Genomic DNA, 57671 nt, shown 5'->3' with positions numbered 1-57671 from the left:
GCCTCAGGAGTAGACTGGCTCTCTGTACCGGTTTGTGCTGTTGTTTTATCATTTGATGCTTGTACAGTCGCAGCTGCTTTGGTTTGATCGGAGCCTGTATTCGCAGATGCCGTCAAGGTTCCTGCGCCAATTGCTGTTGTTAATAATGCCGCCAAACTGATGGATATCCATTTCTTTTTCGAATATGGAAAATTCACTGAATTCCACTCCTTATTTTATATTGAGTATAAAATTATTAACCACTTTAAATATGTGATTTGTCCCAACATCACTATATCACAGAGTCATACTTCTCACACGCAAAAATATGCTATACCAGTATTTTCATAAGGGAATCATAGGTAACTCCTCCCTTTCCTTTTTTATTCCACAAGCACCACATAGAGTACTACGATTATGTGTCAAAAACATTTCAGTGTTCGCCAACAAATCTTTTGCGTGCTATCCTTTTCTTGAGGTGATTGTACGATGCTTACACAATACAAAACCATCGCTGGCTACGGTGAGGACTATATCGTCATCGAGCGCTCCCGTTTTATCGGATATGCCCAGCGGGTAACAACTGAAGAAGAGGCTACTGCGTTTATCGCGATGATTAAAAAGAAGCATTGGGACGCTACACATAATTGCTCCGCTTTTGTCATTGGCGAAAACGATCAGATTCAACGCTCAAGTGATGACGGAGAGCCTAGTGGTACGGCAGGCAAGCCGATTCTGGAATGCATCAAGAAAAACGGCGTAAAGGATACGGTCGTCGTCGTCACTCGCTATTTTGGCGGAATCAAGCTCGGGGCTGGTGGACTCGTTCGGGCTTATACGGCTGGAACTGTCACAGCCTTGAAGGCTGCGAAGATCGTCGTGCATACACTGCATCAAACGATCTCTGTCAGTGTCGACTATACGTGGTGGGGCAAGGTAGAGAACGAGCTGCGTCTAGGTGAACACCGTGTGAGTGGAACTGATTTTACTGACAAGGTTACCGCGCATGTACTGATTCCCGAGGGTGAACAGGATGGTTTCGTCGCGCAGATGGTTGATTTGACGAATGGACAAGCTCAGATCGTACTCGGGGAAAAGGAATATGTGGAGGTTCCTGTAGATGCGGTTGGGGATGTAGAGGAAGAGTAGGTTAGAGACAAAAAAAGCTGAAGAGGCAGATGACCTCTTCAGCTTTCTTCTATTATATATAGCGAAATATCTCGGGTTACTGCTTAGGTAGTTTTTTGAGTTGGACCATTACACGAACCGTAATAACGGCCATCTCTGCGCGAGTCAGGTTGTCACCTGGTTTGAAGCTGTAGGTTGGCTTTTTAACTGATGGGTCATCTACTTCACCATTCATCAGCTTACCCTTGCTGACCGCAAGCACAGATGGAGCTGCATAGTAGCTTACATCTTTCGCATCTGTAAACATTTTGTTCAAGGCCAGCTTGGATGCATCGAGCGTACCTAATTTCATATTAAGCGCACGCGCAATCATGACTGCTGCTTCTTCACGGGTAAGTGAATCGTCTGGACGGAAGTAGCCAGGCTGTTTCCCGCGAACAATTCCTGCACGCGCAGCCGTCTCGATGTACTTGTACTGATAATCCCACGTATCACGATTAGGACGAACATCCGTGAAGGTAGGCTCTAGCGGATCACGCTCATTGCTATCCTTATATGGACCTGCGTTAATTGGCAGTGCCAAAGCTTTTACCAGCATCGTTGCAAATTCACCGCGAGTCATGTCACGATTTGCGCCAAAACTGCTTCCGCTGTATGCTGGCATGATTCCTTTTGCATACAATGTCTCAATCGCATCACGGGCAAAATCATGGGAAACGACATCATCATATGATTCTCTCGTCTTCATGACCATGTAATATCCAAAACCACTAAACGGTACCTGTACACTTTTCTTACCAGTGTCCACTACTCCACCAATGTTTTTCCATTCATCACCATTGTGATAGAAAACAGTCAAGATGTTATTTGCTGCGTTTACGATTGATGGATCGTACTTGATGGTAAGAGTACCACGAAGGCTTGGGACAAGATTGTCTTGCCAACGGCTCTTGAAGTCTTCCGCATCGCCTTCTTCATGGTATGGATCACGTCCACCTGGTGCCTCGGTATCACCTGCATCTATATAAAACAGAGGGCTTGCATAGTTAAAGTTGGACTCCAGTACCAGTCGTTCTTCCAGATTATCCTCGTCGATGGTTACCTGTCCTGTTGTCCGGTCAGCCATACCGAAATAAAGAGGAACATCGACAAAAATATCTCCGTTTGGATTCTTCACTTCTTGACCTGCGCGGCTGTCATCTGGAGACAGCAATACGGTACCTTTCGGGAACTTCAGTTCAAACTTTTTATCAAATACACTGAAAGTGGTTTTCTTTCCTAATACATCGCGATGTTCAGCACCATTTACAGTCGAGCTCGCATTGTAAATTTTGATCTCGTCCTTATAGGTGCTATCCCCTACCACAACAGAGAATTTGATTGTATTCAGACCTTTTTTAAGTGCCACGGTTGATGTAAACACATAGTAAGTCTCTGGGATTGTTTTCCCTTGATCGTCATCATAATAGAAATCAGGGTTAGTTGTATTGGTTACTTTTGCTTCTGTTTTGCCGAACAATACTTTGTCCGCATTTTCGGCAAACACTTTCACAACTGCACTGTTGCTATTTACGATGACGTATGGATCGCTTTCCTTTGCTTTTACTGGGGAAAGAACCTCCCAGCTGGAATATTTCTGATCGATGTTAATGTCATAACGAATGACAGTACCATTGTCATCTTCTGCTACGATCGTGTAGACCGTTGACCCACCCTTTTTCAAAGTCATAGGGAAGAGAGCCAGTTTCTGTTCCTGTTCTTTAGCATCGGTCACAGCATCTTGTACTTCTTCAACAAGATCACCGTATTTTTTCGTGCTCAGCTTCCCTTCAAATCGGGAACGAGACTGAGAGTCAATGTTTTGCTCATCGAACATGTCTTCCAAATCGTTATTCAAAGCTGCTTCCAATCGAGTCTTTACATATTCCTGATTCGTCGTATCTTGATCCCAATCTCCACTCTTGTAGCGGAAATCATTGATCCGTTTACCGTTCTTCTCGATATAGACATGTGTTGCATCATTTACAGTAAAGCTCAAGCTGCTCAAGAAGTTGGCACCCGTCTTATAGGAGGAATCTCCAGCTTTTTTCGTCAACTCTTCTGTTTTACCATTGGAGATGATCTCGAGCTTCACATCCTCTACGGATGGCGTCTTGGATGTGTTGTAGGAAACGTTGTAGGTGAAAACGGTCTTTGGATCGTCGGTCAAGGTAACTTTCAGGACGTTGTTACCCTTTTTATAAGCGAGCTGGTCTTTCTGGATAAGGAATGTACCCTTGTTTGTATCTATATCAGTAATGTTGATTTTTGTACCATTTAAGGTTGCCTCAATATTACCTGCCTTCAATACATAGTTGTACACTTTCCCGTCAAGATTTCGAATATCGTTCTCGCTTTTCACTTGATATCCGTCTTCAAAGCTGCGAACCTGCCCAGTTGCATCTACATAAGTGATTTGTGCATATGGGGTAATGCGAATATCCAGTGTATAGGCAGCTGATGTCGTTGCTGTTCCACCATTGTATCCAATCACCAATTTACCCTGACCCTGCGGCAACTTTCTCAAAGTAAGTGTAAATCCATCGGTCCCAGCCTGGATAACATAGTCTGTCCCTGCTACCAGCGCTTGTCCGTTATAAGTAATTGTTACAGTAGAATTTGGATTGGAGATATTTTGTGTTACTACTTTCAGCTCCAACGGTGAAGTTACAATTGTATTTGCAGCCGTTGGAGACAGCACTTGTGAATTTGCCAAATTGATCACTTGTGTAATATTCGGCTTTGTACTGTCCAAGTACTTGAATTGGTACTCGTAATTGGCAACATCAATAAAACCAGATGGAGAAGTTACGGTATTGTTTGATGCCTTTGACAAGTACTGGTAGCTCAACGATACTTTGTACGTTTTACCGTCTTGGAAACTTCCAGCAGATACCGGCAGATTAACCGCATATTCGGTAAAGCCGCTTTGCGGATTGCCGATCGGTGTGAAGGTTACCCCGTCAGCACTCCTGTATTCTTTTTTCGTATTGCCTTCAGAAATCGTCACCTTGAATTCCTGGAACTGCTGCTCACCAGCAATATCTACAAATTTCAATAGTGCCGCACCATTCAAAGTCATTGCTGGAGAATAAGTTGCACCTGTTACCGTCGATGTCTGGTTAGGCTGCAATACTACTCCACCCAATGTTACTTTGTAAAACTGATCAGAGCTTCCGGATGATGTCGTGGTTACTAACAGCTTGCGAACAAATGTCCCAACCTCTTTATTTTGATTAAAGACTCTGATTTCCAAGGTATTTTCGCCAAGCTGTGATGGTACACTCAATCCAAAGGAACCCGTGCGATTCACCTGTGTTTTAACAACATCACCTGTACGCAGGTTTTTCACTTCAACAGTATCTGCATTGAGTGCTTTACCGTCCATATTCAAATTCAGACGGTTGGTCGAAGGAACCGTAATATAAGTCGGACTCGAAGTGACATTCGGATCGTTCAGTGGTGTATCATTCACTTTCAAATCACTAACGAGTGGTGTGTTGTTGTACTGAACATAGAACTGATAGTGCTCTTTCGTTACATTTCCTACTTTTTCATAAAAAGCGATCTGATTCAGACCAGGCTTCAAGCTGATATTGCTAAATGTAAATGTACTGCCATTAATCGATGGTGCCGTATTCGATAAATCTTGGACGGTTTGTCCGTTGTTCGTAATCAGCTTTATTCGTAAGCTGCTTCCTGTTACACCACTGCCATACGTACCAATCAGATTTATCGTGGAGTCTCCATAAACGACAGGGGTATAAGGTGTAGTTCCACCCGAAAAGTTCGTAATGGAAATTGGGCTATTCATCGAGTTGTACTCGTAATAAATAATGTCACGCTCGCCCGTATTTGGCGCAAACAACTGAACTGCATTCAAACCAGGAGATAAATCGATGTCTGGCAAGATACCCCCCGCTCCGTTTACAGTGCGAACTGTCACTCCGTTTACTTGGACTTCGACAGCCTGTGTTTTATCCACTGCAGTTGAAACAGTATAGGTATAAGGCAGTCCAGATACTGTTCGGCTGGTTACCTTTTTCGGATCACTTTGATGCTCACCTTGTCCGGAATTCGTGAATTTTAGCGGGCCTGCCCCCGGAATGGAAGGAGTCGGTGTGTACTGGAAGTAGATCTCTGTTGTATCGTTCGTAGGATCAAGCGTTACTTTTGGTCTTACCGTAACTCTTGTCACTGCTCCGCTGCTGTTCAATTGAAAATCTGGCAGGATAATCTTATCGTTTACGAATAGTTGGTTATTCGCAAGCGGAACCCCATCAATTGCTACATCAACGCCTTGAGCATTTTTGGAGACATCCTTGTAAAAAAGCTCCACACCGTATACCAATTTGGATTTAGTCTTGATCGGGGTGCTGTACGTATAACCATTCCCGCTACCCGTCGCAAGGTAGTCAGTTGGTGTCTTGATCCCTGCCCCAGCATTCCAGTTGGAACCAAGTGCCGCAAAAGCAGGTACGGCAGGCAATACACCTGTAACAATCAGCATCATTGTCAGGCACATCACCAGCCAACGACGGAATTGTTGATAGGACTTATTCATTTTTTCACCTCTCCATATTATTCTGAATCTCTTATTTGTCCCTCTCTTGAAACGATCGGGCCATATACTTCTCCCTTTTCTTTATCGGACAATTACCTTCTGTACTTAAGTGTTTCCCCCTAAATTTTGGCGAAAAAAAAGCCCTAGCATCAAAACGATGCCAGGGCTCTTCGTATTTCTAATTCGTCCGACGCTGTTGCTCGGCTTGCTTAATTTTCATCCGTCTATACGTATTAATCAGCGGACGGTGGCGGCGGCTAACAAGGCCGACGATCTCCGTTCCAAGATGGATGACGATTACCAGTGCGACCATGACGATAATGGTGGTCCACTTCGTCGTCTTCGTCAGCAGGATGGCCATCATTCCGAAGAAAATGCTGATGGAGTAAATCGTGAGTACGGTCGAACGATGGGACAGTCCCATGTCCAGCAAACAGTGATGCAAATGTCCTTTGTCCGGGCTGGAAATCGGCTTTTTATTCACGATGCGACGCACAATGGCGAAGAACGTGTCCCAAAGCGGTACTCCCAGCACGACGATCGGGATGATAAAAGAAACGAACAATGCCTCTTTAAAGCCCATGATCGACAAGGCGGCCAGGTTGAAGCCCAAGAATAGTGAACCGGTGTCGCCCATGAACAGGCGGGCCGGGTGAAAGTTAAAGTAGAGAAAGCCAAGTATCGCTCCGAGGAGCACGAAACAGTAGGTCGCTACCTTGTAATCGTCCATCAACAAAGCCATGACACCCATTGTTCCTGCCGCAATCGCTGACACACCTGCCGACAGGCCATCGAGACCGTCAATCAGGTTCACGGCATTGGTTACACCGACAATCCAAAACATCGTGATCGGAATAGCCAGCCAATAGAGCCAGCCACTGCTGAAATCGATGCTGCCGCTGTACGGCAAATTCACGACGCCGATCTTCAGGCCAAAAGGAATGACGACTATCGCCGTGGCGACAAGTTGGCCGAGCAGCTTCCACTTCGGCGAGAGCTGGTATTTGTCATCGAGCATGCCGACGATCATGACGATCGTGCCTCCGATAAAAATTCCCAACATTTCCGATAGGCTTGTATACGGGACAAACAGGAAGAATGCAACCAGATAACCGATATAAATAGCCAAGCCACCCATACGTGGCATGATTCGCGTGTGTACCTTGCGCTGGTTCGGGGCATCAACAGCTCCTACTTTTACAGCCAGGTTTTTCACATACGGCGTTGCAATAAACGATATGATCAGCGAAGTCAGAAATCCGAGGATTAATGTAGACATCGACTGTTCTCCTCTCTACGGATGCATCTAGGAACGGCTACTCCATTTTTCTTTCAATACGGTTAACACAAACCGGGGAATAGCCAGTTGACGCTTCCAGCGAGAAGGCTCGGAAGCAAGTCGATAAAACCATTCCAAATGCAATTTTTGCCAGATCTCGGGAGCGCGCTTCACTTTCCCGGAAATGACGTCAAAACTTCCGCCTACCCCCATCATCAGGGAGGCATTTAACTGATCGCGATACTTCGCCATCCATTCATCTTGTCTGGGGGCACCCAGTGCGACGAACAGGAGCTGCGGTTTCGCTTCGGCAATTTCTTGTACAATTTGGGCTTCTTCCTCAGGGCGGAAATAGCCATCCCGACACCCAACCATCCGGGCGTTCGGATAACGAGCACTCAGTTTCTCTTTTGCCAAATGAATGACATCCGGCTTGGCACCGAGTAAATACACACCCCACTGATGCTGATTGGCTTTTTCCATGAGTGCTTCAAGCAGCTCCACACCGGTAACGCGCTCGTGAATCGGCTGATTCGTCCATTTGGCAGCGTACACAATTCCGATTCCGTCTGGCACGACATAGGCTTGTTCTACAATAGAGCGGAAAGCGCGATTCTCTCTCGCTACCATGACGATTTCCGGATTGGCGGTCACGACGTGGGTCTTTTGATCGCTTTGTATTCGTTCTGTTATATGTTCGACAGTCTCACGGAAACCGCGAGTCGTAAATGGCACATCTAGTATGGTTGCGACCTGTTTGGTCATTTCTTCACCTTCAAGTTGCGTGGTTATATGCATGTTGAAATGAAAACTTTATGAACGTATTGCCCACTAGCCATTCTACCCGAAAAGAAAGGCACATTCAAGATGATCATGAATGTGCCTTATTTCCTGCCGTCAGGGCAAACATCAATCCACCCTCTGCTACTACTTTCCCATTTACCAGTGCTCTTCCATGTCCTTTGCCGACGGTACCACGCACTCGAGTAAGCTCAACCTCAAGCACAAGCGTATCTCCTGGCTTCACCTGATCTTTGAAACGGAATTCATCAATGCCTGCGAACAAACCGATTTTTCCTTGATGTTCCTCCATGCTGAGCATCGCTACTGCTCCAACCTGAGCCAAAGCTTCCACAATAAGGACGCCAGGCATAACTGGATAACCAGGAAAATGACCTTGGAAAAACGGTTCATTTACCGTTACGTTCTTAATTCCAACTGCTTTTTTCCCTAGCTCCAGCTCTTCAATTTTGTCTACCAACAAAAACGGATATCGGTGCGGGATGATTTCCTGAATTTGCATAATATCCAAAGGCGCTTTGAATTCCACTATGTATCGCTCCATTTCCATACTTAACTAGACTTGTCTATGCATGAAGACCCTTTAACAAACGAAACAATATACATAACTCCCGCTCCTTTGCTCCAGCGGACAAGCGGGGTTAAGATAAAAGGGGCACTTCCTCCCCAAGTGCGGGAAGTGCTCTTTTTCATCCCTTACATGCGGTTCAATAATCGAGCTTTTGCCAGATAGATCGCACTCACAATAAACGAGAACGCTATTACTGACCAAAGTATCGCTTCACTGTATTCATAGCGATACATAACCAGCGGAATGACTACATACAGAAGAACAGTTGTCAGCTTGCCGTAAGCGTTTGCCGGAACGGTTTTTTTCCCGCGAAAGTGGTAAACAGCTCCTGTTACTATCATTGCCAGATCGCGCACAAAGAAAAACAGGGCGGCCCATACGCTGATCCGATCCGTTAAAAATAATGAGGCGATAACTGCCAGCATCATTAACTTATCTGCCAGAGGATCTAACATCATGCCGATTGTGGTCTCAAGCTGATGCTTCCGCGCGATGTACCCGTCTGCAATATCCGTTACTCCCGCCAAAATTAAAATGCCTAAAGCGATTTCAACATGATACGGAAACTCCGAAAAAAAGACATACAGGTACAAAGGGATGAGCACGATGCGAAAGATCGTAAGCAAATTAGGAAGATTCACGGACATCCCTCCGTATTCAAATCGTCACTTCCTTTTTCAACCACTCGACCTATTATACTCTGTGGACAAACACCACAACAAGTCCTCGAAAAAATAGGAGCCCCAACCATAGGTTCGGGCTTGTCCAGCTTGATTATTACGTATCTGCAAACATCAAATTCCACATATGTTTGTACGTTCCCAGATCAAATACTTCAGAAACCGGCTTCCCGCCTTCTGCGTATCCGATCATCAGACCAATGACTAGCGAGAAAAACAGCAGGAGTGGGACCAGCACCATCTTGGCTACGGTAATCCGCCAATTTTTGCCGCTCCGTTCCCGCTCTTTTGGTTTTGACTTAACCTCTTCGGTCTGACGCGGGAAACGTTTGCTCTTCCCTTGTTCCATGCTCCTCTCCTCCGTCATGTTGATTGAATTAGCTTATCTGCTTCTCAGTTGATTTGCAATGCCCATCATTTGATCACTGATGCCGACTGCGCGTGAGTTCAATTGATACGCACGCTGAATGTTCACCAGTTGGGACATTTCCTCTGTCATGCTGACGTTGGAGCCTTCCAGTGCTCCTTGGCGGACAGTCGCGATGCCTTCTTTAAAGGCGTCTAAGTATTTTAGATCAGGTCTAATAATAGTATCAAGTTCAGCATCGTACAAGTTCTGGCCTACTTGCTCCAGCTGATCAGGATTATTCACTTTCCAAACCCCAATTTCCCCCAATGTATCATCACCCATTTTTACTTCGCCAGTATGTGGATTAACGACAAGTGGCTTGGTTGGGTCTGGCTCTGGAAGCGTAATAGGTTGTCCATCTTTTCCAACCAAATAATCCCCGTTAGCATTTGCCAAAATAAACCCATTTGTACCTTTATCAAAACTCACTTTAAAACTGCCATCGCGTGTAAAATAAAACCTATCTTCAATGTTGCCATTTACCTCAATTCGACGGCTCACAGCAAAATAACCGTCTCCCTCAATCATCAAGTCGGTTGGTACATCCGTTATTTTTACGGCTCCTGGCGACAGATCCAGCTTGGACATACCAAGTCGAGCACCGCTGCCAACTCGAATCCCCTGCGGACTATTCCTATTCACGTTATCTTCAGCTGGCTGCTCGTTCATCGAATCGGAAAGTAGTTCAGAGAACGATGCGACTCGACGTTGATAACCAGCAGAATCTAAGTTAGCAAGATTGTTGGCCGTATTGTCCAATGCTTGCTGAATTCCACGCATTGCTGATGTAGAGATATTCAGTGATTGCATCCTTTTCCCCTCCTATTATCCGTTTACGCGACCAATTTCATTAGCTGCTTTGTCCAACGTACCATCGATGGTGGTAATTACCCTTTGATTGGCTTCATATGCTCGCAAAACACTCATCATGTTCGTCATCGTTTGTGTTGGATCTACGTTTGAGCGTTCCCGCCAACCCTGTTGCGCTCCGTAACGTCCAATGACTTTTGGAATATCGTAGTCTCTTCTAGTCAAAGCATCCTCATCATCTTGCTCTGCTGCTTGTATTCCCTGGATGGCAAAATCGCCTTCGTACCTAAATACGTTAGTTCCTTCCTTTACAAGCTTGGAAGGATCCGTAATTACGCTCAATCCCAGATCAACGCCCATATCATCGAGAACTGTTTCCTTCAAACCAGTATCAAAGTACTCATTCCACAGCCTGCCTTTTTCATCAATCTTCAAATTCTTACCTGCATTTTCATTCGGCGTTGCAGAATTGGTATTGTTTTTATTGACCCGAATCGCTTGATTTTGATTATCCAGCACATAATAGCCATCCGCAGTCATCAGGTAACCTTCCGCATTCACGCTCCAGTTACCGTTCCGCGTGTAGCGGATGTCCTCTTCTTGAGCTGGCTGCGTCAAATCCTCAATCCTTGCAACACTGTAAAACAGTCGTCGCTCATTGCCTTGCTGATCTGGCTGAATATTGTCCATCAAAGCAACATCATACGGATTACGCGTTTCCTCAATATCTCCCTGCGCAAAATTAGGCAAGGCCTCCGACATGTATACCCCAGTGTGCAAACGCCCAATAATGGCAGGCTGTCCAGGCATAGTAGGGATGCCTGGGACATCAAGTCCTTCCGAATCATTCATGCGAGAGAGCAATTGCTCCGGAAATGCACGCATGACACCCACGTCCTGTTTGAACCCGGGTGTATTGATATTTGCTAAATTGTTCGCCAGCGATTCTTGCCTGTTCTGCAAGGCCAGCATGCCAGATGCAGACGTATACAAGCCTCTGATCACGTAATCTTACCCCCTGAATAATCGCTTATTCGAGTGAGCTGGCATCTTATCCAAATAGTCCAGCATCATTCCTGTCCCTTTCGCTACGCACATCATTGGCTCTTCCGCTACCAGCACAGGAACCTTCAGCTCCTCTGCCAGAATCTCGTCAATACCGTGCAACAATGCGCCGCCACCAGTCAGGAAAACACCCTTATCAATTATATCGGCAGAAAGCTCCGGAGGTGTTCGTTCTAAAACAGATTTTGAGGCTTGTACAATTGCACTCACCGACTCAGCCAGGGCTTCCTGGACTTCATTGGAGCGAATGGTAATCGTTTGCGGCAAGCCGCTTACCATGTCTCGACCCCGAATGTCCATTTCGTCCTGGCGTCCGCCGGATACGGTTCCAATCTGAACCTTGATATCTTCAGCCGTACGCTCACCAATCAGCAATTTGTATTTATTTTTTATGTAACGCATAATGGCCACATCGAATGTATCGCCTGCTATTTTAATGGAGGAAGACGTGACTATATCGCCCATCGACAATACCGCTACATCGGTCGTTCCCCCACCGATATCCACTACCATATTACCGGACGGCTGAAAAATGTCCATTCCTGCCCCTACTGCGGCAACTTTCGGTTCTTCTTCGATATATACTTCTCTTGCTCCACCACTGCGTTCTGCTGCTTCGCGAATTGCTTTTTGCTCAACAGACGTGATGTTCGTCGGGCAGCAAATCAAAATTCGCGGACGGGCAAACATGCTTTTCCCACCAATTTTGTTCAAGAAGTGCTTAAGCATGGCCTCCGTAATTTCAAAATCCGCGATAACCCCTTCTCGCAAAGGTCGGATCGCTACGATATTTCCTGGGGTGCGGCCCACCATGCGATAGGCTTCATTTCCCACGGCCAAAACTTTTCTGGTTTTACTATCTATTGCCACGACAGATGGTTCGTCTAGGACAATTCCCTTGCCTTTTACAAAAACCAAGACATTGGCCGTCCCCAAGTCGATTCCGATATCTTTGCCAAACATGAAAGGTCCTCCCTGATTACCAGTTACATTTCTACCTAATATCATAGGCTCTTCTACGTGAGAGGACAAGGAAATTCTTTCTTACACACTTTCCTCCTGTTCTACTCGTACTTTTTTACTACGCCGTTTGTACTTGATCTTGGTCGCTTCGCCTCCCCGAAGATGTCTGATGGCTTTGTGATATTCCAAAATTTCCTTAACTTGGTTAGCCAACTCCGGATTTATCTCAGGCAGCCGCTCAGTCAAGTCCTTGTGCACTGTACTTTTCGAAACACCGAACTCTTTGGCGATCATCCGAACCGTATTTCTCGTCTCTACAATATATCGGCCGATTTTGATGGTCCGCTCTTTGATGTAGTCGTGCACATTACTCGCCTCCTTGTATCTACATTGTCTGATACAATATATGGGTGCGTAGGGACACATATTCTACGTTTCCAAGCCTGACAAGCCAGCACGGCCGCATCTTTTTTAAACAGTTTGTACCACACACAAAAAAACACCCGCAATTGTTGTATTTTGCAGGTGTTTTCGATCTTTTCATTCGTTATTGATTTTTCGCTTCGGCTTCGGCCTGAATCAAGTATTGCTCTGGATTTACCGGCTGGTTATCGATGCGGACTTCAAAGTGAAGATGAGTACCGGCGTCTTTTTCAAAGCTGTTGCGCCCTGCAGACCCGATGACTTGACCTTGTGTCACTTCATCGCCCGGTTTGACTGTTACACTTTCCAGACTCTGATACACCGTGACCATTTTGTCTGCGTGTTCAATCTCAATCTCGTTGCCGACGAGTGGGTCCTTCACCACTTTTACTACTTTACCCGCAAGAGCAGCGATGACATCAAAGCTCTTTCCATCAGTAGACACGAGGTCAATACCTGTGTGCGGGTAGAAGGAGTTGTCGAAGCTCACCAGCGCTTTTTGCTGATTGTCCTTGGTGGCTTTCTCATCGTAGAAGTTCATGCCCACGTTGTACTGCACGCCTTTTCCTACGGGCCATGCGAGTGGTTGTACGCCACTTGTAGCCGGTACCGCTTCTTCGTTTTGCGGTGTAGTCGTCTCAGGAGCTGCAGGAGTTGTCACTGTCACGCCATCCCCACTATTCGTCAGTTTGGATACCGTGTCCAAGACGCTGCCCTGATACCACATCACAAAAGCGAGAATGATTGCTGCGGTGCCGATGTAGATTGCAGGAAACGCCCATTTCTTGCCTAAAACTTTTTTCCAAGAACTTGCCTTCTTGAATGGAATCGGTTGATTTTGATTCTTTTGATCTTCCATTTTATTCATCACCTCATCCCTCAGTATCGCCAGAATTTTGGCGTATAAACCTGAGAGAGTAGGGAAAAGTAAAAATTTGCTGCTTTTTTACTTAGCAAGAGTTCAGTATCCTTATGCGCGCATCACTCTTGTATACTCCTGCAGAGTAATCCCTTGATAAAAGTGCTTGACGATCTGCTCCGCGCTTTTGCCGCTTTTCGCCATTCCATTCGCACCCCACTGGCTCATCCCGACACCATGACCGTACCCTTTCGTCGTAATGAAAACCTGATTGCCCCGCAAGTCCAACGTAAAGGAAGAAGAGTTCAGGTTGAGCTTTTCACGAAATTCTCTTCCAGAAAATTCCTTTCCGCCTATGCTGATCGTACCTACGCGATTTCCCGTCGTACGCGATTCGATTCGATACCAGGAGCCATTTGAGGAGGCTTCCTGTGTGAGCTTCACTCCCAAATTCTTTTCGAGCTCCGCTGTGGACATGACTACCGTTTCCTCATAGCGAGGCGATTGAATATCCCAAGGACTCGCGACACTTTTCAGATACGGAATCGGCTTCTCCCAATATTCATCCGAGTTTTCTGTAAAGCCATTACTGGTCGAAAAAAATGTCGCGTCAATCGGCTCGTTTTGATAGGTCAGGACAATTCCCGCTGTGGCCATAACGGCTTGCTGAATTCGCTTGTTTTTCCATTCATACTGATCTCCCCAACGCTCACGCCGCTGCTGTTCATCCATATAGACTTGATGCTGCACCGTATCCAAAACTTCACCACCAGAGGGAACATCATCGAACTTGCCCTCTTTTAATCGGCGCACGATATAGGTCCTGGCCGCCAATGCCTGCGCTTTTAATGCCTCCAGCTCAAACTCGGCTGGCATTTCAGCTGCGACCACTCCGGTAATATACGCTTCTAGCGGCAGTGTTTCCACCTTCTTTTTTTCTGTGCGGTACACTTTTACCGGTAGAGAAGACGCGGTTTCTTTCATCACTGGTTTGTCCGGTTGCAAGACGTCCACATTAGGCTGGCTGACAGGGCTTGTTGCTGGTGAGAACCAAAAGACCAAAGCAGCAGGCATCAGGACGAGCAAGATCGGCAAAGCGATAAACCACATGAGTAAATAGCGTTTCATGCAAGAGATCCTCCCCGTTACGTGCTAGACACGAAAAGCGACTTTTTGAATAACCTACTAAAGTCTATGTCCAGCAAAAGAGCGGTAGAACGAGAGAATGAGAGAGTCGAGAGAACGAAAAAAAGACCCCCTGCTCTCGCAGAGAATCTTTCGTTTTGCCATATGGTTGACACATTTATCAAGCAAAATTAGGAGAGAAGCTTACTTTGATGGTTTCGGAAACTGCTTTTTCACGAGCCTTTTCTTCTGGAACCACGCGTTCTACATCTGCTCCCAGAGCCAACAGCTTTTCCGTAAAGTTCACGTAGCCACGGTCAATATGGTGCAGAGCAGAAACCTCAGTCTCTCCCTCAGATACCAGCCCAGCCAGAACAAGTGCTGCTCCCGCACGTAAATCGGTTGCTGCTACCTTGCTGCCTGTCAGCTTGGAACCGCCTTCGACGATAGCACTGCGGCCTTCGATCTTGATATTCGCATTCATACGACGGAACTCTTCCACGTGCATGAAGCGATTCTCAAATACCGTTTCGGTCACGATGCTCGTTCCTTCCGAAACAAGCAAAAGCGCCATCATTTGCGATTGCATATCCGTCGGGAAGCCAGGGTATGGCAGCGTTTTGAGGTCAACTGCTTTCAATGCGCCTGTGCGGCGTACACGAATGCCGTTTTCCTGCTCTTCAATGTCCACGCCCATTTCACGAAGCTTGGCGGTCACTGATTTGAGATGATCGCAAATCGCACCTTCCACGAAGACATCCCCACCAGTAATCGCTGCTGCAACCATGAAGGTTCCTGCTTCAATGCGGTCAGGGATCACACAATGTGTGCAGCCCTTCAGCTTTTCCACGCCTTCGATACGGATCGAGCCTGTACCCGCTCCGCGGATTTTTGCTCCCATCCGATTCAGGAAGTTCGCCAAATCAACGATCTCCGGCTCTTCTGCTGCGTTTTCGATCAATGTGGTTCCCTCTGCCAAAGCAGCGGCCATCATAATATTTTCTGTTGCACCGACGCTAGCAATATCCAGGTAGATTTTCGCACCCTTCAATCGTCCTTCTACCGTCGCTTCAATAAACCCTTGTCCGATTTCGATCTTGGCTCCCATAGCCTCAAACCCTTTAAGGTGCTGGTCGATCGGGCGCGTACCAATGGCACATCCACCCGGAAGAGCTACACGAGCTTGTCCTTTTCTGGCTAAAAGCGGTCCCATCACGAGGAAGGAGGCGCGCATTTTGCGGACCAGTTCATAGGACGCTTCTACACTCGTGAGCTTGGAAGCATCGATTGTCAGCACTTCATGATCATATGTAAGGGAGATTCCCATCGATTTCAAAAGGTCGCATATCGTCCGGACATCGTCGAGGCCTGGTACGTCTGAGATGACGCAAGTCCCTTCTTCTGCCAGGATAGATGCTGCAATAATAGGGAGTACGGCATTTTTGGCGCCAGATACTTTTACATTTCCCGCCAATGCCTTACCACCACGGACAATAATTTTATCCAATGTGTACCCCTCCGCGTGCTAATATTCCACAGTGATGATTGGTGTACCTACCGTAATCCATGTACCAGAATGGCTGTCACGATGCGTAGCCACCTGTAGATTCATCTTTTGACCGTTTACCGCGATGAATGGTTCCCACATAGGGGTATACCCTGAAATGCTAACAACCGTCTCATCTTGCAAACGTTCTAATTCTGTCGCCTGGAGAGTACCAAAAATCGACAATATTTTACCCTCCTGTTGGTCAACACCCATCTTAACATTGTACAATCCGCGAATACAAGTGCTAATTTGCGGAATAAAGTCGGCGCTTTGCAGGGCATTCGTGTAGGTTTCCTGTACTTGTCCAATATATAGTAGGGAATCACGGTTTCCAGATAACTGAAGTACTAGATATACAGAAAATGCCCCATTTTTAGGAACTCCTGTCACCTCGTAGCTCAGATCTACGCCGTTTTTTGTGTATGTAGTCCTATATGCGAGTATGTTGTGTTTACGCGATTGTTCGCTTGGGGAAAACGGAATCTCAAGTTGTTGTGCCCATTTCATTGCCAACTCTTTTACTTCTTCAGGACGCAGCCCTTCTCCCATCAACGCACGCATACGTACCTGAACAGATACACCTGTTGCGCCTGTGTCTTCTAGTGCTTTCATCATTTCTGTCGCAACTGGCTTCTCTTCCTTTGCTTGTGCAGGCATCCAATACACGGCCCCCATCACGAGCAATAGAGCCAGCACTAACCATCCAGACCATTTCCCCATTGATATCCTCTCCCTAGGCTTACATGTATCTCTTTGTACTTCTCATTTTGCACATGTAGCTGGGTGGATATACCAGCGAATCGTCGTCTTTCTCGTATTTAGTTGAACAAATTCCCGAATGTTAGCGACCAGCCCAAGTAATCAAGGAAAAAGCGGGACAGCTCATATCCAATCACGATGGAAAGAAAAATTTGCAGTAGCTTTGCCTGAGCACCATTTGGCTTTTTCAAAATCTTATCAAAGCGAAACGACTGCAGCGCCCACCATGCGAGCCCAATAAACGCAACCGATAAAACGATGCTCAACAAGCCATACACTTCTTGTGGCATGCTTGTTACCTCCTCATTGCCAATCAGAGAATCATAGAAAAAAGGGACAGCTCGATTACGAGCCATCCCTTCTATTGTACCTGAAGTACTGTTTCGTTACGAGTGTCACTGAGAGCTGGGAGTAAGCATATTCCCAAAATCAAAGGACGGGTTGAGATGAATCTGGATATAGTCGGTGACCAGCCCCGGAAAAGCTCCGAAGAATACGGTAGCGACTGCCATGATGAGAATAAACGTCCAGATGCCTTTTGGCACGACCATTGGCGCTTCGGTTGTCCCAGGACGCATGTACATCTGACGAATAATCCCAAAGTAATAGTAGTAGGAAATGACGCTGGTGATGATCATAATCGCCGCCAGCCAGTAGTTTTCTACTACCAATGTACCCATGAACAGATAGAACTTCCCGAAGAAACCAACTGTAATCGGGATACCTGCCAAGGACAAGAGGAAGATGCTCATGGCAACAGCCATTACAGGCGAGCGATGATACAATCCGGCAAATCCTTTCAAATCCTCTGTCTCTTGCTCACGCGATACAACCATAATCACAGCAAAAGCACCAAAGCTGACCAGCAAGTAACCGAACAGATAGAAGATCACTTCACTAAAGAAGAGAGAGGTCGGCGGTACAAAAGGCACGAGCAGGTAGCCCGCTTGCGCAATGCCTGAGTAAGCCATCATGCGCTTGACGTTTGTCTGCCTGAGCGCCATCGTGTTCCCGATAATCATCGAAGCCGCTGCCATCAGTCCCAGATAGAGACTTCCCTCTTCGAAAAAGAACCGCCCTGATCCCGTACCGTCGGAAACGTTGAAAAACGAAATCATCATCACTCGAAAGATCAGCGCAAACCCAGCTGCTTTGGATACTACCGCCAGAAATGCCGTGATCGGAGTTGGAGCACCCTGATAAACATCTGGCGCCCACATGTGGTAAGGTGCAGCAGATATTTTGAATGCGAGTCCTACTGCGAGAAATGCAAAGGCTGTATAGATAAGGAACTGATAGCCTGCCATTCCCGCTTCAGCCAAGCGAAACGATATTTCATAAATATGCGTGGTTCCCGTGAGTCCGTACACATACGACATTCCAAACAGGATGACTGCAGTAGCAATTCCTCCCGAGACGACGTATTTGAAAGCCGACTCGTTCGATTGCAGCGATTTTTTTCGCATACCGACCAACACATAGGACGATAGAGACAGTAGCTCCAGTCCGACAAACAATGTAATCAGATCAGCTGACGATGCCATGACCATAGCCCCGAGCAGTCCGGTCAGTATCAAGTAATAATACTCGCCTCTGTGCTGGACTTCCCCTGATTTCAGATAAGACAGGGAGATGAGAATGGCAAAAGCCGTCCCAGCCAGGAAAATCAGCTTGAATGCATTGCCGTAATCATCAATTCGGATCATGTCGATCATGTAGCTGTATGGCTTATCGAGAACGTTCATATTGACAATAACAAGAATCGCCGCTATGACAGTACCCAGTAATGATAGCCAACCGATGGCCTGCTTGCCGAGACGCTTGCCTGCAAAAAGATCCAGTAATGATAAGAAGGTAGCAAAACCAAGAATGGTAAACTCGGGCAGAAGGTAGGTCCAGTCATATGAGAAAATATCTTTAACTTCCATGGATTACCCTCCTATTCCCGTTACGATGGGTACGATCGTTTTCAGCGCCTGCTGCATCGGATTCCCCAGAACAGCTGGATAAACCCCGATGAGGATAATACATCCCAATAGAACGACCATCGGAATAACTTCCATCGGCTGTGCATCAGCAAGTCCTGTGCAACGACCAGGGGTAGGGCCAAAAGTCGTTTTCATGATCGCTCTGAGTAAATAAACCGCGGTGAGTACAATCCCGATCGCTCCCACTGCTGCCAATACCGGCATTCGATCAAACAGACCGAGAAAGGAAAAGAACTCACTAATGAATCCGGACATGCCCGGCAATCCGAGTGATGCCATCCCGCCTGCCAAGAGAACACCGCTGACAAACGGCATGGACTTGGCTAAACCGCCCAAATCGTCGAGCATCGACGTCTGTGTCCGATCCCAAATGACACCAATCAGGAAGAAGAGCAGGGCTGAAATAAAGCCGTGAGAGACAACCTGGAACATCGCTCCCTGATACCCAATCGTGTTCATCGACGCGAAGCCGAGCAATACGATGCCCATATGGCTGATACTGGAGTAAGCCAGCACCATTTTCAAATCCTTCTGCACGAAAGCGAGTACTGCTCCGTACAAAATGTTGATAATCCCCAAAACCGCCATCCACGTAGAAAAATTATAGGCCTGTTCTGGGAAGAAGCCTATTCCCATCCGCAAAAGACCGTACGCCCCCATCTTCAGCAAAATACCGGAGTGAATCATAACGATGGAAGGTGGAGCCTGTACGTGTACGCGCAGCATCCACGTGTGGAACGGGAATACTGGCAGCTTGATCGCAAAAGCGATGAACAGCGCGATGAAGATGCCAAAACGCATCTCAGGCGTAAGGATTTCGGCAATCGTATGCCCTTGCGTCGTCAGAATCGCCGTGATTTCATCCATATTCAGCGTTCGCATGATGACAAAGATGACGATGAAAGCCAACAGCATGATTCCTGAACCGATTCCGTTATACAAAAGGAATTTGTTTGCCGCTTGTTCGCGCTCACCATATCCCCAAATCCCGATGAGGAAGTACATCGGCACGAGTGTCAGCTCAAAGAAAATGAAGAACAGAAACAGATTGTCTGCTGCAAAGACTCCCAACATTCCGATCAACAGCAGGTGGAACAGGATAAAGTACTCCTTCTGCCGCTTTTTGATTTGCCAGGAAGCAATTGCCGCGAGTGTACCGATAATCGCCGTCAGCAAAATCAATGGCATTGAAATACCATCGACTCCGAGCTCGTAATTGATCTCAAAAGCAAAGACCGTACCCGCCTGAGCCATTCCGATCGGAATCGAAATCCAGCTATACTTTTCTACGAATTGCAGGTTGGCTGTCTCATAATCAAACATTCCGAACATCCAACACGCCAAGATAAGGGACGGCAAGGTTCCGTAAATCCCGACCTGCTTGATTATCCCAGCATGTCGGCCGGGGATAAAAGCCATGACGATAATCGCCAGCAGCGGAGAGAACACCAGTGATGACAAAAGGATATTATTGACCGAATCCAAAGAGTCCACCTCCCTTGGCCGTCAAACTGATGGCGACAATCAATAATAACAGACCGAATAGTACCATCGCCCCATAGGACTGAATCTGGCCACTTTGTACTCTTGCGTGCAAGGAGCCGATTCCTTGGGTGATTTTTGCTGTCAGTCCAACCAGGCCATCTACAATATACTTATCGAATACATCCAGGACGAATCCCAGCCAGCCCAGTGGACGTACGATGACATTGTGATACAGCTCATCGATGTAGTACTTCTTGTAAGAGAGCTGATAGAGCCACGGCATTGCTTCTGGAATACTGTCCGAGGAGATCGATTTCTTGCCGTACATCAAGTAAGCCAGCACAACCCCAAGAATGGAGATCAACAGTGCCACAATTTGCAGCCAGGCTGCAGCGTGCTCCGTACCTTCTCCAAAAATGCTTGTGATCGCCGTCCCTGTGTTCGTGGACAGTAACCAATCAGAGAGTAATGGCGCATACGGTGTATTCACAAAGCCTGCGACCACCGCAAGCAATGCCAGGATCAACAGTGGACCTGTCATGACTCTTGGAGATTCATGTGCTTCATGCTTGCCACGTGGCTTTCCTGCAAACGTCAGGAAGAACAAACGGAACATATAGAAAGCGGTAAAGAACGCTGCTAACAACGCGATGAGCAGCAGATCGTAGCGGTGTGCCCCGTAAACAGCCCCGAGTATCGCTTCCTTCGACCAGAAACCAGCGAAAGGAAAGATTCCCGCGATGGCCAAGCAACCGATCAGGAAAGTCAGAGCGGTGATCGGCATCTTCTTCCACAACCCGCCCATTTCGAATACATCCTGCGTATGTACAGCATGGATGACACTACCCGCTCCAAGGAAGAGCAGTGCTTTGAAAAAGGCGTGAGTCATCAAATGAAAGGAGCCTGCTACATATCCTGCCGCACCAGCTACACCCAATGCCAGCATCATGTACCCGAGCTGACTGACTGTGGAATAAGCCAAGACTCGCTTGATATCCCGTTGGGTTAGACCGATGGAAGCTGCAAAAATGGCCGTGAAGCCCCCTACATACGCCACTACTGTCAAAGCTGTTTCGGAAGCGATGAACAACGGATAGGTTGCAGCAACCAAATAAACACCCGCCGCGACCATCGTTGCCGCGTGAATCAAAGCAGATACTGGTGTCGGACCTTCCATGGCATCAGGCAACCACGTATGAAGCGGGAATTGACCTGATTTTCCCATTGCCCCGACGAAAATAAGGATTGCCGTGAGCGTGATCATCCATGGTTCCAAGCGACCGAGCGCGACGCTCTCAAAAATAGCCCCGTACTCGAAGCTTCCCGTCTGCCAGAACAAGAGACATATCCCGATAAACAGACCGAGGTCCCCGATGCGTGTTACGATAAAAGCCTTCTTGGCAGCAGCTTTTGCTTCTCTCTTGAAGTAATAGTAGCCGACGAGCAGGAAGGAGCATACCCCGACCAGCTCCCAGAAAATATACACTTGCAACAGATTTGGTGAGATGACTAATCCGAGCATGGAGAACGTGAACAGTGCTAGGTATTGATAAAACACCGGAAAGCGTTCATCCCCATGCATGTAGCCCTTTGAATAAACTTGGACCAGCAGACTGACCAATGTCACAATCACAAGCATCATCGCATTCAACGGATTCACTTCGAATCCCATATTGATTACGATGTCGCCAATATGCAACCACTCAATCACATAATTGTAATCTGTTCCTCCCCCCTGAAATCTCTCCCAGAAGATCAGAACTGCGATCCCAAAAGAAACAGCCGTTAGCGTAATGCCCACCATGGCCGCTCCTTCTTTCAACTGGCGACCAAATGAGACGATCACGATGAAAGCAAGAAGCGGAAACAGAGGGATCAGCCAGGCATAGTGCATTAGAGTATCCATCTTTGTCCTCCTTTTCTGGTTTCCCTCTTATCGTTTCATTTGGTCCATTTCATCTACATTGACAGTCTCCTTGTTGCGGTACAGTGCAATCAAAATTGCCAACCCTACTGCAACCTCGGCAGCTGCAACCGTCATCGTGAACAAGGTGAAGATTTGTCCTGTCACAGATGGATACAGTCCGAACTTGGAAAAGGCGACCAGGTTAATATTGACAGCATTCAGCATCAGCTCGATGGATAACAGGACGACGACTGCATTGCGCTTCGTCAATGCTCCGTACAAGCCTACACAAAAGAGAATCAGAGCGACCATTAAGTAGGAGGAAATACTTACTGTCATTCGTTATCCCCCTCCTTTTTCGCCATGATGATCGCACCGACCAACGCGACCAACAGCAGTACAGACAACAGCTCAAATGGTATGACGAATTTGGTGAATACTTCGATACCGATTTCTTTTGCATTGTTTACAGGAGCTTCTGGAGGTGGCGGTGGCGCAGGCCATGGTGTATTTTGTACACCCCAGAACAATAGACCGAACAGAACGACTACAAAAAGCAGAACAAAACGATTCTTCCAGGTTCGCCCTGTTCCCTCATCGTTTGCATCGTGCTTGGTCAGCATGATACCAAAGAGCATCAGAATCGAAATAGCGCCTGAGTAAACCAAGATTTGCGCAACTCCGACGAAGTCGGCTCCTAGCAAAACAAACAGACCTGCAATGCTGATAAACGTAACGCCCAATGAGATGACCATGTGGACGACGCGCGTAAAGCTGATCATAAACACCGCGCCACCGATCGTCAGAAGGGACAGGATAAAAAAGGCAACGAATTCGCCTGTCATACTAATTCTCCTCCCTGACGTTCGTATTGTTGTCGTCCAGCCATTTCAAGTTCTTGTACAATTCGTCCCGGCTATAGGCAGCCAGTTCGAAGTTGTTTGTCATCACAATCGCTTCTGTCGGACAAACCTCTGTACACAGATCGCATAAAATGCATAGCTCAAAATTGATATCGTACGTATCGATAATCTTTCCCTTTTTCTCCGGATCAGGATGGGGCTTCCCTGTCAGTTGAATGCACTCCGTCGGACAAATGCGTGCGCATTGGTTACAAACGATGCATTTCTCAGGAGAAAAGTGCTGAATACCGCGAAATCGTGGCGGCATCGGAAAGGGCACATCCGGATAGAAGTGGGTTACTTTTTTCTCCGTCAGCTTTTTAAATGTATACCCCAGGCCTTTGGCCAGTCCTAGCATGTGTGTCACCCCTCAGAATTTGAGAACTTGGCTGCACCATGTTTTTGCGAAGCTAACTTTTGGCGAAGCCTGCGCTATGGAAACAATGGGACGCAGTCGTTTTCGATCTACTAGAACATGCCATTTTGGTAAGAAACCACTACGGCTGTGAGCAGAATGTTGAACAATGCCACGGGCAACAGCACTTTCCAAGCAAACGACATCAGTTGATCGACACGTAAGCGCGGCATCGTGGCGCGAATCCAAAACTGGAGGAAGACGTAGAGAGAAAATTTAAGGATAAACCAGACGATTCCCGGAATGAAATCCAGCGAGGGATGAATCGGCAGCCATCCACCCAAAAAGAGAATCGTAATCAAGGTACCCATCCCGAACATGTACACATACTCCGCCAGCATGAACATTGCAAAACGGAAACCGGAGTACTCGACGTGATAACCGCCCACGAGCTCCGACTCTGCTTCTGGCAGGTCAAATGGCGTACGATTCAGCTCAGCCTGTGCAGCAATGATAAACACGACAAATCCAATAAACTGCGGAACAATATTCCAGACATCCCGCTGCGCGTAGACAATATCCTTGAGATTCATGCTGCCCGTCAATAGAACGATACCCACCACGGACATGACCAGCGGCACTTCATAGCTGATCATCTGCGCAGCGGAGCGGAGACCCCCGATCAGCGAATACTTGTTATTCGAGGCCCAACCAGCTGTGATCACGCCTAGTACGGTGATCCCAGACAAGGCGATATAGTATAGTAGACCTATTCCCAGATCAGCGAACTGAATGGTTTCCGTAAAAGGCATAACAGCCAATACGGCAAAAGCAGGTGCATAGGCCAATATTGGTGCTAGAGTGAACAACGCTTTGTCAGCGTGCTGCGGACGAACATCTTCCTTTAATAGCAGCTTGGCAACATCGGCAACCGTTTGGAGAAGTCCCAATGGTCCTACTCGATTCGGCCCGATGCGCAGCTGCATCCACCCAATCACTTTACGCTCAAAGTAAATGGCGTAGGTAACAAATCCCAACACAGCTGCAAGCAATAAAACTGCCGCTACAATAAACCAGAGCGTGGTTCCCCATGAGGGTGCTTGCTGCAAGAGAGTATTCATTAACAGTCAACCTCCCCGAGCACGATGTCGATACTGCCCAGGATGGCAACCATGTTCGCGAGGTTTTCCCCTTGCAACAGCTTAGGCAGAATTTGCAGATTGGTAAACGACGGTCGTCTGAACTTCAATCTCCACGGTTTATCCTTACCTTGGCTGGCAATGTAACAACCAATTTCACCACGAGGTGACTCGATGCGCACATAAGTCTCCCCGGCAGGTGGGCGAATCACGCGTGGTACTTTCCCCATGACTTCGCCTTCGCTTGGAAATTGCTCTAATGCCTGCTCCAGAATCCGCAGCGATTGCTCGATCTCTGCCATTCTCAGGTGATAGCGTGCCATGCAATCGCCCTCAGTTGCTGTCGGCACATCAAATTCAAAACGATCGTAAATGCAATAAGGCTCATCCTTGCGCAGGTCCCACTTAACACCTGTCGAGCGGAGCATGACACCAGATAGTGAGTAATCCAACGCTGTTTTCGTATCGAATTTGCCGATTCCATTGAGACGGTTAATAAAAATCTCGTTACCCGTCACCAGCTGATGGTAATTACTCAATTCCTTCTTCATGTACTGGACGAATTCTTTGGCTTTGTCAGTCCAGCCTGGAGGTGCATCCCATTTCACTCCACCTACGCGCATGTAGTTGAAGGTCATCCGTGCCCCGCAAAGCTCGTTGAATAAATCCAGAATCGTCTCCCGGTCACGGAACGCATACAGGAAAGGCCCCATCGCACCAATGTCCAGAAGATACGTTCCCCACCAAACCAAATGGCTCGCCACCCGGTTCAGCTCCATTGCAATCAGTCGCAAAAACTGAGCTCTCTCTGGAATCTCCAACCCCATCATCGTTTCTACTGCGTGGCAGAGAACGTAGTTGTTGGTCATGGCGGAGACATAGTCCATTCGATCTGTATAGGGGATAATTTGCGTATAGGTCAAGTTTTCTGCCAGCTTTTCTGTACCTCGATGCAGGTAGCCCATGACAGGAATCGCTTCTTTAATCGTTTCCCCATCGATTTTTACTACCAGACGAAATACCCCGTGTGTACTTGGATGCTGTGGACCTACGTTTAATAACATCTCTTCCGTACGAAGTCCTGTTTCAGAAGAGGTATCAACATGAGTCGTGAGGATGTTATGGTTCATCTGCTAAACCTCCTCGTCGTATTGCACATAATCTTTGCGCAGTGGATACCCTACCCAATCATCGGGCAACAGGATTCGACGTAAATCCTTATGTCCCGGGAAATGAATCCCCAAAAGGTCAAACGTCTCTCTTTCATTCCAATTTGCGCCATGCCAGAGGTCCATTACCGAAGCAACTTTTGACTCTTCCCTGCTCGTTTTGACCTTTACTGCCAAGCTTTGGCGATTTTTGTAGGAATAAAAGTGGTAGTATACCTCCAGGCGATCCTCGTAATCGACACCGTGTAGATCGGACAGGTACTCAAAGCTCAATTGCTCGTCATCTCTTAAAAATTGGGCAACTTGATGCCAACGTTCATTTTGAATGGTGAGGGTCGGGACTTCCTTTGCCAGCTCATTAATATACGAAGCCTCGATGACTTCCTGTCCAAATGCTTCGGAAATTCGCGACACGTATTTATCAAGATAGGGCTGGTTTTTGGAAGGTGCTTTTGGTGCCTCCTCTGCTGATGCCGCATCTCCAGTCGCTGACGCGGCTTTTGCCTTCGCTGCTGCTGCGGCTGCTGCTTTGGCTTTCGCTGCGGCTGCGGCCTTCGCCTTCGCATCGTCGTCACCAGATTCCGAACCATCCCCCCCTGCTTCACGTGCGGCTTTTGCCTTCGCTGCTGCTGCGGCGGCAGCCTTGGCTTTTGCGGCAGCTGCGGCCTTCGCCTTGGCATCCGCATCTGGGGCTGCGTCAGGTGTTTCGACACCATTTTCAGCTGCTTCTTTTGCTTCCTTCGCGGCTTTTGCCTTTGCTAGAGCTTCTGCGGCAGCTGCTTTCTTGGCTGCTGCTTTTTCTTCAGGTGTCATTTCAGACACGGGCTTGGCTGGTGGTGTAGAAGCATCCGCCTGTTCTTTCGCAGCTTTTGCCTTGGCAATCGCTTCTGCTGCTGCGGCTTTCTTGGCTGCAGCCTTTTCTTCAGGTGTCATTTCAGAAACGGGCTTGGCTGGTGGTGCAGAAGCTTCCGCCTGTTCTTTCGCCGCTTTTGCCTTGGCAATTGCCTCTGCAGCTGCTGCTTTCTTGGCTGCTGCTTTTTCTTCTGGCGTCATCTCAGACACCGGCTTTGTTGGCGGTGCCACTGGTTCCGGTTGTTGATCAACAGCTGGTGCCGGAGCGGAGGTTTCCTCTTTCCCTTCTTGCTCTGCCTCCACCGGACTCGCTTCTTGTTCTCTTAATTTTCGCAAAGCTTCGGCCTTGGCACGAGCTTCAGCTGCTGCCGCTGCCTTTTCCTCCGACGTTGGCTTGCGTTTCTCTTCGCTCATAGATTGGTCACCTGCTTCCCAGTCTTCGCTTCGTAACGGATTTTTTCTTGGAGCTTATTAATTCCGTAGATCAAAGCGGCAGGGTTAGGCGGGCAACCTGGAATATATACATCGACAGGCACAATCTGGTCTACACCTTTTACGACGCTGTACGAGCGCACGTACGGACCTCCCGCTGTCGCACAGGAGCCCATGGCAATCACCCACTTCGGTTCAGGCATTTGATCGTATAGCCTGCGTAACAGTGGTGCCATCTTTTTCGTAACGGTTCCAGCTACGATCATGACATCAGATTGTCTGGGGGATGCCCGGAAAATAACGCCAAACCGGTCGAGGTCATAACGCGCTCCACCTGTTCCCATCATCTCGATTGCGCAACAGGCCAAGCCAAAGGTTAATGGCCATAACGAGTTACTGCGAACCCATCCCTTCACTGTTTCTAATGTCGTAAACATGACGTTGCGATTCAGTTCCTCTTGCAATTCAGGCGCAATGCTTGTCAGGTCTAGTTCCATTCCAGCACCTTCTTTCTCCACGCGTAAATCAATCCTACGATAAGCAAGGATATAAAGATGACCATCTCGACTAAGGCAAAAAGCCCAAGTTCTTTGTAAGCGACGGCCCACGGATACAGAAAGAGTGTTTCCACATCAAAAATGACAAACATGAGGGCAAAGATGTAATACTTTACATTGAAACGCACCCAACTGTCACCAACAGGAATGTTACCGCTTTCATAAGTAGTTTGTTTCTCCCGTGTTGGTTTCTTCGGACGAAGTAATGGACCAACAAAACTGACTGTAGCCACGGGCAACAACACACCAAGAATCAAAAAGATCGCGACAATCACATAATTGTTGGTATAGATGTCACTCACCCACGTTCCCCCCGCTCTTGAGAAAGGTATGAATCGTCTTGCGCTGTCCTCCAGAAGAAGTCGAGACTCCCTCAAAAGGGTACTGCTCGCAGCATCAAAGGTGTAGGTATGAAGCTGTCGCTGCTAGAAAAAAATACCTTTATCATTATAGCAAATTGCCAATAGGGTGTCTAACGAAAGCCTTCCTTTTGTGCCATATAAAGGGAAAAACTCAGAGATTTCTCCCTAAGTTTTTCCAGCATAGTATGATGACCAAACGAATATGCCTGCCTGGCCCTCGTATTCTCTTTATTATTGAACGTTGTTAGAAAATTTCTGTCCGAGGAAATCCTCGTAAATGCGTTCCCATACCATCGTAAAGGTCATCTTTTCGTCTTCTGGGATCTCCAGTATATTATCAATAGCATCTTCCATATATGGAGTCAGCTTAATCAGAACCTCAGCCAGAATCTGATCATTGGTATTCAGCAATTCCTTCATTTCTGCTTTGGACATGCTGAACGTATTTTCTTCTTGCTCGTGCAGCTTCATCACGAGGTTGCTAAAAATCGGGTGAACCACTGCTTCCAGCTTAATATGAGCCAACGCAAGAGATTCTGCCTCACTCAGCTTGAACAACTCGGATGCATCTGGGAAAGGATAAACCGGTACGTCCCAAGCATCACCTTTGTCAATCACCAGACCCCACTTCACGAAAAGCTCAATCGCCTCGTCAAGGGATGTCGGGTAAGCATAATCGGAACGGCTCATGAACGCTTTGAATCTGTTCAAGAGGTTTACATAGCCTTTGAAATCCTCTTCAGACTTAAACCCTTCTTGAACAGGCTCAGTAAATGTGCCTTCCAATGCTTCGAATTGGTCCAAAGCTTTTCTCATCTCTTCTTTTGTCTCCTGCTTCGTTACCACCAAACACATTGCCTGAAACAGAACATTCATTTCATGAGATAGCACTCTTGTCCAGCCATTAGCCGCAAAACTGCTAGGAATCACTACGCCATCTTGATTGTGGCGGATATCGCGAATGGTTTGCATCAATTACACTCTCCTTTAATCCCAATAGCCAATGCCGCTTTTTCCCGCTGTTTTCATGTTAACGTAGCTCGTCGGCAGGGCATTAGGTCTATTATACACAGAAACATTAGTCAATTACCAACTGGAAATATCATGCCCGTTTTCCATGGCTCGTCATTCATGAGCACAAAAACCGAAAAATCCCCGCAGCCACATGGGCGCGGGGATATCAAGCTTACGCTTTACTTCGCTACGTCGAGACGTGCCATCGCACGTTGTAGCGCGCGTTCTGCACGCTTGACGTCGAGCTCGGCATATTTCTCAGCCAAACGCTTTTCAGCACGTTCTTTCGCTGATTTCGCGCGTTCGACGTCGATGTCTCCCGGCATTTCAGCCGTTTCAGCAAGGATGGTAACTTTATCGCCGCGTACTTCCATGAAGCCGCCGCTTACAGCCATCTTTACTTCTTTATCGCCTTCTGTCTTAATCCGAACTGGCGCTGTTTTCAACGGGGTTACCAACGGCACGTGGTTCGGCATGATACCGATTTCCCCTTGCAAGCCGCGAGCAATCACCATTTCAGCCTGACCGCTGTAGACAACCCGTTCAGGAGTTACGACTTCAACTGTCATCTTACTCACTTACTCGTCTCCCCTTTCCAGGGTGTCTTACGCCATTTTCTTCGCTTTTTCTACCGCTTCTTCAATGGTACCTACATACAGGAACGCGGACTCTGGCAGTTGATCGTGTTTACCTTCAAGGATTTCCTTGAAGCTACGAACAGTATCTTTCAGAGGTACGTATTGACCTGGGTTACCAGTGAACTGTTCAGCAACGTGGAAGGACTGGGACAAGAAACGTTGAATGCGGCGTGCGCGTCCAACTACTTGCTTGTCGTCATCACTCAACTCGTCCATACCAAGGATCGCGATAATATCTTGCAATTCTTTGTAACGTTGCAGGATTTTTTGAACGCCACGAGCCACATCATAGTGTTCTTGTCCTACTACATCAGGAGTCAGAGCACGGGAAGTGGATGCGAGTGGATCTACCGCAGGGAAGATACCCAACTCAGCGATGGAACGCTCCAAGTTCGTTGTAGCGTCCAAGTGAGCAAACGTAGTAGCAGGAGCCGGGTCAGTATAGTCATCCGCTGGTACGTAGATCGCTTGAATAGACGTTACGGAACCTTTTTTCGTGGAAGTAATACGCTCTTGCAGCTGACCCATTTCGGTAGCCAGTGTTGGCTGGTAACCTACCGCAGATGGCATACGACCCAAGAGAGCGGATACCTCAGAACCCGCTTGAGTAAAGCGGAAGATGTTATCGATAAACAGAAGAACGTCGCGGCCTTCTTCATCACGGAAGTATTCCGCCATAGTCAAACCGGTCAACGCTACACGAAGACGTGCACCAGGCGGTTCGTTCATCTGACCGAATACCATCGCAGTTTTCGGCAGTACGCCTGCGTCTTTCATCTCGTGGTACAGGTCGTTACCTTCACGGGTACGCTCACCTACACCTGCGAATACGGAAATACCACCGTGCTCTTGCGCGATGTTGTTGATCAGCTCTTGAATAGTAACGGTTTTACCTACACCCGCACCACCAAACAGACCGATCTTACCACCCTTGATGTACGGAGCCAAGAGGTCAATAACCTTGATACCTGTTTCCAGGATCTCAACAGTCGTTGCTTGGTCTACGAACTCAGGAGCTTTACGGTGAATTGGGTCACGACGATCTACTTGACCGAGCTCTTGCAGGTCAATTGGATCACCCAATACGTTAAATACGCGTCCGAGGGTAATTGCACCCACCGGAACGGAGATAGCTGCACCGGTATCTACTGCTGCCATGCCACGAACCAAACCATCTGTGGAAGACATCGCAACGGTACGAACCAGGTTATCGCCCAAGTGAGTTGCAACCTCAACAGTCAAGTCGATGTCGCGCTCACCAGCGCTTTGTGCTTTATGTTGAATCTTGATCGCATTATAAATGGCAGGCAGGTGTCCGCGGTCGAACTCGACGTCAACAACCGGACCCATTACCTGAACCACGCGTCCATTCGCCATGTTACTTTTTCCCTCCTGTAAAGCTGAATTGGGAGCTATTCGCTGCCATTACGCCTGTGCGTTTGCACCTGCGACGATCTCGGAAATCTCTTGTGTAATGGCTGCCTGACGAGCACGGTTGTAGATCAATGTGTAACGGTTGATCATGTCCGTCGCATTGTCTGTCGCGTTGCCCATTGCAGTCATACGGGAACCTTCTTCGGAAGCCTTCGCTTCCAGAAGCGCACTGTATACCAGTGTTTCCGCATATTTCGGCAACAGATCAGCAAGTACTTCTTCCGAGGACGGCTCATACTCGTAATTCATTTTGCGGTCGTTGTTGCTCTCAGGAGCCTCCAACGGCAGCAAGCGTTTTACGGTAGGTATCTGCGAAATTGCACTTTGGAACTTGTTGTAGCACAAGTAAAGCTCGTCAATTTGCTCAGTCGCGAACAATTCAACCGCCGCACCGGCAATTTTCTTGATATCAGCAAAAGCTGGGCTGGCTGGCAGACCCGTAACCTCTTGCATGATCGGGTAGTTACGTTTATTGAAGAAGTCTCGACCTTTACGACCAATGACAAAAATACCGTACTCATCCTTGGACTTGTGCTTTTCGCCGATTGTATTAATAACGGCACGAAGCATGTTGGCGTTGTAACCACCAGCAAGACCACGGTCGGAAGTGATGACAATGTAACCAGTCTTTTTCACCGGACGGGATTGAAGCATTGGATGTTTGGAACCAGAAGTCCCACTCGCGATGCTTGCGATTACGTCTTGGATCTTGTCAGCGTAAGGACGTGCTGCCTCAGCCTTCTCCTGATTACGGCGAAGCTTTGCAGCCGCCACCATTTTCATCGCTTTCGTGATTTGGCGCGTATTTTTCGTACTTTTGATACTGCGTCGAATCTCACGTATTCCTTTAGCCACTCGTTTTCACCACCTTGAGGACGCATGCCCGAGCTAATTGCCCGGCATGCATCTGATGTCTATCAGGTTAACGATTAGCGAGTTACCGAAAAGCCTTTTTTGAACTCTTCGATCGCTGCGTTAAATTCTTTTTCATCTGGAAGCTCATGTGTCGTACGGATATGCTCCAACAGTTGTGGTTTGTTGGAATCCAGGTAGGACAGAAGCTCCTTCTCAAAGCGGCCTACGTCTCCTACTGGAATATCATCCAGGAAACCTTTTGTTGCTGTATAGATAGAAGCAACTTGCTTCTCAACTGGCATTGGATCGAACTGGCCTTGTTTCATGATTTCCATCAAGCGCTCACCACGAGTCAGACGAGCTTGGGTTGCTTTGTCCAGATCGGAACCGAACTGAGCGAAAGCAGCGAGCTCACGGTATTGAGCCAACTCAAGCTTGAGTGGACCTGCTACCTTTTTCATCGCCTTGATTTGCGCCGCACCACCTACGCGGGATACGGAAAGACCAGTGTTCACCGCTGGACGTTGACCTGCGTTGAACAAGTCTGTCTCAAGGAAGATCTGACCGTCCGTGATGGAGATCACGTTGGTTGGGATGTATGCAGAAATGTCACCCGCTTGGGTTTCGATGAACGGCAGAGCAGTAATAGAACCGCCACCCAGTTCATCAGACAATTTTGCAGCGCGCTCCAGCAAACGGGAGTGCAAGTAGAAAACGTCACCAGGGTATGCTTCACGACCTGGAGGACGGCGAAGCAAGAGGGACATTTCGCGGTATGCAGATGCCTGTTTGGACAGGTCATCGTATACGCAAAGAACGTGTCCGCCTTTGTACATGAAGTACTCACCCATCGTTACACCTGCATAAGGAGCCAGGTACAGCATCGGAGCTGGGTCAGAAGCTGTAGCGGAAACGATGATCGTGTACTCAAGTGCACCTGCTTTACGCAGTGTTTCTACGATATTTGCAACGGTGGATTGCTTTTGACCGATTGCTACGTAGATACATACCATGTTTTTACCTTTTTGGTTGATGATCGTGTCGAGCGCCACTGCTGTTTTACCAGTTTGGCGGTCGCCAATGATCAACTCACGCTGTCCACGACCAACTGGGATCATCGCGTCAATCGCTTTGATACCTGTTTGGAGTGGCTCGTGAACGGATTTACGCGCCATTACGCCAGGAGCTGGGCTCTCGATCGGGCGGAAACCGTCATTAGCAATTGGGCCTTGACCGTCGAGCGGTTGACCCAGTGGGTTTACTACGCGACCAAGCATTGCTTCTCCAACTGGAACTTCCATAACGCGGCCGGTACGTTTTACAGTATCGCCTTCCTTAATGTCGCGGAAAGGTCCCATAATAACGACACCCACGTTATCTGCTTCCAAGTTGAGTACCATACCCATTACGCCATTTTGGAACTCAAGAAGCTCCCCTTGCATGGCATTTTCCAAACCGTGAACGCGGGCGATACCGTCACCAACTTGGATAACAGAGCCTACATCCACAACTTCGATTTCAGATTTAAAGTTAGCGATCCGCTCTTTAATGAGGGAGCTAATCTCTTCTGGTCTGATTGCACTCACTTAATTCACCCCATTCATCCAACTTCTTACAACCACCGAACTTTACGCTCTTTGCGCAAAGGTTTCCAACTTTGTTTTCAGGCTGCCATCATACAGACGGTCACCAATCTTGATAATAATGCCGCCGAGAATCGTAGGATCTACGACTGTTGTCAAACGCAGCTTTTTGTTCAGCGTTTGGCCGAACTTCTCAGCCAGCTCATTTTGTTCTTCAGTAGAAAGCGGTTTTGCACTTGTGACAACCGCATCTGCGAATCCACGAGCTTCGTTCGCCAATTGTACAAAAGAACGGTAGATGTCAAACAGATCAACTTCCCGTCCATTCTCAATCAGGACGTTCAAGAAGTTAAAAGTCTCTTCAGCTACATGGCTTTTGAACAATTCGTCAGCGAGCGTGGCTTTCGCATCTGCTGCGATGTGCGGGTGCAGCATGATCTTTTTCAGATCTTCATTGCCTTCAATAGCTTGCACGATCGCACCCAGGTCTGTTTCCACCTGATCAATCTTGCTACGCTCACTCGCTACTTCAAAGAGAGCGCGAGCATAACGTTTTCCTACTGCGCTACTCATAGGCGATCTCCCACTTGTGCGAGAAATTTGTCAACAGTAGACTTTTGAGCTGCTTCGTCCAGTTCTTTCTCGATGATCTTGGAAGCCAAGAGCACGGAAAGACCAGTCATTTGCTCACGCAGTTCGAGTTTTGCTTTTTCTACTTCACGAGCCAGTTCAGCACTTGCATCTGCTTTCATGCGCTCAGAAGCTGCTTGTGCTTCAGCAACGATTTTGCTTGCTTCATCAGACGCTTGCTTTGCAGCACGGTCGATGATCGCTTTGGATTCAGCGCGAGCTTCATCCAATAGACGGCGTTGTTCAGCCAAAAGCTTTTCGGATTCCTTGTGGTTGCGTTCCGCTGTCGCGAGTTCGTTCTCAACATGAGCACGGCGCTTTTCCAGCACATTCGCAATCGGTTTTGTTGCATATTTGGAAACGACGATCAACAGCAAAACGAAAATAATCACCTGGAGTAGTAATGTGCCCCATTCCAGGGATACGGCTCCAAACTCAACCATTTTTAGTTCACTCCTTCCTGACAAACGAAAGATTCTGTAATAAGTTCCATCGAGTACTTACCAGAATTTTAACTAGAAGACTTCCTTGCCAAACTTTGGCCGAAGCCTGATTTTTCGCTACTTAAAGATAGGCGAAGGTGACCCTCCGCCTATTTAATACTGTTCAACTGTTCGCTTAGCCCAGACGACCCATCAAGATGAAGCCTACAGCTACTGCGATAATTGGAATCGCCTCTACGAGACCCATACCGAGGAACATGATACCCATCAGGTTACCACGAGCTTCAGGTTGACGAGCTACACCTTCAATTGTTTTAGAGATTACGTTACTTGCACCAAAAGCACCACCAAGTGCTGCCAAACCGAAAATAAGACCCATAGCAATCGCTACACCCATAACTTCCATGTTAAAAATACCTCCCTAAATTGTTGTTAACCAAAACTAGATTTTAGTGTTCATCATTCACAAGTTGTGAAATGTAAACCATAGATAGAGTCAAGAAAATGAACGCCTGAATTGCACCTACGAAGACGGAGTAGCCGAGCCAGATAAACAATGGTGCCGCGGCCAAAATACCTCCACTCAACAGGAAGGCAATCATGATCTCTTTTGCAAAGAGGTTACCGAACAAACGCAGAGGAAGCGTCAACGGTTTAATGATAAACTCCTCAAGAATGTGAACCGGGTTGAGGAATACATGCTTAAACCAACCACCTGGACTTTTCTTGATACCGAGGTAGTGGGAGTAAAGCAACACCACCAATGCCAAACCAAATGTTACGCTTGGCGTAGCAGTTGGCGACTTCCACCAGACAACGTGAGCGCCTTTTCCATCCAGTTCGTGTTGAACCTCTTCACGTTTCTTCGCTTCGGCTTCTGGCGTAGGAGCAATCGTCAGCATTTTCATAACGCTTTCGCTGACTTCTCCTTTATGCAATGTTGAGACGTTGGCGACTACACCCAGCTGGTTTCCAATGAAGATGTAGAGGAACAATGTAATACCAAGCGTCATCATCATCATGACTTTCTTGTGATCCATGTATCCTGCAGAAACATTCTTGACGAAGTCAAAAATCCATTCGACAGCGTTTTGCTTGGCACCCGGAACTCCAGTTTCCAGCTTACGCGTCATTACGAACAGGAAAATAAACACAAGCAGTGCGGTTAGAACCATCATCAGAATTGTAGCGATGTCAAATACCATTCCAGCCCACTCAAACCGTAACGTATAATGTTTACCCATCTTTTCACCCCTTTCCATCAATAGATAGAGGTTGTCCGAAACATCTGTCTAAGCACTGGAATCGAACGCTCTCTGTTGATTCATTTCATGTTAAGCAAAGCTGTACCAAATCTATTTGAAATTGCGGTATACGAGTAGAAAGCCGATCCCTTGGATCAAGAACAACCCAAGCAGGACCCCAGATAACGTGAAAATGTGAGGAAAAAGAAAGGTAAGATACGCTGAAAGGCCGGCGATCATGAACCGGAGCATCGTCCCTGTTCCTTTTGGTCTTACATCAGGGTTATCTGCTATTTGCCCTACGACCCAGACCTTGCCAGCCAGAACGATGGTATTAATAATTCCTGCCACGGTTCCGAGTAACAAACTCTGTAAGAAAACTTTGTGATCAGGCAATAAAACCAATAAGATTACAAACAATGCCAAACACCAAAAAGAATAGCGAAAAGTCCTTCGCATTGCTAAAGCAAACGCTTCCATCGTTCGTCACCCCCTAAAGATACGGGCGAATGAGTCGATAGACAGTGTATACACCAACAGCAATCCCTGTAATCAAGCCGATAAGCAAGAACCAAGGATCAGTCGCTAGTAGGCGATCCGCGTATCTGCCGATCATAAAACCGGCAACCACACAAATGGCAAAGTCAAGACCAAGTACGCTGACCAAACCAAGTGCTCGCCATGGATTGTCAAGTTTCGCCAGTTTATCCTTCTCCTTTCACATAAGGAGAGGGCACACAATTTCCAAATGCCCTCATCCATATTAACGAAGATTTATTCCCTTTGTCAACGCAAGCGTTTCTGTGTACACAAAGCGTTCACAATTTAAAATTTAAATTTTCTCGACAATTGTCGAGACCCCTTGTCCACCACCGATGCAAAGGGTAGCTAACCCATATTTTGCCCCTTCACGCTTTTGCAATTCATGCACGAGCGTAACCAAAATTCTCGCGCCACTCGCACCGATTGGATGCCCCAATGCAATGGCTCCGCCGTTGACATTCAGCTTCTCGCGCTCAAAGCCAAGTGCTTTGCCAACAGACAGCGATTGGACAGCAAAAGCTTCGTTCGCTTCGATCAAATCGATGTCACCAATCGACAGCCCCGCTTTTTCCAGTACACGTTTGGTCGCGGGAACAGGACCGTACCCCATAATGCTCGGATCAACACCTGCACTTGCATTTGCTATGATACGGGCGAGTGGTTTTACACCCAGCTCTTCCGCCTTTTCGCGGGTCATGATCAAGAGAGCAGCTGCTCCGTCGTTGATGCCGGATGCATTCCCAGCCGTTACGGTTCCATCCTTTTTAAATGCAGGCTTCAGCTTGCCTAGTGCTTCGGCTGTTACGCCAGCACGCGGGAATTCGTCTACGGCAAACAGCACCGGATCTCCCTTGCGCTGCGGGATCGGAACTGGCACAATTTCTTCTTGAAAACGACCGCTGGCGAGCGCTTGCTGAGCTTTTTCCTGGCTCCACGCCGAGAATTCATCCTGCTCATCGCGTCCGATTTCGTATTTGGAGCAGAGATTCTCCGCTGTGATGCCCATGTGGTAGTCGTTGAATGCACACCACAGTCCGTCGCGAATCATGGAGTCCACGACTTTCTGATCTCCCATACGGTAGCCTGAACGCGCTCCTTCCATTAAGTATGGTGCCTGGCTCATATTTTCCATACCGCCAGCCAAGACTACCTCCGCCTCATCTGCAAGGATCGACTGAACAGCCAGATGAACGGCTTTCAGACCGGAACCACAAACCTTGTTGATTGTCAGGGCTGGAACTTCATGAGCAAGGCCCGCGTGAATAGAAGCCTGGCGCGCCGGGTTTTGACCCAAGCCTGCTGACAGTACGTTCCCCATAATCACTTCATCGACCGCTTCCTTGGAAACACCTGCACGCGCAAGAGCAGCTTCCAGTACGATCCCGCCCAGCTTTGTCGCGCTGACACCTGCAAGCGTTCCTTGAAAGCTACCTATAGCAGTGCGCACAGCACTCGCAATGACGATTTCTTTTTGACTCATCTTCCACACACCCCTCGAATTCACAGGATAGGCAACCTTCTTAAGATTCCATCTTTTCATGTTAATTCCTGCCGAGAAATCGCTTTCTTTTCCTGTTCAAGAAAAAACCGTCACGGCTCTTGGGAGAAGAGGGTGACGGTCTGTTGGATTTATAGTAGTGATTCTGCAATCTCGTCGACGATATTGTTAATAGCAATCGGGCCGTAGTAGGCGATCCACACGGTGGTATTTACCTCGTACACCTTATTTTCCTTGACGGCTTTTAGCCCTTTCCAAATAGCGCTGTTTTTGTACTCGTCCGTCAATGCTTGATTGGCTTTGTCCGTTACGACAAATAAGTGATCAGCATTTACCTCTGGCATGACCTCCAGAGAAATCATCGTGGCTGTATCTGATTTGTCCATGGCTGGCTTAGGAGGAGTCAGGCCCAAATCGGTATACAAGATTGCGGCCGTACGGTGTTCAACTGTGTGCAGTCGAATGGCATTGTCACGAGGACGAATAAGTGCGACGGTCTCACCCTTGAGCTTTGTTGCAAGTTCCGCTTTCAATTTGTTCGTTTTGTCCTGGTAGTCCTTTACAATTTGCTCCGCTTCTTTTTCTTTTTCGAGAATTTTCCCGAACGTCAGCAGTGTCTCCCGCCAGTCTTCGTTTCGATCAAACATGATGGTTGGAGCTATTTTGGACAAATTATCATAGATTTTATCCTGGAACTCCGTGCAAATAATCAAGTCAGGCTCCATCGCCACAATCGCTTCGGAATTCGGCTCATCCCTTGTTCCGAGTACCTGGACATCCTTTAGCTTGTCCATGAGATACTCCGGAAACTTCGTGCCATCCCCGGTTGTAATGACACTGGCTGCGGGCAGCTCCCCCAAGGCCAGCATTTGATCTGCGTATTGCGTATCCAGTACAGCGATTTTGACTGGTTTAAAATCAAGCGTCAACTCGCCTTTCATGTGCTTGATTGTACGCGTCTCGCTTTTCTTCACTTCTTGATTCGCGCTGGATTGTGCTGTATTCGACTGCGTCGCTACCTGATTCGAAGCGCCTGTTGCTGTGCTCCCCGAATTGCTAGTATTCGTACCGCCGCCTGAGCAGGCTCCGAGCAGCAAGGTAAGGCTCAACATCAGGTTCAGCGCCAGCATCGCTTTTGTACTCTTATACATCTGTACGGCTCCCCCATCTCTTGATCGCAAATGATTTTGATTTTCATTTTCAATGTGATCATTATATTTCCACAGCTTTCTGCCAGCAATGGAATATCGCGACAAGAATAATGGACTTTGACGACGCTGTTCTGCTGTCAGAGGGTTTTCTTTAAAAGAAGACGGAGAGATACCTGTATGTTTTTTGAAAATACGACTGAAATAATAGCTGTCTGCATAACCTACTGCCTCCGCTACTTCTTTTAGACCAACATTCGTTTGACGCAGCAGCTCCTGAGCTTTTTGAATGCGTACTTGAATCAAATAATCGATAGGACCAATTGCTAGCTGGGCTTTGAATGTACGTTGCAGAGATCGAGAGCTGCAGTTCAGGAGCGTAGCAAGATCATCGAGTGTGAATGCCTCTGCGTAATGCTCCTCGATAAAACGGACGGCCTGAACGACCAGATTCGGAACGGTAGCACCGATTCCTTGGGACTGCATCTGCGTCATTAGCTCGCATACGAGTTGATAGAGAAGGGCTTTGGCACGTAGCTTGTCTAAGTTGCCGTTGTGATTCCATGCTTGTTGCATACGAGATATGGCGACAAATACATTCGCTTGATGCATCGGAGTAAAACCGTATTGGATGTGAAAAGGCTGTGTTTTCTCCAGTAAACGAAGGAGCTCCTGCCTGCTGGGCAACGGCAAATGAGCCTTGTACAAAATTAGAAAGTACTCCAGCTCATCCTGCACTTCCTCAATATCCACGTATGTTCCTTTACCAGCATGAGATATATAGCAATTCTTGATGGTATGCACGTTTCCATCAAGACGAAGCAGACCACTGCCTCTGACTGTAAAAAGAAAGGCACTTGCCGGCAATTGATAGGATCGCAGCTGCTCCCCTGCCTGCATGACGATATGCCGCACATCGTGTAGTCTTATGCTAGCCTGATTCCATAATAAAATATGATCATCCACGTTCATTGTCCCGCGCTCAACTCCTTGTTAACCCTCCCATCTTTCTCTTTTCATTCTATTTGATAACCATTCTCATTTCTATAGAAAAATCAAAAGATTGCACACTATGCTGATCGAACAGCACGAACATATATTACCTCGTAGGTCACCGGGATACCCGCTTCTCTTTTGTACGTCTGCTCATAATAGCGAGCCATTTCTGCGAGCAGCTTTCTGCGTCCAAGACCGTTGGCCTGCTCCATGCTAGCACTGGCCCCCACAGCCTTTACGGCATGCAAGAATTCCCATACTCCCGGATAAGTAAGCCGCTCATATTTCCTGATCACCTCTAAATCGGTAAACCCCGCTTGCTCCAACAGCTCGCACCAATGACGCGCAGAGAGAAATTCCAAACCATGACGTACTCCCTTCTCACCCAAAATCAAATGAGCATTCGCAAACGAATCATGCAGCTCCCAAAATGTATCTGGTCCAAAAGTCGAAAAAAACAAAGGGGCTCCGGGCTTCAGGATGCTCCCCAATCCTTCCAGTGTTTTCTCTGGTTTGGCAAACCACTGAAAGCATGCCCCAGATACAATCAAGTCTTTGGATTTCTCCTGTTGTTCCCAGACCCATTCCTCAGCATCTGCTTGAAAAAACGAGCAAGCCAGACCGTGCTTCCACAGATTTTTCTTTGCCTGCTCCAGCATGCCTGAAGCGATCTCTACGACCTCGTAATGGGCATCAGGAAAATGCTTGCGAATGGTACGGGTTAGCCCCCCTGTTCCACAGCCTATCTCTACGATGTTATACACCTTGCACAAGCTTGTTTTCTCGGTAACCATTTGACTCAACTGTTCGGCCATTTTCTTTTGGACGAGTGCGTATTTTTCGTATGACGCTGCCTTTTCACTGAATCGGTTGCTGATTGCTCTCTTCTGCAAGCTGCTCCACCATCCTTTTTAGCGAATCTCCTACGACAACAGGGACAAATACATGCGGGGCATGACCACAGTCAGGAATTGGCACGAAATGGGCACCTGCAAGGCTACTCGCCAGTTCTTCGCCGGCTGCGAGGGGACAGATAGCATCCTCGGTTCCATGGATAACGAGGGTCGGACAAGACAGGGAAGACAGGAGTGGTCGACAATCCTCTTCCTCTAAATACGTCAAGCCCGCGAGCAATGCCGAAAGACTCCACTGTTGACAGTCCAGCCCAACAAGCTGGCCGATTTGCTCGCGCTCTTTTGGCGTAAGCATCTGTTCTACAAATGAATCCATCACCCGCTCACGGGCTATTGAAAGCTGTTTTTTCATCCGTCGCAAAACAGCAGGATGCCATCCTCTGTGAAGGTCCTGCTGTTCATGGGTAAAGCGAGCTGTCGTGCCGATTAGCACAAGCCCCGAGACTGGGTACTGAGAAGCGAGGCGTATCCCGAGCATTCCGCCCATGGACCACCCCACAACAATGAGTTCCTGAGCAGAAAGAGAGCGGACTTCCGCCTCTACCCTCTCGTAAAATTGCAAGGAATCAGTGACGTCCGAATAATGGGGCGTGATGTGCTGATAGGCAGGGAATTGCGAGCGAACCGCATGCCAACTGCATTCTGACATTCCCCATCCTGTTAGCCACAGCATTGCTTTTCTCACGTTATCGTCCCTCCCTCTGTAGCTCGTCCCTGATGACGCTCACTTGCTCGCAAGCCCATTCCAGCTCTTCACGTGTATGGGTAGCCATCACCGTAAATCGGATACGCGCTGTTCCTGCTGGCACTGTTGGTGGTCGAATCGCCACTGCTGCAATTCCTCGCTGCCTAAGCCTATTGCTAAATTGCAATGTCCGTTCATTCTCTCCGATTGTGAGCGGGATGATCGGTGTATCTTCGTCGTCTACGGTAAAGCCGCGTGAACGAAGCAGCTGGCGAAACAAGCTTGCGTTCTGCTTCACAGCTCTTTTTCTCCAAGTCTCTGTTTGAACCAAAGACAAAGCTGCCAGATTCGAACCAATCACAGCAGGCGGCAGCGCTGTCGAATAGACTAACGAGCGCGCTTTTGTCATCAGATAACGAATGATGATCTCATCTGCGCACACGTATGCGCCATAAACACCGAATGCCTTGCTGAAGGTTCCCATCAAAACATCTACTTGTCCGGTGATTCCCAGCTCGTGACACAAGCCTTGCCCTTCTTCTCCACGCACTCCCCCTGCATGCGCTTCGTCAACCATCAGCATGGCATCATAGCGATCTCGCAGTTGTACCAATTCAAGAAGGGATGCTTTATCTCCGTCCATGGAAAAAATGCTGTCCGTGACAATCCACTTCCGTCTTATATCCGGATGCTTTTTCAGCAAAAATTCCAGATGCTCCATATCGTTATGTCTGTATCGAAAATGCTCCGCCCGGCTGAGAACAATCCCATCGACGATGCTGGCGTGATTCAACCGATCACTAAACACCGCATCACCTCTTCCGGCAAGTGCTGCGATCACCCCCGTATTTGCCTGATAGCCGTTTGCAAATACAAGTGCACCTTCTCTTTGTTTCCACGTAGCCAATTGCTGTTCCAGCTCATCGTACAACGCGTAGTTGCCATGGACGAGACGAGAGGCAGTTCCTCCTGCCCCCCACTCCTGCGCCGCCTTCTTTCCAGCTTCTATGATTCGTTGATCGTGTGCCAAGCCTAAATAATTGTTCGATGACAGGTTTAAGAGTCGTTTGCCTGCGACGTGAATCCACGTTCCTGCGCGATCACTAGCTGACTCTACGGTGCTCCACTCTCTCGTCAACGATTGCCTTCTCAACAAATCGTATTCTTCTTCCAACCATGCGTATCTTTTTTTCATGGAAGGCCCACTGCTACAGTGCACACAGCTCGATTTCAAACCCGAGGTCTTCAATCATCTGGTGATCTGTCGTGATTTCCTGCCCAGGTGTCGTCAAATAGTCGCCAACGAACAACGAGTTGGCCGCGTACAAGGCGAGTGGCTGCAAGGTGCGCAAATTGACTTCGCGACCACCTGCAACGCGAATTTCTTTGTCAGGGCATATGAATCGGAACAAAGCCAGAACACGAAGAGCCTTGAGTGCTGGAGTTCGTCCTTTATCCGCCAAAGGAGTTCCTGGAATCGCGTTCAAGAAATTGATTGGAATGGAATCTGCATCGAGAGTGCGCAGGGCAAATGCCATCTCAACAATTTCCTCATCGCTCTCCCCCATGCCGATGATCACACCTGCGCATGGTGACATCCCTGCTTTTTTTACAGTATCCACCGTCTGTACGCGTTGATCGTACGAATGTGTGGTTGTAATCGCTTCGTAATGATTGCGACTCGTATTGAGATTATGGTTGTAGCGGTGAACACCTGAATCTTTCAGGCGGGTTGCCTGCTCGTCGCTTAAGATCCCCAAGCAAGCGCATATTTTCAAAGGCATCGTCTCACGGATTTCTTTGACTGCCTCTATGACCTGCCCCAGCTCTTTTTCAGTTGGGCCGCGTCCTGAAGCGACAATACAGTATGTACCTGCCCTTCGATTCATCGCTTCTCGTGCACCTGCGAGCAATGTCTCCTTGTCCAGCAGCGTGTATTTGGCTACGGGAGCATTCGAAACAATCGACTGTGAGCAGTAACCGCAATCCTCCGGGCATAGGCCGCTCTTGGCGTTGATGATCATGTTCAGCTTGACCTTTTTGCCGAAGAAATGCTTTCTGACACGAAAAGCTTCGTTCATTAACACCAGCAGCTCATCATCTGGCGCTTGCAAAACCTTCATTGCCTCTTCCTGCGTAAACTCTACTTTGTTGATCGCTTTATGAGCGTATCCCTTCCAATCCAGACAGGTGCTTTGCTCCATTTTCTCGTCTCCTCTTTTTATGATTAATGGCTCCACTGACACAGCTGTCCGATGTCTACACATTCTTGGATCAGCTGTGTCAACTGCTGGCGCTCTAACGGTTGGTTAATCCATGGAAGTACGCCCCATACGGGAACTCCCCCATAGCTCTCGATCATGCTCGCGTTTGTTTTGACACTCTCATCGGTGACACCAGCTGAGTTGCTTTGATTCAGGATGACACCTACAACCTCGATCCCGAGTTCCCGTGCATACCAAACGGACAAGAGTGTATGGTTAATCGTGCCGAGCCCAGCCCGAGCCACGATGAGCATGGGCAGATTCAGACGGACAGCCAGATCTGCCATCGTCTCGGTTGGAGTCAATGGCACAATCAGACCACCTGCTCCTTCGACAAGGAGAGCCGGATAACGTTCCATCAGGGGGCGCCCGCAAGCGATTACTTCTTCCATGGTCAAGCTTTTCCCCTCCGCTTCAGCAGCCAGAAGAGGGGTAAGCGGTGCCTCAAAACAGAGCGGGGCTATCTCCTCACACAAATCAGGCACTCCGCTCCACGATCTCAAGTGTCTAGCGTCACTGTCCTCATCATGTGCTCGTGCACCTGACTGGACTGGCTTCCACACCCCTATGTCCACCCCCGTCTTACGTAGCACGGATGCGATTCCGGCAGTCACAATCGTTTTGCCTACTCCTGTATCTGTTCCAGCGACGAACAATCCGGAAAAAGGACGCTTACACATGCCCCTCACTCCCCTTCACCTGTCGTTACCTCCCGAATGGATTCCGTCAAAATCCGAACCATGTCCGCCAACTCTTCGATTGTCGATACGAGCGGTGGGATGAAGACGATGACATTACCTAATGGTCGTGTCAGGAGTCCTTTTTCTCTCGCTACCTGACAGACACGCACCCCGATTCGCTCATTCCAGTGATAAGGCTCCTTGGTCTGTTTATCACAAACCAGCTCGATTCCCGCCATCAAGCCTTTTTGCCGGATATCCCCTACATGAGGCAGGTCGCGAAGTGGCTGTAGCAATTGATCCAGATCGATCGCTTTTCGTGCCACCTGTTCTACCAGTCCTCGCTCCTCCATCAGCCGCAGATTGGCGAGAGCAACTGCACAGCCAAGTGGATTTCCCGTGAACGAATGTCCGTGGAAAAAGGTTTTTTGTTCTTCGTAGTCGGCGTAAAAGGCATCATATATCTGCTCCGTCACCAAGGTAGCAGCTACAGGCAAATACCCTCCCGTAAGCCCTTTGGCAACCGCCATTATGTCTGGCACGACCCCGTCATGCTCACAAGCGAACATTTTTCCTGTACGCCCAAAGCCTGTCGCTACTTCGTCTGCGATCAGCAAGACATCATGAGCGCGCAATAGCTCCGCAATCTTTTTCAAGCAACCGTCCGGCATGATAATCATGCCGCTTGCTCCCTGCACGACGGGCTCAACGATCATCGCCGCAATCCCATGTGCCCGATCCTTCAGCAAGCTTTCCAGACTGCTCAACGTGGCTTTTACCGCTTCTTCTTCCCCTCCTTGCCTGTATGGGTACGGATATGGAATGACATGGGGAGAAAAGAGCAGTGGTTTGTAGACTTGATGGTAGAGGGGAATCGCACCAACACTGGTCGCTCCGATCGTATCTCCGTGATAAGCATTGTTCATCGTGATAAACGAATGCTTTCCAGTCTGTCCGCGATTTTGCCAGTATTGGAACGCCATTTTCAACGAGATTTCAACGGCTGTAGCCCCGTTGTCAGAGTAAAAGACTTTGCCCAGACCTGTTGGAGCGAGGTGAATCAGCTTTTCAGCCAAGAGGATAGACGGCACATTTGCCATACCGAGCAAGGTAGAATGGGCAATCTGGTCGAGCTGTTCCGTGATCGCCTGATTCAGTTCAGGAACGTTGTGGCCATGGACATTCAACCATACGGAGGAAAACCCGTCGTAGTAAGCCTTGCCGTTCACATCAAACAGCTTGATCCCTTCTCCTCTCGCAATAATCAGCGGCTCCTGTGCGACGTAGTCTTTCATCTGGGTGAAGGGATGCCATACGTATTGCTTGTTTTTCGCGGAGAGCTCTTCAAAATTATTTAACAACCAAATCACAACCTTGGTTAACATATATTTGTTAACCGTTATTTTAAAATGGTTAACCTATTTTGGCAAAGCTTTTTTCTCGACTTGGAAAAATTAGAAAGACCTTTTGTTTGAGTCAACATTGTGGAGGAGAAGAAAAAGCACAGTTCTCTACGACTCTGACACGCCAGCATAGGGGATTGACTGTCCGTCTCCACTTCAAAAAGGGGACCATCGAGCCAAAGCCACCCTACGGGCGGAAGTTTCTCAAGGAAGAAGTGTTCGACAAGCGTGGTCCCCTTTTTGAAGTTCCGACTGGGTAGGCGTTGTCAAGGTCTGCGAGCCCTGTGCTTTTTCTGCTCACCAGCTTTCTCAGTTCATCGATACCGCCTTTGTAAATTGTTATAGACAGAAAAAGGCCAAGCTCCTCTTGGTTAGAGAAGCTTGACCTTTCATACTGATATTCTTATTTATCTTGATGCAGGATGCGATAAAGCGCTACGACACATACCGCTCGCGTCGTCGGCTTGTTCGGTTGATAATTTCCACCGATTGGATCAATCAAGCCAAGACCGACCATGTTGTTGATGGAGGTAGATGCCCAGGATGGCCAGGTTCCTTTATCAGAGACCTTTTTCGTCGCTCCCTTTTTCTTCACCAGTCGATCAAGAATGACTGCCGCCTCTGCGCGGGTCACCGGCTTATCCGGACGGAAGGTTTTATCATCGTACCCCTTCACCAAGCCTTTGGAAACAGCCACTTGTACCGCACCTTGCGCATAGGAAGGCACCTTGTCCTTAAAGTTCAGCTTCGGCGAGGATGGGAGCTCCCAATTAAACGTACGTGCAAGTAAGGTGACGAACTGTGCTCTTGTCAGGGAAACCTCTGGACCGAACGTCGTCTCCGTCAAGCCCTTCACGTAGCCCTTTTCCGCCATATATGTGATTTCTGCCTTGGCTGGATGCTTCGCGATATCCGTAAATCCAGCGCTCGTTCCTGCATTGTCCAAGTAGTATGGAATGTACTTGCCGTAGCTGTTGACATCATATACCCACTGTCCTTGTGCATTCACAGTTCCCAGAAGTGGATCTAATGTATTGTTCACTTCGTTTACGTACAAGAGTCCGACACCTTTTCCAGCAAGCCACTGCTTCGGTGCCAAGGTCAACTGAATCGACGAAGTAGACATCGCATCTTCTTGTCCTGCTTTCAGCTCACCCGGCTTAATGGTAAACGAATAATCAGCAGGGACGTAACCTGGCATCGGCTGGGTCACGATTGACTCCACATCGATCAGCGCAGTATCCAAGAAGGATGCTGTATTGGCAAAGGAATAGTGGAGATCGAGCTCTGTTCCGAGTGACATGCTGCCTGGCAGTTCAGGTACAACCGCTGCATCACTCGGTTGACCTGCCTGGTTGCCCAAGAGGAGCGAGAATTCATCGAGGTACAGTGTTCCTTTGTCTTGTGTAATGCCATCATTGGCTTGGTCAACGACATACACACTCTTCAACTTCACTGGATACGCAACGTTGCTCGGGAAGTAGCCTTTGACCTGCTTCCAGCCCGTCCAATCGATTTCTTTTGCCAGATCGACATAGACTGGCTTGCCGTTTGCATCCACTACTTCTGCACGCAGCCAATGTCCGCTGTTGTCACCATTGACCCACAAGCCCAATCCTAGAGGCTTGCCTGGAATGGTAACTGGCGCAGCTCCCAGAACGCCGTACGAAATGCGCATGTTACTCGCTGGGGCTCCAGAGAAATTGTACACCAGCTTCGCTGCCTTTTTCGTGCGGAATGTCTGATCGGAGACGAGTGCGAACGAACCAGCCGAGCTGATGCTGGATGGATTTGCCGCATGGTACATGCCAACCTGATTGTCGAAGGTGAGCCATGGCTGTTCAAATTGTCCGACTGCAAATGGTACGGTTGTCGCCACGCCATCATACGTAATCGTCAGGTTTCCGGTGCCCGGCTCATTGCCTGCTACCAGTTGCAGATTGTCGTTGATGGTTGCTACAGAAGAATCGATACTCGCTTTTACGCTAAGTGGCGTCGCTTGTACGGTAGAACCCTTCTTCGTTTTGATTTTGATATCGAGAGTCAGGGATTGTCCCGGTGCAATCGTAATCGGATTCGGGGAAACGACGATTTGCGCAACGTCATTGCCGGAAATGACTTGAATGTCTTTATTTTGCGTCACATTGCCCAATGTCGCTGTCAATGTGATCTTGCCGGAACGAGCTGGTGTGAAGTGCTTGCCATCTACCGTTCCCGCTTCAGACTGACTAGCATCCCAAGTCACATTACCAGCATTGATCGCGTACGGCTGGTAATGAACGTCATAGCCTTTGGATGCGCTGAGTGGAATGGTTTGTCCGATGAGCACATCTGCCGGTACATCGATTTGGAAGCCTTTCAATTCTCCAGGAGGTGCAGTATTGTATACGGCCAGTCCAGTAGGCACTCGACGCTCAGCACCACCGCTCGGCTTATTCGCCAGATTCGCGTGTGTCTCACCCAGCATGCGTGCTGCCATGGTCGTAGAGCCGCCACCGTCAAAGTTTACAGCCCGATAAGAGCCGAGCTCCGCCATGATTTTTGCCAGCTCGTCCAAATAAACACCTTGACTCGCATCGATTGTGACCATGTACAAGGTCTTCCCGTCCTGGGAAACACCGACCGCTGTGCGCGCCGTCTTGTTCGTGATGGACTTGTCCGCTGGAAAGGACGCCAACGCTTTCCCTTGATCGACTAAAAGTACATTGCCCCCCACGGCATGGTTTAAGTCGAGTGTCTGCGGTGTCGTTTGGTACTCAACCGTCGCAGTAGCACCTACCGGGAAATTTTGCTTGAGAAATGCTCCTGCTGCTCCATGTCCCCAAAGAACATAGCCGTTGTATGGTATGAATACGCCCGGTTGATTCACACGAACTTCCTTGGCTACGTTGTCTACAAACAGAATCTCGACGACATCCTTGTAGCCCGGAATAGCACCCAAGCTAGTATTGCCGAAGGTAGGAGTATAGACGTTTAACTGGTTCTGGTGACTTTTTCTTCCGTCACTCGGGTTGTACTCTTCCTTGTTGACTCCCTGAATCGAATAGGTCGCACCATTGGGAGCAGTAACCTTCCCGCCAAAGCCAAACTTGTCGACGATGGCCATCTTGTCTCCCGTCAAGCCCAGAGCATACCAGTAGGAGACCAAGCCCATGGAAGAAATGAGTTGATCATCCTTCATGACAATGCCGAATGGAGCTCCCCGCTTCTTCATGTTAAAAAAGTCAGCGTTAATGGCAGCTACGGCACCCGTTTCACGCGCCATCTGTGTAACCGTCTGTTTATCTGTCAGCTTGCCTTGCGTGCCGTATACAGGCTTGACCTCAACATACGGATTATTCAGATCAACCTTGGTCACCATGATCGTGACTACTTGATTAGCAAATGATTTCGTATATTTTTGTAAAGTGGTCCCCTCACCAATCGGGGTTTGCCACATCATATTCAATGCACTGGTTTCCGCTCTGGCGTGTGCGACATTCGTCGCAAACGGCACAAACGGAACAAAAGCTCCCCAGGCCATGGTCGTGGCCGTGAGCAGCGTCACTATCCTTTGCGCTCTCATGTTGATTACTCCTCTCCCTATTCCAAAACTCTGTCTTTTACCACTATGTAAGTAACTAAACATTAGACGCTACGAGACCATGGATAGTTTCGCCAATTCTTTAGATTCTCTATTAGAAAAACATACCAAATCATCAGTCTTCGGAACCAAAATTTCCCTGTACCAACAAGAAACCCGCCCGGTTTTGACGAACGGTACCTGGCGGGTCTTCCTTGCTGTATGTTACTGACCTGGTTGGAAAGGCTCTGGTTGCTGATCTCGCAAACCAAAATGATAGAGGATCGCTTCCACGATACGTCGGGAAGCCTCTCCATCTCCGTATGGATTGACAGCGTGTGCCATTTCATCGTAAGCCGCTTGGTTGGTCAGCAGTTCTTTTGCCATTGCATAAACTTGCTCTTCGTCAGTTCCCACGAGCTTCAACGTACCTGCTTCAATTCCCTCAGGACGTTCTGTCGTATCGCGCAGAACCAGGACTGGTACGCCAAGAGACGGCGCTTCCTCCTGCACCCCGCCAGAATCGGTCAGGATGAGGTGGGCACGACGAGCGAAGTTGTGGAAATCAAGAGCATCTAGTGGTTCGATCAACGCGATGCGATCATGGTTTCCGAGAATCTCCTGCGCCACTTCTTGAACGGCAGGATTCAAGTGAACCGGATACACAACCGCAATCTCAGGATGCTCGTCCACCAGTCTTCTCACCGCACGGAAAATGCGGCGCATCGGCTCGCCCAAATTTTCGCGACGATGGGCCGTCATCAGCACCAGCTTATGATCTGCCACGCGGTCAAGCACCGGATGCGTGTAATCCTCACGAACCGTTGTTTTCAGCGCATCAATCGCTGTATTTCCTGTTACGTAGATGCTCTTATCCGGTTTTGCTTCGCGACGCAGATTGTCTGCCGATCCATCGGTCGGAGAGAAGTGGAGGTCAGCCATTACACCTGTCAACTGACGGTTCATCTCTTCCGGGAACGGCGAGTACTTGTCCCATGTGCGCAGACCCGCTTCCACGTGTCCGATCGCTACCTGGTTATAAAAAGCAGCCAGACTGGCAACAAAAGTCGTCGTCGTATCTCCGTGCACGAGGACAATGTCCGGTTTTACATCCTTGATCGCTTCATCAAGGCTTTCCAGTGCGCGAGTGGTCACACCCACCAGCGTTTGGCGATCCTTCATGATGTTCAAGTCAATGTCTGGCGTAATATCAAAAATGTCCAAAACCTGATCGAGCATTTGACGATGTTGGGCTGTCACGCAAACCACTGATTCGATCTGTTCGCTGTGCTTGTTCAATTCATGGACAAGTGGTGCCATTTTGATCGCTTCCGGACGTGTGCCGAATACCGTCATTACTTTTACAGTTTTCATCCGTTTTTCCCTCTCCGACTACTTCGTGCCGTACAAGCGGTCACCCGCATCGCCCAAGCCTGGCACGATGTATCCATGGTCGTTTAAATATTCATCAACAGCCGCTACGTAAATATCTACATCAGGATGCTCGTCCTGAACCAGCTTGATGCCTTCTGGTGCTGCGATGAGGCACATCAGCTTCAGGTTTTTTGCTCCGCGCTTTTTCAGAGCGGTGAGAGCTGCAACAGCAGAACCACCAGTCGCCAGCATCGGGTCAGTCACAATCAACTCACGCTCAGCAACATCGGATGGCAGCTTCACATAGTACTCAACAGGCTGCAGGGTTTCCGGATCACGGTAAAGACCTACGTGTCCTACTTTGGCAGCAGGGATCAGCCTCATCAGCCCATCCACCATACCAAGACCAGCGCGCAGAATCGGTACCAGCCCTACTTTTTTACCGGCAATCACATTTGACTGACAGGTAGCCACTGGTGTTTCGATGGTGGTTACCTCCAGCGGCATATCACGGGTAATCTCGTAGCCCATCAGTGTGGTCACTTCATCTACCAGTTCGCGAAATTCCTTGGTCCCTGTATTCTTGTCACGAATATACGTAACTTTATGCTGAATCAGCGGATGGTCAAACACATATACACGGCTCATGTTATTTCCTCCGTTTCCCTATCAATGCATCCTTTCTATAATAGCTGGTGAGATTGGCACAGTCAATTTGCCTAATCTTCGTACTTTTCCGCATCCTCGATGCTTGCTGGCCGCTCGAAAGTCGAAAAAAAGCAGACCCGTAGGGGAAAGTATCCACTGGGTCTGCTTCTCGTTGCATTGCTTAGATATTCAAGCCTTCGTACATCGGGAAACGTTGGCACAAAGCTGCCACACGTTGGCGTGCTTCCTCGTGCTTCGCAGCATCCTCTGGGTTTTTCAGTGTCAGAGCGATAATAGCTGCTACTTCTTTCATCGCTTCCTCATCAAAGCCACGGCTTGTTACTGCTGGCGTACCCATGCGCACACCGCTTGTTACGAACGGGCTTTGTGTATCGTAAGGAATGGTATTTTTGTTGGTAGTAATGCTTACTTCGTCCAACAGATGCTCAGCTACTTTACCTGTCAGGCCGATTTTGCTCACATCAACCAATACGAGGTGGTTGTCTGTGCCGCCGGAAACAAGTGTCAAGCCTTCTGCCGTCAGTGCCTCAGCAAATGCACGTGCATTCTTGATGATGCGCTCTGCGTAATCTTTGAAATCCGGTTGCAGGTTTTCGCCGAAGGCAACTGCTTTTGCCGCGATGATGTGCATCAACGGACCACCTTGAACGCCTGGGAACACGGATTTGTCGATCGCTTTTGCGAATTCTTCTTTGCACAAAATCAAACCGCCACGAGGTCCACGCAAAGTCTTGTGCGTCGTAGAAGTAACGAAATGCGCGTGTGGTACCGGGTTTGGATGCAGACCTGCCGCAACCAGACCAGCGATATGCGCCATGTCGACCATGAAGTATGCGCCCACTTCATCCGCGATCTCACGGAACTTGGCAAAATCAATTGTACGCGGATAGGCACTCGCACCAGCAACAATCAGCTTTGGCTTGTGCTCCAATGCTTTTGCACGAACATCTTCATAGTTGATCAGATGAGATTGCTCATCTACTCCGTAATCAACGAAGTTGTACAGAGTACCGGAGAAGTTAACTGCGCTACCATGCGTCAAGTGACCGCCGTGGGACAGGTTCATCCCAAGTACTGTATCGCCTGGCTGAAGAATCGTGAAGTATACAGCCATGTTCGCTTGTGCACCGGAGTGTGGTTGTACGTTCGCATGCTCCGCGCCGAAAATTTCTTTCACGCGATCGCGGGCGATGTTTTCCACGATATCCACATACTCGCAACCACCGTAATAGCGGCGGCCTGGATATCCTTCTGCGTATTTGTTCGTCAAAACGGTGCCCATTGCTTCCATAACTGCGCGGCTTACGAAGTTCTCAGATGCAATCAGCTCAATCTTGTCGCGTTGTCTTCCGAGCTCCAGTTGAATGCCTTCCAATACTTGCGGGTCTTGTTTACGCAAAAAATCTAGCATGATAGTTTCTCCTCCTTAAAAGTTCGTGATCAATAGACTTTTTTAACTGTCTCTTTTAGGTACAGCTTTCATTCGGTGCCGACTTCTCATAAACCGCCCGTGGCCCGCCAATCAGCTTGGGGCGAGTGCGTGCAGCCGTTACATGGGCTTGTCCAACGAGACGCTGTGTCGGACGTACCGGTACTGCCACATGCTTCAAATGCATACCGATTAGCGTATGGCCGATATCAATTCCTGCATGCGCACGGATTTCTTCCACAACGACTGCATCGATAAACTTTGTAAATGCATGCGCGGCCATCGACCCTCCAGCTGTCGGAACGGGAATGACCGAGACCTCTTCCAGTCCGTATCGCCATGCAACATCGCGCTCGACTACTAACGCCCTGTTCAAATGTTCACAACATTGAAAGGCGACAGCAAAGCCACGCTGCCTCGAAACGGATTGGATACCACGATAAATGGCCTGAGCCACGTCTTGGCTGCCAGCCTTCCCGATATGCTCCCCGAGCACTTCGCTGGTACTGCAACCAATCACCATGACTTGTCCAGTCTTAAGCTCTGCCAGATCAGCTACTTCTGCGACAATTTCACTGACTTGTTTTTCGATAGCGGATAAATCCACTTACTTCACTCCCGCATGCTTCGCTTCAATTTGGGAAATCTTTTCCACGCGACGTTCGTGGCGACCACCTTGAAACTCTGTTTCCAACCAAATTTTCACGATATCAAGCGCAAGACCTGGTCCAATTACGCGCTCGCCCATCGCCAAAACATTGGTGTTGTTATGCTCACGGGTAGCACGCGCAGAAAACGTATCATGCACGAGCGCACAGCGAATGCCGGGAACCTTGTTGGCTGCGATCGACATGCCGATACCTGTTCCGCAAACGAGAATGCCTCGATCAAACTCCCCTGCTGCCACCTTTTCCGCTACTGGCAAAGCATAATCGGGATAATCAACCGATTCCTCGCAGGTGCAACCGAAGTCTTCTGTCTGGATGTTCATGGAGGCCAACAGAGTCTTGATCTCCTCTTTTAGCTTATATCCACCATGATCAGCAGCAAGTGCTACTTTCATCTGTCATCCCTCGCTTGTCTCATAATCTTCGTATAGTATACATCAAAAAACAATAAGTAAAAAGTGAACATTTTTATCAGATTACTAAAAAACGTTCGTACTCTCATGAAAAACAAGGCCCTGGCTATCCACCAGCACCTTATTCATCCACTGATTTACGAAGGCCCGATTCCTTGAGTGTAGTCGTGAGCCTATCCAGCGCCTCTTCAATTTCTTCAGCACACCTGCGATAATCCATCAGTGAACCCCCGTACGGATCAGCAATATCACTATAGCCTTCTATTCCTACGAATTCTTGCAAGGTATGCACCTTTTCAGCTGCCGAGGGGAAATACGTCAAGATCGCGCGCTTGTGCCCGTGCGTCATCGTCAAAATGACATCTGACCATTCAATTAACCCATCGTCCACCTTGCTTGACTGATGGTCGTGGGCGATTCCTCGCTCTTCCAATACTTGTCTGGCGTGCAAGGAGGCTGCCTGACCGGCAAATGCCGCGACTCCAGCCGAGCGTATTTCAAATCCCTGCCCGTCTGTCTTCGCACGGAACATCGCTTCAGCCATTGGGCTTCGGCACGTATTTCCCGTACAAACGAAAAGTATCCGTTTCACGTATCGCTCCTCCTAGCCTATTTATCAGTCCGGTTATATCATAAATTTTAACCCAAAACCAAACAAAATAAGTCCGCCTACCAATTCACTATAATCCCCGAGCCACCCTCCTACACTCCTGCCTAGCAATAGCCCGAAGTAGGTCATCGTAGCACCCATCACGCCGAAAAGGGAAATAGCCAAAATTCTGTTGACCTCAATCAAGCCAAAAGAAAAACCGACGGTGAAAGCATCCAGACTTACACTTAACGCGAAGACCAATAGCCCGAATCCATTTGTTTTCAATACACTTTTTTGATCCCCTTGTACGAATCCATTCCATAGCATATGCAAACCGATGATCATGAGGACTCCGCCGCCTATAAACACGGCTATATCTCCAACCAAATCGGACAAATATGCCCCAACCACAATCCCGATTATAGGCATCATAATATGAAACAGTCCGATGGTGATACTTACTTTTACAATCTCTCGTAACCGAATTCCAACCATACCTACGCCAATCCCCAACGAAAAGGCATCCATGCTTAAGGCGAAAGCAATAATGAGCAACGTCAAAAATTGCCCCCATTGGAATAACACCTGGTCCAAATAGCTCCCCTCCCGTCTCTTCACCTTATGCGGACAAGGGGGAGTTTAGGACATGTTTACACGGACAAGACACGGCCTCCAGCAGCCTTTTCCAAACGGTTCATTACAGCCATGCCCAGCCCATCACGTGGGAAGGTCTCACCTACAATGTACTGTACCTCTTGATCGTCGAATTCACGAAGCACAGCATATAGCTGTTGGGCAACCTCTTCCAGATCCTCTTGTGATCCAACAATGAGAACGACATCTGCCTCAGGGCGACTGTGCCAATAGGGTGCCGTTTCTTTCGTTGCCAGCACGCCGGTTTTTTGACCGTGCTGTTTCGCTTGCTGCAGCATGTCTTCCATTCTTTCGCGAGCCTTTTCACGATCCCCAGACACCAACCACATTTCCCCTTCCGGAGCGTAATGTGTATATTTCATCCCGGGAGAGCGAGGCGCCTCGGCAGCTCCTACTTGAAAAGAGGGGTCCAGCTCTACATAGCCAATCACTGGTTCCATCTGCTCGCGTGTGATGCCTCCTGGGCGCAGAATCATTGGCGGGTCCTGCGTGACATCTATGACTGTCGACTCTACACCGACACCTGTTGCCCCACCATCGACCACACCTGCCACTCTGCCATCCAAGTCAGTCAATACATGCGTCGCCGTCGTTGGACTCGGACGCCCTGAGCGATTGGCACTTGGTGCAGCAATCGGTACTCCCGCTTCCTTGATCAGAGCCAAGGCTATCGGATGATCTGGCATGCGAACCCCGACTGAATCCAGCCCTGCTGTTACCAACGAAGCTACCTGATCCGTTTTTGGCAAAATCACCGTCAAGGGACCTGGCCAAAATGCCTCCATCAGCTTTTTCCCTTTCTCCGGAACTTCACTTGCTACCGTGGACAACTGGTCCCACGCTCCAATATGTACAATCAGCGGATTATCGCTGGGCCTGCCTTTTGCTGTAAATATTTTTCCCACTGCTTCGTTCGCCAATGCATTCGCACCTAATCCGTAAACCGTCTCGGTAGGAAACGCGACAACTGCCCCTTCTCGAAGTAAACGGGCTGCATCCACAATCTGTGCACAACTATGCTGATTTTCCACATCGTTATCCACAGACCAGACTTTTGTCACAAAATTCATTTCCATCGTTAAAAAATCCTTTCTCTAGCTCGTTTCTTTGTAAGGAGTGCCTTAAGTATAGATGTGCACCTAAAAGTTTTCAACAGGCTGTGGGTAACTTGTGAATAACTTTTCTGAACAGCGTGGAAAAGAGAACATTGTTACCTTTTTTTAACTTCATCCGTCATTGCCTTGTAGTAGAATGAACACGAAAACAAAAACAACAACTTTCCCTTTATTGAAAGGACCGTGAATGATATGTCATCTTTTAAATCCATTGCTTCTAGCCTGCTCGGTACAGCTGTATTGTTAACAGCCGTCGCAGCCCCAGCATTTGCAGCACCTGCTTCACCTGCAACCTCCACAAAGTCTGCTGTACAAGCGCCAAAGCCACAAGCAAATGGTGTCGTGTTCACACCAAAAACCATTACGGTCGATACGAAGGAATTTCAAGGTAAAGTATCCATCCCAGTCATTAGCGGGATGAAGGATAAAGCATTTGAAGCACAGTTGAACGCTACGCTGCTTAAAGAAGCGCAAACAGGCTTGGCGGAAGGACAAAAATCCGGCAAAGAAGACGCGGCAGACGCGAAAAAATACGGATGGGAGCCACGCCCTCATGCGCTCGACATCTCCTATGACGTGCACAATGCTGGCAAGCTCGTTTCATTCTCTGTGCAAACCTACATTTACACAGGTGGAGCACATGGCATGACAGATGTTACGTATTACACGATCGATAATCAGGCCAAAGCGAAACAGCTGAAGCTGGCTGATCTGTTCCAGCCTGGCTATGATTACCGTACGATTCTCAATCAAATCATTAAACAGCAAATGAAGGAACAAACTTCACCAGACGGCTTCAATCCTTATTTCGACTTCGACAGCATCAGTGAAGACCAAGGCTTCTCCTTTAAAGACGGCAACCTGGTCATTCATTTTGGCCAATACGAAATTGCCCCGTATGCAGCAGGTATGCCAGCGTTCACGATTCCTGCTCATCGTTACCAAGGTCTGTTAAAGCCTGAGATTCGTGAGGCTTTGTTCAAAAAGTAATCATCGCAATCGAGTAGGAGGGGGTGACTAACCCCCGTCCTCTCACACCACCGTACGTACCGTTCGGTATACGGCGGTTCATC

General features: G+C 48.3%; 57 protein-coding genes (1 of these 57 running past the window's edge). 2 read left to right on the top strand and 55 right to left on the bottom strand.

What is annotated here, in order from left to right; translation table 11 throughout:
- Positions 1-197, bottom strand: partial view of a TolC family protein gene (locus AB1L17_RS13850; protein ID WP_412845419.1) — the beginning only. It extends 1012 nt beyond the left edge of the window; only the first 197 of its 1209 coding nucleotides appear in the window; it begins with the start codon at positions 195-197; its stop codon lies beyond the left edge, outside the window.
- A 271-nt stretch (positions 198-468) separates the two neighbouring features.
- On the opposite strand from AB1L17_RS13850, the gene AB1L17_RS13845 reads away from it, so the two are divergent.
- Positions 469-1128, top strand: a complete 660-nt coding sequence (locus AB1L17_RS13845; RefSeq protein WP_412845418.1) for a YigZ family protein — start codon at positions 469-471, stop codon at positions 1126-1128.
- Positions 1129-1204: 76 nt separating this feature from the next.
- Here AB1L17_RS13845 and AB1L17_RS13840 read toward each other — a convergent pair whose 3' ends face one another.
- From AB1L17_RS13840 to AB1L17_RS13575, 54 genes are all read right to left on the bottom strand, one after another.
- Positions 1205-5710, bottom strand: a complete 4506-nt coding sequence (locus tag AB1L17_RS13840; protein WP_412845417.1) for an S-layer homology domain-containing protein — start codon at positions 5708-5710, stop codon at positions 1205-1207.
- Between the two features lie 178 nt (positions 5711-5888).
- A complete protein-coding gene (locus AB1L17_RS13835; RefSeq protein WP_412845416.1) occupies positions 5889-6989 on the bottom strand; it encodes a glycosyltransferase family 4 protein in 1101 nt (366 codons plus the stop codon).
- A gap of 27 nt (positions 6990-7016) precedes the next feature.
- Positions 7017-7754: a WecB/TagA/CpsF family glycosyltransferase gene (locus tag AB1L17_RS13830; RefSeq protein WP_412845415.1), complete on the bottom strand. Its 738-nt coding sequence runs from the start codon at positions 7752-7754 to the stop codon at positions 7017-7019.
- Between the two features lie 106 nt (positions 7755-7860).
- Positions 7861-8319 (bottom strand): 3-hydroxyacyl-ACP dehydratase FabZ, encoded by a 459-nt coding sequence (gene fabZ / locus AB1L17_RS13825; RefSeq protein ID WP_412845414.1) that lies wholly within the window; start codon positions 8317-8319, stop codon positions 7861-7863.
- Positions 8320-8486: 167 nt separating this feature from the next.
- Positions 8487-9008, bottom strand: coding sequence for a CDP-alcohol phosphatidyltransferase family protein (locus AB1L17_RS13820; protein WP_412845413.1), 522 nt, complete (start codon positions 9006-9008; stop codon positions 8487-8489).
- Positions 9009-9138: 130 nt separating this feature from the next.
- A complete protein-coding gene (locus tag AB1L17_RS13815; RefSeq protein WP_412845412.1) occupies positions 9139-9390 on the bottom strand; it encodes a DNA-directed RNA polymerase subunit beta in 252 nt (83 codons plus the stop codon).
- A 33-nt stretch (positions 9391-9423) separates the two neighbouring features.
- Positions 9424-10260 (bottom strand): flagellar hook-basal body protein, encoded by an 837-nt coding sequence (locus AB1L17_RS13810; protein ID WP_412845411.1) that lies wholly within the window; start codon positions 10258-10260, stop codon positions 9424-9426.
- Positions 10261-10275: 15 nt separating this feature from the next.
- A complete protein-coding gene (locus tag AB1L17_RS13805; protein WP_412845410.1) occupies positions 10276-11265 on the bottom strand; it encodes a flagellar hook-basal body protein in 990 nt (329 codons plus the stop codon).
- A gap of 6 nt (positions 11266-11271) precedes the next feature.
- Positions 11272-12288: a rod shape-determining protein gene (locus AB1L17_RS13800; RefSeq protein WP_412845409.1), complete on the bottom strand. Its 1017-nt coding sequence runs from the start codon at positions 12286-12288 to the stop codon at positions 11272-11274.
- 81 nt (positions 12289-12369) lie between these two features.
- Complete coding sequence (spoIIID, locus tag AB1L17_RS13795; protein WP_003388385.1) at positions 12370-12654, bottom strand: sporulation transcriptional regulator SpoIIID; 285 nt, start codon at positions 12652-12654, stop codon at positions 12370-12372.
- Between the two features lie 181 nt (positions 12655-12835).
- A complete protein-coding gene (locus AB1L17_RS13790) occupies positions 12836-13570 on the bottom strand; it encodes a peptidoglycan DD-metalloendopeptidase family protein (protein WP_412845408.1) in 735 nt (244 codons plus the stop codon).
- A gap of 111 nt (positions 13571-13681) precedes the next feature.
- Positions 13682-14698: a stage II sporulation protein D gene (gene spoIID / locus AB1L17_RS13785; protein WP_412845407.1), complete on the bottom strand. Its 1017-nt coding sequence runs from the start codon at positions 14696-14698 to the stop codon at positions 13682-13684.
- 178 nt (positions 14699-14876) lie between these two features.
- A complete protein-coding gene (gene murA, locus AB1L17_RS13780; protein ID WP_412845406.1) occupies positions 14877-16202 on the bottom strand; it encodes a UDP-N-acetylglucosamine 1-carboxyvinyltransferase in 1326 nt (441 codons plus the stop codon).
- 18 nt (positions 16203-16220) lie between these two features.
- Positions 16221-16964 (bottom strand): YwmB family TATA-box binding protein, encoded by a 744-nt coding sequence (locus tag AB1L17_RS13775; protein WP_412845405.1) that lies wholly within the window; start codon positions 16962-16964, stop codon positions 16221-16223.
- Positions 16965-17062: 98 nt separating this feature from the next.
- Positions 17063-17293: a DUF1146 family protein gene (locus tag AB1L17_RS13770; RefSeq protein WP_412845404.1), complete on the bottom strand. Its 231-nt coding sequence runs from the start codon at positions 17291-17293 to the stop codon at positions 17063-17065.
- A 105-nt stretch (positions 17294-17398) separates the two neighbouring features.
- On the bottom strand, positions 17399-18931 hold the full coding sequence (gene nuoN, locus AB1L17_RS13765) for an NADH-quinone oxidoreductase subunit NuoN (protein ID WP_412845403.1): 1533 nt from the start codon (positions 18929-18931) through the stop codon (positions 17399-17401).
- 3 nt (positions 18932-18934) lie between these two features.
- The gene (locus AB1L17_RS13760; RefSeq protein ID WP_412845532.1) at positions 18935-20410 is read right to left on the bottom strand and encodes a complex I subunit 4 family protein; all 1476 of its coding nucleotides are present in this window, start codon (positions 20408-20410) and stop codon (positions 18935-18937) included.
- A 49-nt stretch (positions 20411-20459) separates the two neighbouring features.
- Positions 20460-22382, bottom strand: coding sequence for an NADH-quinone oxidoreductase subunit L (nuoL, locus tag AB1L17_RS13755; protein WP_412845402.1), 1923 nt, complete (start codon positions 22380-22382; stop codon positions 20460-20462).
- Between the two features lie 27 nt (positions 22383-22409).
- Entirely contained in the window at positions 22410-22721 is a 312-nt protein-coding gene (nuoK, locus tag AB1L17_RS13750) for an NADH-quinone oxidoreductase subunit NuoK (protein WP_007722089.1), read from the bottom strand.
- Entirely contained in the window at positions 22718-23227 is a 510-nt protein-coding gene (locus AB1L17_RS13745) for an NADH-quinone oxidoreductase subunit J (protein ID WP_412845401.1), read from the bottom strand. The genes nuoK and AB1L17_RS13745 overlap by 4 nt, the downstream gene beginning before the upstream one ends.
- 1 nt (position 23228) lies before the next feature.
- Positions 23229-23642 (bottom strand): NADH-quinone oxidoreductase subunit NuoI, encoded by a 414-nt coding sequence (gene nuoI / locus AB1L17_RS13740; RefSeq protein WP_007722093.1) that lies wholly within the window; start codon positions 23640-23642, stop codon positions 23229-23231.
- Positions 23643-23752: 110 nt separating this feature from the next.
- The gene (gene nuoH, locus AB1L17_RS13735; RefSeq protein WP_412845400.1) at positions 23753-24760 is read right to left on the bottom strand and encodes an NADH-quinone oxidoreductase subunit NuoH; all 1008 of its coding nucleotides are present in this window, start codon (positions 24758-24760) and stop codon (positions 23753-23755) included.
- Positions 24760-25908, bottom strand: coding sequence for an NADH-quinone oxidoreductase subunit D (locus AB1L17_RS13730; RefSeq protein WP_412845399.1), 1149 nt, complete (start codon positions 25906-25908; stop codon positions 24760-24762). Before AB1L17_RS13730 ends, nuoH begins: the two co-directional genes overlap by 1 nt.
- A gap of 3 nt (positions 25909-25911) precedes the next feature.
- The gene (locus AB1L17_RS13725; protein ID WP_412845398.1) at positions 25912-27213 is read right to left on the bottom strand and encodes an NADH-quinone oxidoreductase subunit C; all 1302 of its coding nucleotides are present in this window, start codon (positions 27211-27213) and stop codon (positions 25912-25914) included.
- Complete coding sequence (locus AB1L17_RS13720; RefSeq protein ID WP_007725455.1) at positions 27210-27728, bottom strand: NuoB/complex I 20 kDa subunit family protein; 519 nt, start codon at positions 27726-27728, stop codon at positions 27210-27212. Before AB1L17_RS13720 ends, AB1L17_RS13725 begins: the two co-directional genes overlap by 4 nt.
- Positions 27719-28090: an NADH-quinone oxidoreductase subunit A gene (locus AB1L17_RS13715; protein WP_007725457.1), complete on the bottom strand. Its 372-nt coding sequence runs from the start codon at positions 28088-28090 to the stop codon at positions 27719-27721. The genes AB1L17_RS13720 and AB1L17_RS13715 overlap by 10 nt, the downstream gene beginning before the upstream one ends.
- Before the next feature lie 291 nt (positions 28091-28381).
- Entirely contained in the window at positions 28382-29122 is a 741-nt protein-coding gene (locus tag AB1L17_RS13710) for a DUF6042 family protein (protein WP_412845397.1), read from the bottom strand.
- A 221-nt stretch (positions 29123-29343) separates the two neighbouring features.
- Entirely contained in the window at positions 29344-29742 is a 399-nt protein-coding gene (locus AB1L17_RS13705; protein ID WP_412845396.1) for a F0F1 ATP synthase subunit epsilon, read from the bottom strand.
- Between the two features lie 27 nt (positions 29743-29769).
- Complete coding sequence (atpD, locus tag AB1L17_RS13700; RefSeq protein WP_412845395.1) at positions 29770-31179, bottom strand: F0F1 ATP synthase subunit beta; 1410 nt, start codon at positions 31177-31179, stop codon at positions 29770-29772.
- Positions 31180-31227: 48 nt separating this feature from the next.
- Positions 31228-32091, bottom strand: a complete 864-nt coding sequence (gene atpG / locus AB1L17_RS13695; protein ID WP_412845394.1) for an ATP synthase F1 subunit gamma — start codon at positions 32089-32091, stop codon at positions 31228-31230.
- Positions 32092-32165: 74 nt separating this feature from the next.
- A complete protein-coding gene (gene atpA, locus AB1L17_RS13690; protein ID WP_412845393.1) occupies positions 32166-33677 on the bottom strand; it encodes a F0F1 ATP synthase subunit alpha in 1512 nt (503 codons plus the stop codon).
- Between the two features lie 42 nt (positions 33678-33719).
- A complete protein-coding gene (locus tag AB1L17_RS13685; RefSeq protein ID WP_412845392.1) occupies positions 33720-34247 on the bottom strand; it encodes a F0F1 ATP synthase subunit delta in 528 nt (175 codons plus the stop codon).
- Positions 34244-34747, bottom strand: coding sequence for a F0F1 ATP synthase subunit B (gene atpF / locus AB1L17_RS13680; RefSeq protein ID WP_412845391.1), 504 nt, complete (start codon positions 34745-34747; stop codon positions 34244-34246). The genes AB1L17_RS13685 and atpF overlap by 4 nt, the downstream gene beginning before the upstream one ends.
- Before the next feature lie 175 nt (positions 34748-34922).
- Entirely contained in the window at positions 34923-35153 is a 231-nt protein-coding gene (gene atpE / locus AB1L17_RS13675) for a F0F1 ATP synthase subunit C (RefSeq protein WP_017252354.1), read from the bottom strand.
- A 43-nt stretch (positions 35154-35196) separates the two neighbouring features.
- Positions 35197-35991, bottom strand: a complete 795-nt coding sequence (gene atpB, locus AB1L17_RS13670) for a F0F1 ATP synthase subunit A (protein WP_412845390.1) — start codon at positions 35989-35991, stop codon at positions 35197-35199.
- 111 nt (positions 35992-36102) lie between these two features.
- Positions 36103-36471 carry an ATP synthase subunit I gene (locus AB1L17_RS13665; protein WP_412845389.1) on the bottom strand — a complete coding sequence of 123 codons (369 nt, stop codon included), beginning with the start codon at positions 36469-36471 and terminating at the stop codon, positions 36103-36105.
- A gap of 13 nt (positions 36472-36484) precedes the next feature.
- Complete coding sequence (locus tag AB1L17_RS13660) at positions 36485-36658, bottom strand: AtpZ/AtpI family protein (RefSeq protein WP_307724157.1); 174 nt, start codon at positions 36656-36658, stop codon at positions 36485-36487.
- Positions 36659-36823: 165 nt separating this feature from the next.
- A complete protein-coding gene (locus AB1L17_RS13655; RefSeq protein ID WP_412845388.1) occupies positions 36824-38014 on the bottom strand; it encodes an acetyl-CoA C-acetyltransferase in 1191 nt (396 codons plus the stop codon).
- A 149-nt stretch (positions 38015-38163) separates the two neighbouring features.
- Complete coding sequence (locus AB1L17_RS13650; protein ID WP_412845387.1) at positions 38164-40152, bottom strand: ABC transporter substrate-binding protein; 1989 nt, start codon at positions 40150-40152, stop codon at positions 38164-38166.
- 98 nt (positions 40153-40250) lie between these two features.
- Entirely contained in the window at positions 40251-41069 is an 819-nt protein-coding gene (gene bioC, locus AB1L17_RS13645) for a malonyl-ACP O-methyltransferase BioC (RefSeq protein ID WP_412845386.1), read from the bottom strand.
- Positions 41035-41775 carry an alpha/beta fold hydrolase gene (locus AB1L17_RS13640; protein WP_412845385.1) on the bottom strand — a complete coding sequence of 247 codons (741 nt, stop codon included), beginning with the start codon at positions 41773-41775 and terminating at the stop codon, positions 41035-41037. Before AB1L17_RS13640 ends, bioC begins: the two co-directional genes overlap by 35 nt.
- A gap of 1 nt (position 41776) precedes the next feature.
- Positions 41777-42970, bottom strand: coding sequence for an 8-amino-7-oxononanoate synthase (bioF, locus tag AB1L17_RS13635; RefSeq protein ID WP_412845384.1), 1194 nt, complete (start codon positions 42968-42970; stop codon positions 41777-41779).
- 13 nt (positions 42971-42983) lie between these two features.
- Entirely contained in the window at positions 42984-43979 is a 996-nt protein-coding gene (bioB, locus tag AB1L17_RS13630) for a biotin synthase BioB (RefSeq protein WP_412845383.1), read from the bottom strand.
- 23 nt (positions 43980-44002) lie between these two features.
- Entirely contained in the window at positions 44003-44719 is a 717-nt protein-coding gene (gene bioD, locus AB1L17_RS13625; RefSeq protein WP_412845382.1) for a dethiobiotin synthase, read from the bottom strand.
- Between the two features lie 5 nt (positions 44720-44724).
- On the bottom strand, positions 44725-46104 hold the full coding sequence (gene bioA, locus AB1L17_RS13620) for an adenosylmethionine--8-amino-7-oxononanoate transaminase (RefSeq protein WP_412845381.1): 1380 nt from the start codon (positions 46102-46104) through the stop codon (positions 44725-44727).
- A 421-nt stretch (positions 46105-46525) separates the two neighbouring features.
- Positions 46526-49687: a phosphodiester glycosidase family protein gene (locus tag AB1L17_RS13615; protein WP_412845380.1), complete on the bottom strand. Its 3162-nt coding sequence runs from the start codon at positions 49685-49687 to the stop codon at positions 46526-46528.
- Positions 49688-49909: 222 nt separating this feature from the next.
- Complete coding sequence (gene wecB / locus AB1L17_RS13610) at positions 49910-51058, bottom strand: non-hydrolyzing UDP-N-acetylglucosamine 2-epimerase (RefSeq protein WP_412845379.1); 1149 nt, start codon at positions 51056-51058, stop codon at positions 49910-49912.
- Positions 51059-51076: 18 nt separating this feature from the next.
- Positions 51077-51706: a uracil phosphoribosyltransferase gene (upp, locus tag AB1L17_RS13605; protein WP_412845378.1), complete on the bottom strand. Its 630-nt coding sequence runs from the start codon at positions 51704-51706 to the stop codon at positions 51077-51079.
- Positions 51707-51887: 181 nt separating this feature from the next.
- The gene (gene glyA / locus AB1L17_RS13600) at positions 51888-53138 is read right to left on the bottom strand and encodes a serine hydroxymethyltransferase (RefSeq protein WP_412845377.1); all 1251 of its coding nucleotides are present in this window, start codon (positions 53136-53138) and stop codon (positions 51888-51890) included.
- Between the two features lie 55 nt (positions 53139-53193).
- Positions 53194-53763: a TIGR01440 family protein gene (locus AB1L17_RS13595; RefSeq protein WP_412845376.1), complete on the bottom strand. Its 570-nt coding sequence runs from the start codon at positions 53761-53763 to the stop codon at positions 53194-53196.
- A complete protein-coding gene (rpiB, locus tag AB1L17_RS13590; RefSeq protein ID WP_007725502.1) occupies positions 53764-54219 on the bottom strand; it encodes a ribose 5-phosphate isomerase B in 456 nt (151 codons plus the stop codon).
- Between the two features lie 139 nt (positions 54220-54358).
- On the bottom strand, positions 54359-54829 hold the full coding sequence (locus AB1L17_RS13585) for a low molecular weight protein arginine phosphatase (protein ID WP_412845375.1): 471 nt from the start codon (positions 54827-54829) through the stop codon (positions 54359-54361).
- 33 nt (positions 54830-54862) lie between these two features.
- The gene (locus AB1L17_RS13580) at positions 54863-55423 is read right to left on the bottom strand and encodes a manganese efflux pump MntP (protein WP_412845374.1); all 561 of its coding nucleotides are present in this window, start codon (positions 55421-55423) and stop codon (positions 54863-54865) included.
- A gap of 56 nt (positions 55424-55479) precedes the next feature.
- The gene (locus tag AB1L17_RS13575; protein ID WP_412845373.1) at positions 55480-56559 is read right to left on the bottom strand and encodes an L-threonylcarbamoyladenylate synthase; all 1080 of its coding nucleotides are present in this window, start codon (positions 56557-56559) and stop codon (positions 55480-55482) included.
- Positions 56560-56790: 231 nt separating this feature from the next.
- Here AB1L17_RS13575 and AB1L17_RS13570 point away from each other — a divergent pair, with 231 nt between their 5' ends.
- Positions 56791-57588 carry a DUF3298 and DUF4163 domain-containing protein gene (locus AB1L17_RS13570; protein ID WP_412845372.1) on the top strand — a complete coding sequence of 266 codons (798 nt, stop codon included), beginning with the start codon at positions 56791-56793 and terminating at the stop codon, positions 57586-57588.
- Positions 57589-57671: the final 83 nt, after the last annotated feature.

The sequence above is a fragment of the Brevibacillus jepli genome (assembly GCF_047229145.1).
Classification (GTDB): domain Bacteria; phylum Bacillota; class Bacilli; order Brevibacillales; family Brevibacillaceae; genus Brevibacillus.
The sequence above is the reverse complement of the archived record's forward strand: the minus strand, read 5'-3'. Positions and strand labels throughout refer to the sequence as shown.

Bases quoted from the DNA above. Each gene is read 5' to 3' on its own strand.
- AB1L17_RS13845 (WP_412845418.1), top strand. From the start codon at position 469: ATGCTTACACAATACAAAACCATCGCTGGCTACGGTGAGGACTATATC.
- AB1L17_RS13840 (WP_412845417.1), bottom strand. From the start codon at position 5,710: ATGAATAAGTCCTATCAACAATTCCGTCGTTGGCTGGTGATGTGCCTG.
- AB1L17_RS13835 (WP_412845416.1), bottom strand. From the start codon at position 6,989: ATGTCTACATTAATCCTCGGATTTCTGACTTCGCTGATCATATCGTTT.
- AB1L17_RS13830 (WP_412845415.1), bottom strand. From the start codon at position 7,754: ATGACCAAACAGGTCGCAACCATACTAGATGTGCCATTTACGACTCGC.
- AB1L17_RS13820 (WP_412845413.1), bottom strand. From the start codon at position 9,008: ATGTCCGTGAATCTTCCTAATTTGCTTACGATCTTTCGCATCGTGCTC.
- AB1L17_RS13815 (WP_412845412.1), bottom strand. From the start codon at position 9,390: ATGGAACAAGGGAAGAGCAAACGTTTCCCGCGTCAGACCGAAGAGGTT.
- AB1L17_RS13810 (WP_412845411.1), bottom strand. From the start codon at position 10,260: ATGCAATCACTGAATATCTCTACATCAGCAATGCGTGGAATTCAGCAA.
- AB1L17_RS13800 (WP_412845409.1), bottom strand. From the start codon at position 12,288: ATGTTTGGCAAAGATATCGGAATCGACTTGGGGACGGCCAATGTCTTG.
- AB1L17_RS13790 (WP_412845408.1), bottom strand. From the start codon at position 13,570: ATGGAAGATCAAAAGAATCAAAATCAACCGATTCCATTCAAGAAGGCA.
- spoIID (WP_412845407.1), bottom strand. From the start codon at position 14,698: ATGAAACGCTATTTACTCATGTGGTTTATCGCTTTGCCGATCTTGCTC.
- AB1L17_RS13775 (WP_412845405.1), bottom strand. From the start codon at position 16,964: ATGGGGAAATGGTCTGGATGGTTAGTGCTGGCTCTATTGCTCGTGATG.
- AB1L17_RS13770 (WP_412845404.1), bottom strand. From the start codon at position 17,293: ATGCCACAAGAAGTGTATGGCTTGTTGAGCATCGTTTTATCGGTTGCG.
- nuoN (WP_412845403.1), bottom strand. From the start codon at position 18,931: ATGGAAGTTAAAGATATTTTCTCATATGACTGGACCTACCTTCTGCCC.
- AB1L17_RS13760 (WP_412845532.1), bottom strand. From the start codon at position 20,410: ATGGCTTTTATCCCCGGCCGACATGCTGGGATAATCAAGCAGGTCGGG.
- nuoL (WP_412845402.1), bottom strand. From the start codon at position 22,382: ATGGATACTCTAATGCACTATGCCTGGCTGATCCCTCTGTTTCCGCTT.
- nuoK (WP_007722089.1), bottom strand. From the start codon at position 22,721: ATGACAGTAAGTATTTCCTCCTACTTAATGGTCGCTCTGATTCTCTTT.
- AB1L17_RS13745 (WP_412845401.1), bottom strand. From the start codon at position 23,227: ATGACAGGCGAATTCGTTGCCTTTTTTATCCTGTCCCTTCTGACGATC.
- nuoI (WP_007722093.1), bottom strand. From the start codon at position 23,642: ATGCTAGGACTGGCCAAAGGCCTGGGGTATACATTTAAAAAGCTGACG.
- nuoH (WP_412845400.1), bottom strand. From the start codon at position 24,760: ATGAATACTCTCTTGCAGCAAGCACCCTCATGGGGAACCACGCTCTGG.
- AB1L17_RS13730 (WP_412845399.1), bottom strand. From the start codon at position 25,908: ATGAACCATAACATCCTCACGACTCATGTTGATACCTCTTCTGAAACA.
- AB1L17_RS13725 (WP_412845398.1), bottom strand. From the start codon at position 27,213: ATGAGCGAAGAGAAACGCAAGCCAACGTCGGAGGAAAAGGCAGCGGCA.
- AB1L17_RS13720 (WP_007725455.1), bottom strand. From the start codon at position 27,728: ATGGAACTAGACCTGACAAGCATTGCGCCTGAATTGCAAGAGGAACTG.
- AB1L17_RS13710 (WP_412845397.1), bottom strand. From the start codon at position 29,122: ATGCAAACCATTCGCGATATCCGCCACAATCAAGATGGCGTAGTGATT.
- atpD (WP_412845395.1), bottom strand. From the start codon at position 31,179: ATGGCGAATGGACGCGTGGTTCAGGTAATGGGTCCGGTTGTTGACGTC.
- AB1L17_RS13685 (WP_412845392.1), bottom strand. From the start codon at position 34,247: ATGAGTAGCGCAGTAGGAAAACGTTATGCTCGCGCTCTCTTTGAAGTA.
- atpF (WP_412845391.1), bottom strand. From the start codon at position 34,747: ATGGTTGAGTTTGGAGCCGTATCCCTGGAATGGGGCACATTACTACTC.
- atpE (WP_017252354.1), bottom strand. From the start codon at position 35,153: ATGGAAGTTATGGGTGTAGCGATTGCTATGGGTCTTATTTTCGGTTTG.
- atpB (WP_412845390.1), bottom strand. From the start codon at position 35,991: ATGGGTAAACATTATACGTTACGGTTTGAGTGGGCTGGAATGGTATTT.
- AB1L17_RS13665 (WP_412845389.1), bottom strand. From the start codon at position 36,471: ATGGAAGCGTTTGCTTTAGCAATGCGAAGGACTTTTCGCTATTCTTTT.
- AB1L17_RS13655 (WP_412845388.1), bottom strand. From the start codon at position 38,014: ATGAGTCAAAAAGAAATCGTCATTGCGAGTGCTGTGCGCACTGCTATA.
- AB1L17_RS13650 (WP_412845387.1), bottom strand. From the start codon at position 40,152: ATGAACGTGGATGATCATATTTTATTATGGAATCAGGCTAGCATAAGA.
- bioF (WP_412845384.1), bottom strand. From the start codon at position 42,970: ATGAAAAAAAGATACGCATGGTTGGAAGAAGAATACGATTTGTTGAGA.
- bioB (WP_412845383.1), bottom strand. From the start codon at position 43,979: ATGGAGCAAAGCACCTGTCTGGATTGGAAGGGATACGCTCATAAAGCG.
- bioD (WP_412845382.1), bottom strand. From the start codon at position 44,719: ATGTGTAAGCGTCCTTTTTCCGGATTGTTCGTCGCTGGAACAGATACA.
- bioA (WP_412845381.1), bottom strand. From the start codon at position 46,104: ATGTTAACCAAGGTTGTGATTTGGTTGTTAAATAATTTTGAAGAGCTC.
- AB1L17_RS13615 (WP_412845380.1), bottom strand. From the start codon at position 49,687: ATGAGAGCGCAAAGGATAGTGACGCTGCTCACGGCCACGACCATGGCC.
- wecB (WP_412845379.1), bottom strand. From the start codon at position 51,058: ATGAAAACTGTAAAAGTAATGACGGTATTCGGCACACGTCCGGAAGCG.
- upp (WP_412845378.1), bottom strand. From the start codon at position 51,706: ATGAGCCGTGTATATGTGTTTGACCATCCGCTGATTCAGCATAAAGTT.
- glyA (WP_412845377.1), bottom strand. From the start codon at position 53,138: ATGCTAGATTTTTTGCGTAAACAAGACCCGCAAGTATTGGAAGGCATT.
- rpiB (WP_007725502.1), bottom strand. From the start codon at position 54,219: ATGAAAGTAGCACTTGCTGCTGATCATGGTGGATATAAGCTAAAAGAG.
- AB1L17_RS13575 (WP_412845373.1), bottom strand. From the start codon at position 56,559: ATGGAAATGAATTTTGTGACAAAAGTCTGGTCTGTGGATAACGATGTG.
- AB1L17_RS13570 (WP_412845372.1), top strand. From the start codon at position 56,791: ATGTCATCTTTTAAATCCATTGCTTCTAGCCTGCTCGGTACAGCTGTA.